The 57,671-nt window shown below is 57.9% G+C and carries 47 protein-coding genes and 1 pseudogene; 20 read left to right on the plus strand and 28 right to left on the minus strand.

Annotated features, from left to right (window positions below):
* Nucleotides 1–13 precede the first annotated feature (13 nt).
* From GQF00_RS08705 to GQF00_RS08735, 7 genes are all read right to left on the minus strand, one after another.
* A complete protein-coding gene (locus GQF00_RS08705) occupies nucleotides 14–376 on the minus strand; it encodes a hypothetical protein (RefSeq protein WP_161318765.1) in 363 nt (120 codons plus the stop codon).
* 117 nt (nucleotides 377–493) lie between these two features.
* Nucleotides 494–787, minus strand: a complete 294-nt coding sequence (locus GQF00_RS08710; RefSeq protein WP_161318766.1) for a hypothetical protein — start codon at nucleotides 785–787, stop codon at nucleotides 494–496.
* Between the two features lie 530 nt (nucleotides 788–1,317).
* Nucleotides 1,318–2,457 carry an acyl-CoA dehydrogenase family protein gene (locus tag GQF00_RS08715; protein WP_161318767.1) on the minus strand — a complete coding sequence of 380 codons (1,140 nt, stop codon included), beginning with the start codon at nucleotides 2,455–2,457 and terminating at the stop codon, nucleotides 1,318–1,320.
* 204 nt (nucleotides 2,458–2,661) lie between these two features.
* A complete protein-coding gene (locus GQF00_RS08720) occupies nucleotides 2,662–3,111 on the minus strand; it encodes an OsmC family protein (RefSeq protein ID WP_161318768.1) in 450 nt (149 codons plus the stop codon).
* A gap of 629 nt (nucleotides 3,112–3,740) precedes the next feature.
* Complete coding sequence (locus GQF00_RS08725) at nucleotides 3,741–4,598, minus strand: triacylglycerol lipase (RefSeq protein ID WP_161318769.1); 858 nt, start codon at nucleotides 4,596–4,598, stop codon at nucleotides 3,741–3,743.
* A gap of 117 nt (nucleotides 4,599–4,715) precedes the next feature.
* Nucleotides 4,716–5,876: a S9 family peptidase gene (locus GQF00_RS08730; protein ID WP_161318770.1), complete on the minus strand. Its 1,161-nt coding sequence runs from the start codon at nucleotides 5,874–5,876 to the stop codon at nucleotides 4,716–4,718.
* Nucleotides 5,873–6,511: a VOC family protein gene (locus GQF00_RS08735; RefSeq protein ID WP_161318771.1), complete on the minus strand. Its 639-nt coding sequence runs from the start codon at nucleotides 6,509–6,511 to the stop codon at nucleotides 5,873–5,875. The genes GQF00_RS08730 and GQF00_RS08735 overlap by 4 nt, the downstream gene beginning before the upstream one ends.
* Before the next feature lie 163 nt (nucleotides 6,512–6,674).
* Between GQF00_RS08735 and GQF00_RS08740 the strand changes: the two genes are divergently transcribed.
* Nucleotides 6,675–7,598: a hydroxymethylglutaryl-CoA lyase gene (locus tag GQF00_RS08740; protein WP_161318772.1), complete on the plus strand. Its 924-nt coding sequence runs from the start codon at nucleotides 6,675–6,677 to the stop codon at nucleotides 7,596–7,598.
* An 85-nt stretch (nucleotides 7,599–7,683) separates the two neighbouring features.
* Here GQF00_RS08740 and GQF00_RS08745 read toward each other — a convergent pair whose 3' ends face one another.
* Complete coding sequence (locus GQF00_RS08745) at nucleotides 7,684–10,215, minus strand: hypothetical protein (protein ID WP_161318773.1); 2,532 nt, start codon at nucleotides 10,213–10,215, stop codon at nucleotides 7,684–7,686.
* A gap of 330 nt (nucleotides 10,216–10,545) precedes the next feature.
* Complete coding sequence (locus GQF00_RS08750) at nucleotides 10,546–11,190, minus strand: response regulator transcription factor (protein WP_161318774.1); 645 nt, start codon at nucleotides 11,188–11,190, stop codon at nucleotides 10,546–10,548.
* Nucleotides 11,191–11,385: 195 nt separating this feature from the next.
* Here GQF00_RS08750 and GQF00_RS08755 point away from each other — a divergent pair, with 195 nt between their 5' ends.
* Nucleotides 11,386–13,473: a sensor histidine kinase gene (locus GQF00_RS08755; RefSeq protein ID WP_161318775.1), complete on the plus strand. Its 2,088-nt coding sequence runs from the start codon at nucleotides 11,386–11,388 to the stop codon at nucleotides 13,471–13,473.
* 133 nt (nucleotides 13,474–13,606) lie between these two features.
* On the opposite strand, the gene GQF00_RS08760 is transcribed toward GQF00_RS08755, so the two are convergent.
* The 5 genes from GQF00_RS08760 to GQF00_RS08780 form a co-directional block, all read right to left on the minus strand.
* Entirely contained in the window at nucleotides 13,607–14,743 is a 1,137-nt protein-coding gene (locus GQF00_RS08760) for a hypothetical protein (RefSeq protein WP_161318776.1), read from the minus strand.
* A gap of 391 nt (nucleotides 14,744–15,134) precedes the next feature.
* Nucleotides 15,135–16,616, minus strand: coding sequence for a diguanylate cyclase domain-containing protein (locus GQF00_RS08765; RefSeq protein WP_161318777.1), 1,482 nt, complete (start codon nucleotides 16,614–16,616; stop codon nucleotides 15,135–15,137).
* A gap of 145 nt (nucleotides 16,617–16,761) precedes the next feature.
* A complete protein-coding gene (locus GQF00_RS08770; protein WP_161318778.1) occupies nucleotides 16,762–17,310 on the minus strand; it encodes a YggT family protein in 549 nt (182 codons plus the stop codon).
* A gap of 221 nt (nucleotides 17,311–17,531) precedes the next feature.
* Nucleotides 17,532–18,341, minus strand: a complete 810-nt coding sequence (gene proC / locus GQF00_RS08775) for a pyrroline-5-carboxylate reductase (protein ID WP_161318779.1) — start codon at nucleotides 18,339–18,341, stop codon at nucleotides 17,532–17,534.
* 42 nt (nucleotides 18,342–18,383) lie between these two features.
* The gene (locus GQF00_RS08780) at nucleotides 18,384–19,070 is read right to left on the minus strand and encodes a YggS family pyridoxal phosphate-dependent enzyme (RefSeq protein ID WP_161318780.1); all 687 of its coding nucleotides are present in this window, start codon (nucleotides 19,068–19,070) and stop codon (nucleotides 18,384–18,386) included.
* A 236-nt stretch (nucleotides 19,071–19,306) separates the two neighbouring features.
* On the opposite strand from GQF00_RS08780, the gene GQF00_RS08785 reads away from it, so the two are divergent.
* The 8 genes from GQF00_RS08785 (at nucleotide 19,307) to GQF00_RS08820 (ending at nucleotide 29,929) form a co-directional block, all read left to right on the plus strand.
* Nucleotides 19,307–20,341, plus strand: coding sequence for a type IV pilus twitching motility protein PilT (locus tag GQF00_RS08785; protein WP_161318781.1), 1,035 nt, complete (start codon nucleotides 19,307–19,309; stop codon nucleotides 20,339–20,341).
* A gap of 70 nt (nucleotides 20,342–20,411) precedes the next feature.
* Nucleotides 20,412–21,533: a PilT/PilU family type 4a pilus ATPase gene (locus tag GQF00_RS08790; RefSeq protein WP_161318782.1), complete on the plus strand. Its 1,122-nt coding sequence runs from the start codon at nucleotides 20,412–20,414 to the stop codon at nucleotides 21,531–21,533.
* A 405-nt stretch (nucleotides 21,534–21,938) separates the two neighbouring features.
* Complete coding sequence (locus GQF00_RS08795) at nucleotides 21,939–23,006, plus strand: AraC family transcriptional regulator (protein ID WP_161318783.1); 1,068 nt, start codon at nucleotides 21,939–21,941, stop codon at nucleotides 23,004–23,006.
* Between the two features lie 218 nt (nucleotides 23,007–23,224).
* Entirely contained in the window at nucleotides 23,225–24,673 is a 1,449-nt protein-coding gene (locus GQF00_RS08800; protein ID WP_161318784.1) for a hypothetical protein, read from the plus strand.
* Nucleotides 24,673–25,305, plus strand: a complete 633-nt coding sequence (locus GQF00_RS08805; protein WP_161318785.1) for a hypothetical protein — start codon at nucleotides 24,673–24,675, stop codon at nucleotides 25,303–25,305. The genes GQF00_RS08800 and GQF00_RS08805 overlap by 1 nt, the downstream gene beginning before the upstream one ends.
* Nucleotides 25,289–26,662 (plus strand): hypothetical protein, encoded by a 1,374-nt coding sequence (locus GQF00_RS08810; RefSeq protein WP_161318786.1) that lies wholly within the window; start codon nucleotides 25,289–25,291, stop codon nucleotides 26,660–26,662. Before GQF00_RS08805 ends, GQF00_RS08810 begins: the two co-directional genes overlap by 17 nt.
* A gap of 10 nt (nucleotides 26,663–26,672) precedes the next feature.
* Nucleotides 26,673–28,814, plus strand: coding sequence for a DUF6160 family protein (locus GQF00_RS08815; protein WP_161318787.1), 2,142 nt, complete (start codon nucleotides 26,673–26,675; stop codon nucleotides 28,812–28,814).
* A gap of 26 nt (nucleotides 28,815–28,840) precedes the next feature.
* Nucleotides 28,841–29,929 (plus strand): alpha/beta hydrolase, encoded by a 1,089-nt coding sequence (locus GQF00_RS08820; protein WP_161318788.1) that lies wholly within the window; start codon nucleotides 28,841–28,843, stop codon nucleotides 29,927–29,929.
* Between the two features lie 279 nt (nucleotides 29,930–30,208).
* On the opposite strand, the gene GQF00_RS08825 is transcribed toward GQF00_RS08820, so the two are convergent.
* Entirely contained in the window at nucleotides 30,209–30,415 is a 207-nt protein-coding gene (locus tag GQF00_RS08825; RefSeq protein ID WP_161318789.1) for a SlyX family protein, read from the minus strand.
* Between the two features lie 515 nt (nucleotides 30,416–30,930).
* Between GQF00_RS08825 and GQF00_RS08830 the strand changes: the two genes are divergently transcribed.
* The 5 genes from GQF00_RS08830 (at nucleotide 30,931) to GQF00_RS08850 (ending at nucleotide 34,872) form a co-directional block, all read left to right on the plus strand.
* A complete protein-coding gene (locus tag GQF00_RS08830) occupies nucleotides 30,931–31,482 on the plus strand; it encodes a TMEM165/GDT1 family protein (RefSeq protein WP_161318790.1) in 552 nt (183 codons plus the stop codon).
* 109 nt (nucleotides 31,483–31,591) lie between these two features.
* Entirely contained in the window at nucleotides 31,592–32,140 is a 549-nt protein-coding gene (locus tag GQF00_RS08835) for a YaeQ family protein (RefSeq protein ID WP_161318791.1), read from the plus strand.
* Nucleotides 32,141–32,171: 31 nt separating this feature from the next.
* Nucleotides 32,172–33,356, plus strand: coding sequence for a hypothetical protein (locus tag GQF00_RS08840; protein WP_161318792.1), 1,185 nt, complete (start codon nucleotides 32,172–32,174; stop codon nucleotides 33,354–33,356).
* A 54-nt stretch (nucleotides 33,357–33,410) separates the two neighbouring features.
* Complete coding sequence (gene trxC / locus GQF00_RS08845; protein ID WP_202560435.1) at nucleotides 33,411–33,851, plus strand: thioredoxin TrxC; 441 nt, start codon at nucleotides 33,411–33,413, stop codon at nucleotides 33,849–33,851.
* Between the two features lie 100 nt (nucleotides 33,852–33,951).
* Nucleotides 33,952–34,872, plus strand: a complete 921-nt coding sequence (locus GQF00_RS08850; protein WP_161318793.1) for a glutathione S-transferase family protein — start codon at nucleotides 33,952–33,954, stop codon at nucleotides 34,870–34,872.
* 44 nt (nucleotides 34,873–34,916) lie between these two features.
* On the opposite strand, the gene arsH is transcribed toward GQF00_RS08850, so the two are convergent.
* The 9 genes from arsH to GQF00_RS08895 form a co-directional block, all read right to left on the minus strand.
* Nucleotides 34,917–35,627, minus strand: coding sequence for an arsenical resistance protein ArsH (arsH, locus tag GQF00_RS08855; protein ID WP_161318794.1), 711 nt, complete (start codon nucleotides 35,625–35,627; stop codon nucleotides 34,917–34,919).
* A gap of 132 nt (nucleotides 35,628–35,759) precedes the next feature.
* A complete protein-coding gene (gene arsB / locus GQF00_RS08860) occupies nucleotides 35,760–36,776 on the minus strand; it encodes an ACR3 family arsenite efflux transporter (protein WP_161318795.1) in 1,017 nt (338 codons plus the stop codon).
* Entirely contained in the window at nucleotides 36,776–37,273 is a 498-nt protein-coding gene (locus GQF00_RS08865) for an arsenate reductase ArsC (RefSeq protein ID WP_161318796.1), read from the minus strand. The genes arsB and GQF00_RS08865 overlap by 1 nt, the downstream gene beginning before the upstream one ends.
* A gap of 1 nt (nucleotide 37,274) precedes the next feature.
* Nucleotides 37,275–37,595: a metalloregulator ArsR/SmtB family transcription factor gene (locus tag GQF00_RS08870; protein ID WP_161319209.1), complete on the minus strand. Its 321-nt coding sequence runs from the start codon at nucleotides 37,593–37,595 to the stop codon at nucleotides 37,275–37,277.
* Between the two features lie 417 nt (nucleotides 37,596–38,012).
* Nucleotides 38,013–38,726 carry a phosphate signaling complex protein PhoU gene (gene phoU / locus GQF00_RS08875; protein WP_161318797.1) on the minus strand — a complete coding sequence of 238 codons (714 nt, stop codon included), beginning with the start codon at nucleotides 38,724–38,726 and terminating at the stop codon, nucleotides 38,013–38,015.
* A 22-nt stretch (nucleotides 38,727–38,748) separates the two neighbouring features.
* Entirely contained in the window at nucleotides 38,749–39,558 is an 810-nt protein-coding gene (gene pstB / locus GQF00_RS08880; RefSeq protein WP_202560471.1) for a phosphate ABC transporter ATP-binding protein PstB, read from the minus strand.
* Between the two features lie 104 nt (nucleotides 39,559–39,662).
* Nucleotides 39,663–40,931 carry a phosphate ABC transporter permease PstA gene (gene pstA / locus GQF00_RS08885; protein ID WP_161318799.1) on the minus strand — a complete coding sequence of 423 codons (1,269 nt, stop codon included), beginning with the start codon at nucleotides 40,929–40,931 and terminating at the stop codon, nucleotides 39,663–39,665.
* A gap of 18 nt (nucleotides 40,932–40,949) precedes the next feature.
* Nucleotides 40,950–42,338, minus strand: a complete 1,389-nt coding sequence (gene pstC / locus GQF00_RS08890; protein WP_161318800.1) for a phosphate ABC transporter permease subunit PstC — start codon at nucleotides 42,336–42,338, stop codon at nucleotides 40,950–40,952.
* Nucleotides 42,339–42,502: 164 nt separating this feature from the next.
* On the minus strand, nucleotides 42,503–43,570 hold the full coding sequence (locus tag GQF00_RS08895; RefSeq protein ID WP_370519476.1) for a substrate-binding domain-containing protein: 1,068 nt from the start codon (nucleotides 43,568–43,570) through the stop codon (nucleotides 42,503–42,505).
* 278 nt (nucleotides 43,571–43,848) lie between these two features.
* On the opposite strand from GQF00_RS08895, the gene GQF00_RS08900 reads away from it, so the two are divergent.
* From GQF00_RS08900 to GQF00_RS08910, 3 genes are read left to right on the plus strand one after another with little or no spacing between them, the layout of a single operon-like run.
* Complete coding sequence (locus GQF00_RS08900; RefSeq protein WP_161318801.1) at nucleotides 43,849–44,394, plus strand: TRAP transporter small permease subunit; 546 nt, start codon at nucleotides 43,849–43,851, stop codon at nucleotides 44,392–44,394.
* Between the two features lie 20 nt (nucleotides 44,395–44,414).
* The gene (locus GQF00_RS08905) at nucleotides 44,415–45,764 is read left to right on the plus strand and encodes a TRAP transporter large permease subunit (protein ID WP_161319211.1); all 1,350 of its coding nucleotides are present in this window, start codon (nucleotides 44,415–44,417) and stop codon (nucleotides 45,762–45,764) included.
* Between the two features lie 43 nt (nucleotides 45,765–45,807).
* A complete protein-coding gene (locus GQF00_RS08910) occupies nucleotides 45,808–46,203 on the plus strand; it encodes an acyl-CoA thioesterase (RefSeq protein ID WP_161318802.1) in 396 nt (131 codons plus the stop codon).
* A gap of 305 nt (nucleotides 46,204–46,508) precedes the next feature.
* Here GQF00_RS08910 and GQF00_RS08915 read toward each other — a convergent pair.
* Nucleotides 46,509–47,633 (minus strand): annotated as a pseudogene (locus tag GQF00_RS08915) (TRAP transporter substrate-binding protein); the annotation flags it as partial.
* A 134-nt stretch (nucleotides 47,634–47,767) separates the two neighbouring features.
* Entirely contained in the window at nucleotides 47,768–49,930 is a 2,163-nt protein-coding gene (gene uvrD / locus GQF00_RS08920; protein WP_161319212.1) for a DNA helicase II, read from the minus strand.
* 162 nt (nucleotides 49,931–50,092) lie between these two features.
* Between uvrD and GQF00_RS08925 the strand changes: the two genes are divergently transcribed.
* Nucleotides 50,093–52,972 carry a GGDEF domain-containing phosphodiesterase gene (locus GQF00_RS08925; protein ID WP_161318803.1) on the plus strand — a complete coding sequence of 960 codons (2,880 nt, stop codon included), beginning with the start codon at nucleotides 50,093–50,095 and terminating at the stop codon, nucleotides 52,970–52,972.
* Between the two features lie 150 nt (nucleotides 52,973–53,122).
* Here GQF00_RS08925 and GQF00_RS08930 read toward each other — a convergent pair whose 3' ends face one another.
* Nucleotides 53,123–54,106, minus strand: a complete 984-nt coding sequence (locus GQF00_RS08930; RefSeq protein WP_161318804.1) for a hypothetical protein — start codon at nucleotides 54,104–54,106, stop codon at nucleotides 53,123–53,125.
* Nucleotides 54,107–54,194: 88 nt separating this feature from the next.
* Between GQF00_RS08930 and GQF00_RS08935 the strand changes: the two genes are divergently transcribed.
* Nucleotides 54,195–55,037, plus strand: a complete 843-nt coding sequence (locus GQF00_RS08935; RefSeq protein WP_161318805.1) for a metal-dependent hydrolase — start codon at nucleotides 54,195–54,197, stop codon at nucleotides 55,035–55,037.
* Between the two features lie 140 nt (nucleotides 55,038–55,177).
* Here the strand turns inward: GQF00_RS08935 and GQF00_RS08940 are convergent, their stop codons facing one another.
* Nucleotides 55,178–57,520 (minus strand): mechanosensitive ion channel domain-containing protein, encoded by a 2,343-nt coding sequence (locus GQF00_RS08940; protein WP_161318806.1) that lies wholly within the window; start codon nucleotides 57,518–57,520, stop codon nucleotides 55,178–55,180.
* Nucleotides 57,521–57,671 lie beyond the last annotated feature (151 nt).

Here is a 57,671-nt window from a genome sequence, read left to right on the forward strand (position 1 = left end):
AGCGTATTATGCATTACAAGCCCTGCCAGTCCATATAAGCCACAATTGCACCATCTTGTTTAGGCTTTTTTATTGCTGCTTGATTCCATTTTCGAATTAACTCCAAGTCGTAAGCCGCTTTGGCGATTGCTATTGCATAGTTTGAACAATATTCCGAAAACACTGGGTCATTATTTTTTAAAAGAGCTAAGGCTTCATCATCTCGGTGAAGATCTAGTAGAACCGCTGCATAGTTGTTTATGAACAGTGGAGAGTTTTCACCATTCTCATATGCAGCCTGACATATTGATACTGCCTTTTCTAAAGAGTCCGTAAAGTAGTCATAATTACTCCATGCTTTTCGATGAAGTTCTTTCGTATCTTCAATAACGCTCATAATTCGAATCTATTTAGTGCATAACGCCCGGCTCACCGGGTGAATTTTTGATGGCGGCCTTTGTGCGGCCTTATGCACAAAGGATGACAGCGGAAATTTATCCGGTGCAGCCGATTGTTATAGCTTTGCGACGCGGCCACCACCAACTTCCTTTTGGCCCTCTTTAATAACAAAGGTCGCGCCGACTTTAAGCGGAGAATAATCAACCCCCTCATAGGGCAAGCGGACTGTAACGGGAACCTCCACGCCAAATTCCGGCGTAACACTGCAACCAATGAACTGCACGCCCAGATACTCATCCCTGGGGCGACCATCAACAACAACATGGGGCCGATACAGCCCATTCCCCAAGTCGGGAAGATGCTCCCTGCCTCCGTCGTTCGGAGAGGTAAATGTAACCACCAGATCCATGGCACCTACTCTTTCTTAGCTATAACAGCGTATTAAGTCGAACGAATCGACTTAACTCAATTCGACATAATTATTTTCGGCTTTTCGGATTCAGCCACAAAAACTTCCCCAGCAACAATCACTTAACCCGAAGTTGAGAACTTATCCCATCCGACAAAACTCGAAGCGTTCGACATAATACCGGTACAACCGTACTGTTTCGCCGATTTTGGCTTCGAATAAAATCACTCTATATCAATTAGTTAGCATTTTCTGTAAGCCATCTCTTACAAAAATAAGGGTGGGTCTGTTGAGCACGGCAGATGCCATCAATATGGCATTGCTCTATCGTGCCGATTTTGGTTTTGGTGTTTCCTTCCTGTGATCAGGTTTCGCCTGCAGGCAGGCTCCCACAGAGTGCTTCTAAAAACGGGGCAAACCCTGTTTTTGACTTTCCTCGAAGCTCATAGCTCAAAGCTCGCAGCTATTTTTTCCCAGGCATAAAAAAACGCGGCCAAAGCCGCGTTTCTTTATTCGCCAACCCGAAGGGGTTATCGGCCCAGGATATCCCGGGAGATGATTTCCTTCATGATTTCGCTGGTACCACCATAGATCCGCTGGATCCGCGCATCCACATAGTCGCGGGAGATGGGGTATTCCTGCATGTAGCCATAACCGCCGAACAGTTGCAGACACTTGTCTGCCACTACGCCCTGCAGTTCGGTAGTGGTGAGTTTGGCAATGGAGGCGTTGGTGGTGCTCAGTTCGCCCTTGTCGTACTCGGTGGTGCACTGGCTGCAGAACGCCTTGTTGACCGCAGTCTGGGCATGCAAGTCTGCCAGTACGTAGCGAGTGTTCTGGAATTTGCTGATGGGCTGACCGAAGGCCATGCGCTCCTGGGTGTATTCGATGGTGCGTTCGATCATGCCTTCACAGGCAGCGACAGCACCCAGGGCCAGGATCAGACGTTCGCGGGGCAGTTCGTTCATCAGGTTGGCGAAACCCTTGCCTTCACCGCCAAGGATCTGATCGGCACCCAGTTTCACATCCTGGAAGAACAGCTCGGAGGTATCCGCCGCGTGGTGCCCCATCTTTTCCAGGTTACGGCCACGGGAGAAGCCCGGTAGGGAACAGTCCACGGTGAACAGGGTCATGCCCTTGGAGCCGGCGTTGGGGTCGGTTTTGGTGGCAAGTACGATCACATCGCAATGCTGACCATTGGTAATGAAGGTTTTCTGGCCGTTGATGGTGTAGCTGTCACCATCCTTGTCGGCGCGGGTTTTCATGCCCTGCAGGTCGGAACCGGCACCCGGTTCGGTCATGCCGATGGCACCGACAGCCTCACCGGACACCATTTTCGGCAACCAGGTCTGCTTCTGCTCTTCGCTGCCCAGGTGCAGGATATAGGGGGCTACGATGTCAGAGTGCACGGAAATATTGGAGGCCAGGGCGCCGTAGCCCGCGCGGGAGGCTTCTTCCACGATGACTGCGGACAGGGTAAAGGTGGCGCCGAAACCGCCGTACTCTTCCGGCACGTCCACACACAGCAGGCCGTTCCCGCCCATCTTGTTCCACAGCTCGCGGGGGAACTTCTCGTCTTTTTCCCACTGGTCGTAGTGGGGGGCCACTTCGTTCTCGAGGAATTTCTTGACGTTGTCGCGGAACAGTTCGATTTCGTTTTGATCAAGCATACTGGCTCATCCTGTTGGTCATTAACGTGCAAGACAGGGCTTCAGCACAAAGGCGAGCGAAGCCATGCCGGCAAATAATGGCCAACATTCTAGCGACAAGCCGTGAGGGTCACATCAACCCGGAGTGACCATCCAGTCCGCTGTATACTCCGGCAGACCGGTAATTGGGCGCAGGCAGCCCACAAAAGCTGCCTGCAAGCGGGATCAGGCCGGCTCGATGGTGATCTCGGAGGTAAGGGAATTGGCCACAAAGCAGTTGCGGTGGGCACTGTCGTGGAGCTTCTGCAGGGCCGGGCCATCCAGATCGGCGTCTTCAAAGACCACCTTGGGGCGCAGAGTTATGCGGGTAATGGCAACCCGGCCCTCACTGTTCTTCTCCACCGCGCCGGAGGGGCGATCGATATAGCTCAATACCTTGAGGCCACGTTTTGCTGCGATGGCAAGAAAGGTGAGCATGTGGCAACTGGAGGTGGCGGCCACCACCGCTTCATCCGGATTAACCTTGCTACTGCTGCCAAAGAAATCCGGCGAGGCCGAGGCCTGCACCACCTCGCCGCCGCTGAGGGTCCATTCATGGTCCCGGTTGAAGGTTTCATAGTCGAAAGGGGTGTTGGGCTTGAGATGCCAGGCAACTGTGGCTCCGTACTCACTCATTGCGCGCTTCCTTATTTCAACAATGGCTGATACTTCAACCATGATCCGTAATGGCTGCAAAGGCAACTCGACTTGAATCGATCTTGATGGTCGTCAAGATTTGGCGGATGGGAGGAAAACTGCGAGTTTTGAGTGACCAGTTACGAAGATCAAAAGCCCCCTTGAAATAGTGAGAGTTTTGCCTTTCGAAACGCGCGACTCGTGACTCGCATTCGATGCTGCTAACGCACCAATGCCATCCGCACGGCATCTTCCCCGTTAGAGTGAATCGAGGAACGGAGCCCTGTGACGGCGAAGAGCAAAAAACCTGTCTGAGCGGAGCGAGTCTTTTTTGCGTCCGTCACAGGGCGAGTACCGAAGTGTGCCTGCGAAGCAGGCCGAACGGAGTCGGGGCAAGGGGGCGGAAGCGGGGGTTTGCAAAACATGTTTTGCCCGCTGTAGCGCCATTCCCATACCGGGGAATGGCCGGAATGCCAGAGGGGGAGCCAGTTCCCCCTTTGGGCCCGTCCGGCGAGGACACGCACCTTTATTGGTGCGACGAAACTGCAGGCCAGCATTAGCCAGCCAGGCAAGTGCCACTTTCACCGCAGGTTCGCACCTCGAGAGGTGCTCCTACAGGGCGATTAGCCTCACTCGCCGGTCTGCTTCGGCTTGAGCAGGCAGCGTTCCACCTGATCCAGCACGCGATTACTGTACAACAGCGCACAATGCCCAAGATAAGGCACATTAATATTCTCTTCGGCACCGTGCAGCACGGCCGTGGACACCGGTAGTACGAAGTTGTCCATGTTCGAGTAAATGGAAAAATAACGGGCGCTACCAGGGCAGGTTTCACCGGTTGCCAACTCGCGAACAAAGGGACTTTGATAGCGCATCTGCGCGGCCGCGCCCAGGGCCGGGAACAAGGCCGCCACGCGGGAGCCGTAATGGGGGCTTCCCAGGGTAATCACACGATCCACCTTGCCATCCAGGCCAAGGTTCTTCATCGCATAACGGGTCAACGGCCCGCCCATGGAGTGGCATACCAGATGCGCCTTCTGTGCACCGGTTGCCTTGAGAATCCTGTCTACGTGATCCACAACCTGTTGGGAAAGTTTGCGCGCATTGATGTGTGGCGGGGTATAACTCACCGAGTACACATTGGACCAGCCTCGCCACTTCAATCGCCACTGCATAAACAGAAAGTTGGCGCTGTTGCCGCCATAGCCGTGCACCAGAATCACCGGCTGCTCACCCAGGTGACGAGTGCGGGCCGGGGACGCATCGTGAATCAGACGCAGGGGGTAGCTGGCCACCAGGGTGGTAAGGGCGGCACTTTCCTTGATGATGCCAATGAGGATCGACAATGGCCGCATGATCTCCTCATCCGGTAGTTTCGCCTGCTCCGGGAAACTGCGGCGGTCGTAGAACCAGCACAGATATAAAGCCAGAGTGGTCAAAACCGTGACCAATACCAGCAGTACTGGCAATAGCAGGATCACGCTCATAGCAGAAGCCTCATTGGTATTATTCTCGAAACACGCCCAGCAAGCCGACGATATGCTGGCCTGACAGTACGCGTGCCGGACAGGATAGCGTGGCGTGACAAATTCGCCATGACGAAATCACACCAGGCCCTGCTTCTGCAGCCACTCGACGCAGTAACCCACGGCTTCGTCCATTTTTTCCTGCTGGCCGAAGTAATAGTGGTTGGCCCCTTTCACTTCGTGCAATTCGGCCTGGCCATCGGCAAAGGCCTCGAAGAGACGTCGGGTGTGGCTGGGGGTGCACGCGTTGTCCGCGGTGTTGCCAATCACCAGCGCGGGAATCTTGATACGGCCTGCGCAGGCAGGACCATTGGCACGGGAATCATCAAAGCTCCACTGGCTGAGCCAGCCACGCAGGGTGTTGAAGCGGGCCAGGGCCACCGGACCATTGTTGACGGTTTCCGGGTCGCCCAGATAACAGGTACCCGGGGCCCGCTCGTTGGGATCCTGGTTTGGGTCCAGCCAGCGCACGTCACACATGGTGCGATGCACCACAAAGCCGAACTCCTCGCTATTCATCCCCCTGCTGCGGAAATCTTCCAGCTTGGTCTTTACCCAACCGGTAATACGCCGGTTCCGGTCGATCTGGGCCTGCCGAAAACGGGCCACGAAATCATCACTGTAGGGAGGCTGGTTGGGGCAATCCGGATGGTAGATATCCAGGTCCAGATCCCGGTCGTCCGGGTTGTTCTCGTCCTTCACGGACGGGTCCAGCCACTCGGTCATGGTGATGGCGCGGGAGACGTGGGCCGCCAGCAACATGATGCCATCCGCGGGTATCAGCTTCTGGGCCACCAGGTCATAGGGGTCGCCGGCCGGGGTCTCGGTGATCTGCGGGTCTTCCGCTTCCGCCTGGTACATCAGGCTCAGGGAGCCACCACCGGACCAGCCACCCAGTACCACCTTCTCGTAGCCGAGTTTTTCCTTGGCATAGCGCACGCAAGCGCCAAGATCGGCCACCACCTTTTCCATCAACAGGGCGCTGTCGGCACCCCGGTAGCGGCTGTTGCAGTAGATGACGGACAGCCCCGCCTTGGCCAGGGCCGAGACCATGGGCAGGTAGGCACCGCCCCCCACCGGGTGCATGAAGATCACCACGGTCTTGCCTGGCCCGCTCTTCGGGGTCAGCAGATGCGCCTCCAGCGCCACCAGGTCCATGGGGCCGGCGTAGGTGTCCTTGAAGCTGGACTGCTCAGTGAAAGCAATAAGATGGGGCGTGCGCTCGTAGTGCTTGCTCATTCTGCCTGTTCCTTGTTGTTTTTCTCTTTATCCATGGCCGCTTTTACCCTGGAGAAATCGGTCTTGCTGGTGTCGATGCCACGCATGTCCAGGGCGGCGCCAAACAACGCCTCTTTTTGCGCACGGGTCTTTTCGGTCCAGGCCTTGAGGGCGTCATGGGCTCTGGCCGCATCCTCTTCCACCACCTTGTCGTAGCTCGGGTCACGGACTGTGATTTCCAGCGGAATACCGTTGGGGTCCACAAAATAGATGGAGTGGATGAAGTCATGGTCCACCGGACCAAAACAGGGCCTGCCTGCCTTGTTGATGCGGCGGCGCCAGTCCTTGAGCTCTTCCATGGTGCCCACTTCGAAGGCCAGGTGCAGGTCAAAGGCGTGGCGGGGCCGGAACATCATTTCGTCGGCACTGTCCGGGGCATCGAAAAAGGCAATGAAGTTGTCGTCGCCCATCTGGAAGAACAGGTGCATGTAATCCACCTTGCGGCCGGTGCCCGGTTCTTCATCGAACTCCATGGCCAGGGTCAGCGGCAGGCCCAGCACATCTTCATAAAACCAGCGGGTCTGTTCCGCATCGCGGCAGCGGTAGGCGCCGTGGTGCACATGTTTGAGCATGGCGAGGGGAGTCGGGCTGCTCATGGTTGGCTCCTGATTATTGTCGGTATTCGCAGGGCACATTGTTGTCACAGGAACAGGGCGAATTGAAAACCGAAACCACCAAGAACTTGTCAGTTCTGGCCACTCGCGAAGTCGCCGCCACAATGGCAAACTGAGCGCCCTATCAAACGGCTAAGGCAAACGTATGAGCGACCAGGCCATCATCAACGAAGTGGGGCTGCGCGACGGACTGCAGAACCAGCCCATTACCGTGGATACGGACACCAAGGCACGGCTGGCGGAGCTGCTGGTGGAGGCCGGCATGCGCTACCTGGAGCCGGTGAGCTTTGTGAGCCCCAAGGCAATTCCGCAGATGGCCGATGCTGCTGCCCTGACCCCGCTGTTACCCCAGGGCAAAGGCCTGCACTACACCGCCCTGGTGCCCAACCTGAAGGGCTATCAGCTGGCCCGGGACGCGGGCTACCCCACCGTGGCGCTGGTGCTGTCCACCACGGATTCTTTCAATGAACGCAATCTGCGCATGAGTCTGGAGCAGGCGGCGCAAAGTTGTGAGGCCATCATTGCGGCAGCAAAGGAAGACGGTGTAGCCACCCGGACGTATATCTCCGGCGCCTTTGCCTGCCCCTACGATGGCACGGTACCGGTCAGCCTGCCCCAGCAGCTCACCGAGCGTATGTTTGCCGCCGGCTCCGACGAAGTGGCCATTGCCGACACCATCGGCGCCGGCAACCCGCAGCAGATGAAGGACATCATGGCGCCGCTGATTCGCGAGTTCGGGGCCGACCGATTCTACGTGCATCTGCATGACACCCGCGGGCTGGCCGCAGCCATGGCCTGGGCCGCCGCGGATCTGGGAGTGCGCCGATTTGATGCATCGATTGGCGGCCTGGGCGGCTGCCCGTTTGCCCCCGGGGCCACCGGCAACATGGCCACGGAAGACCTGGTCTACTTGCTGGAAAGTGCCGGTCTGGACACCGGTATCGATGTGGAAAAACTGCGCGCCGCCGTGGCCCTGGCGCAGCAAGCCACCCAGCGCCCATTGGGCGGGCGCATCCTCAGCTGGATGGAATCCCAGGAAAAACAGGGCAAGACACCCTGCCTGTGGTAATCGACCCCTTGCGCACCAAACCCCGTTGTAAAAAACGCCGGGCAGTAAAACTGCCCGGCGTTTTTTAGTCGTTACTTTCCTGCTATCAGGGGGTATACGGATAGCGGAACTCACCTGACAACGAAATCGAATTATCATTGTCCGGCAGGACAGGCCCCATATTCCTCGCTACCAGCGTGGCAATATAAGTCCCTTCTACCAGACCATCGCTGACACTGGTGACATTGATGGTGCAAGACGCCCCTTCAGACAGGTTTTGAATGCCTGACTGGGTATAAGTGGCACCGTATGGAATATCCGCCGGGGTAGAGATCGTCATGGTCGGTTTCAGACCGCCGACTTCCGTGTTGCAGGTAAAGCTTCCGACCTGCATGGGAATGTTGGACCACACCATCCGCATCTGATTGTTCGGGAATCCCTGATCATCAAACTGGCGGAAGAAGTAGCCATTGCTGCCATTGGACGACACCTCCGATGCCAGCAGGAACCGCTCTCCGGCCACAAAATGGGTGCTACCATCGTCGATGGTCATGCTGACCCCCTCGGCTTCACTGCCCAGCACACCATCATCACCATTGTTGCCAGCATGGAAAGTCTGGGTGGTGAAGTTGCGGAACTTGCCGTGCACCACCAGGGTCCGCTCGGCAGCTGGCAGTTCAATATCGCCGGTAGCCAACCCGGAACCAAATGCCGCACCACCACCGTTACTGGGGCCCAACAGGGTAGCCGTATAAGAACCCAGATACTTTCGCCCGGCGTTCTGCTCGATGGTTACGGTGCAGTTACCGCCGTTGGCACTCTGGAATTTGAACAGCGGATCGCTAATAGTTATCCAGCCCATCTTCAGGGTCACTTCTGTGTCGCCATCATCGCAACTGTACTCACCTGCGCTGGGGCTGATGCTGCTGCCAGCCTGAATTCTAAGCTTTAGCGCGTGATCGGGATGCGAACCATCCAGCAACGGACGGCCACCCAGAAAATGTCCGGAACGCATCTCACGGGTGCCATTATCGATAGTGATATCCCAAAAGACCTCGTCTGCCAGGGCCGGTGCTTCGCCTTCCGTGCCGGTATGAATAAAGATACGGAACTGGCCACCGCTCAGGGTGACCTGGTCGTCATCCTTGTTGTTGACCAGCGTGGCACTGATGATGTGCCCTTCCGTGGCACCGTTGCTGAAGTGATAATCCACATCCAGTTCGCATTCGGTCGCAGTCCAGGTTTTCTGAACGGGCGGTGCAGAAGCATAATCAACCGTCAGCAACGATACTCCCGTGCTGGTACCACACAACTGGGTGCCTAGCATCCCATGTGCCACGTTCACCTGGGCCCATATCAGATCATCACCATTAAACGGCTTGGTATCGATGGTGTTGAAATCACTGTCATAGTTATGCGCCCGGATCTGACGCTTGGCCGTGGTCGCCATGAACGATTCAATAAAAGGTTGTTCCATCGCCCACACCTTACCGTCATGCACAATGGCAACCCCATTGCGCATGTCGAGCAACTCAGCGCCAGGCTCCGGCTCCGGATCAGTGCTCTCTTCCTGAATTAAGGCGCGAGTGGTTGCACCGGCACCGTCGTCATGAATGATTTCCATGACTTCCAGATCGGTATTGAGATATAGACGAACCCGCTCATCGCTATCTGACTGACCATAGTTCACAGCCACCCGACGATCCGCGTCAACGGTCTTGCGATCGTAAATTTCAACAATATCGTCAACGGTAAAGCTGATGCCGGTATCGAAATCAATATCGCCCTGCGGAGAAATTGTGACGGTACCACGCTCATGATCGCGCGTGGCGGTGCCACAGCTTGCGCAGTAACCGGGGTCTCCCTCGCCGCTGCCAATGACCGTATAGGTACCGGCATAATCGGTCAGCACATCCAGGTTCGCTGGCAATTCAGGGTCAACCGGTTCTTCATCTTCCGGCGCGTCAGGGAACTGGTTCAGGTTGCCGTCCTTGACCAGATTCAGCAGGGCGCTGTAATCGGCGATGGACGGGTCATCATCAATGGCTTCCTGGATCGCATCCAACACCTGATCCCAGGCATCACCAATCACCAGGGCTGTGCTGAACGGATCTCCCCCAGGCAAGGTAAAGCCAGCATTGGTCATGGCGGCGAGCAGCTCGGTTTTCTTGCTTGCAATGGTGCTGGCATCTGGCCAGTTGGCCGGTGTGGCAATCCAGCTACCGTCCGCCAGGCCGGTGGTGAGCGCCAGCACCATGTCGGTGATCGGGGTAATGTTGATCGTCCCCGGCTGGCTGGCATAGCTGCGCAAGGTAACCGGGGGGGTGCCTCCGGTCACCGTGAGCACACAGGGGAGTGAAGCATTCCCTACATTGCCACTCCAGGTGCCATCGGCATTGGTAGTCACGGTGGAGGTGAACCCGCTGCCATCGGCACATTCTGCGGTTACGGTACCGGTCTGGATGGCAGCGCCTACTGCCGCAGTACCGGAAAGACTGGATGACGATGGTGCGGCGGGACCACCACCGTTTGCTGCGCTGCCGTTACCGCTGCTTCCTCCCCCGCCACAACCTGCTATCGTCAGGATGACGCCCAACAGTCCAGCACCAAAAATCAACTTCCCTTTGATTGGCTGCATACCCGATCCCCACACTGCCTGTTTGAAATAGATACCTCAGCATAGGATTGAACGGGCAACAGCAGCACCCCCCAAACATGGGGGTACCACAAATAAGCACATCACTATTTAATCAGGAGGCATGTTCAGAAAGAGGCAGGCTCGCTACCGACCGGAATAACGACAAGGTGACTGACGAAACGCACCTGTCGGCGCTGTCGTATTCTGGTTTTCCGCGGCTGGGAGGGTATCGGCACGACTATTTTTTGCTGGCCTCGTGTCCGGCTTGCTCACCGGCAAACGTCTGCCGCTGGCTGCACAACGCTGGAAATCGCCCCACTGAACAGGCCGTCAGGACGGATTAACCAATCCCATGTGAATGGCTTTGAGTGTCGCCTCGGCCCGGGTATTCACCTGCAGCTTGGCATACACATCCTTCATGTATCCTGCTGCGGTGTAATGGGAAATACCCAGTTTTTCTGCCGCATGCTTCACGCTTAACCCTTTGGCAATCAGTGTCAGCATGTCCTGCTCCCGACGCGTCAGGGCCACATCCTTCTCACCGGCAAGCGGATGGAAGTGCTCGAGCAAACGTCGGGCAATGGAGGCGGACAGCGGTGGCCGCCCTTGCAGGATACCGGAGAGGTGGCCAGCAAACGCCTCTTCGGTGTCGTCCTTGAGCAGGTAGCCATCAGCACCGGCTCGCAGTGAGCCGAACAGATGCTCGGCATCATCAAAGATGGTGGTAATGATGCATTGCGCGCCGGGATTGGCTTTCTTGAATGGACGCACCAGGGACATGCCACTGCCATCTGGCAATCCAAGGTCGATCAGTGCCAGATCATATTGGTGCTGCTCCATGCAGCGGGAAGCATCGGCAAGATTGGTGGCGCGGTGCACCTGATCTGGATCAAGCATGATCACTACCTGCTGGTGCAACCAGTCAGCCACATCAGGGAGGTCTTCCACGATCAACACCTGTTTGACTGACAGCATGCTTACACTCCATGTGATAAGACTGGGCGTCCTACTAGAACCAGATTATATTTTCAGGCAGGCAATATAGCTCAATCAGGAAAAGTGGATGACACTGATTAGTCATTCATTGAAGACAGTTATAATAAGTACCAGCCCATGGGAGCAACCCCCAAAACAAGGGGGCGAGGGCGCCACATCAGACAAGGGATTTTCATGTTTTCACTCAAGACCCGGATTGCGATGGGCTTTCTGCTGGTGGTCGCTTACGGGCTGATGACCATCATTGTCGCACTGTCCCTGCCTGCCAGTGAAATTCACTTTCGGACCGATAAAGATACCATTGTTGCCACCCTTGAGGATGGCCGAGAAATTTCGGTGACACAGTTCAGTAACGACCGGCAGCGCATTCCCGCCGACCCGATATTGCTGCTGGAAGAACCGGATGTGCTGCCCGGTTATGCGGCAATGAATGATTTCTTCCGTGCCCACCAGTTCCTGGAAAGTGCCCTGACATCAGGAAGCTTGTCGCTGCAGGATGAAAACGGCAATGCAGTGGCGATTTCATCATCGTCACGTTCTCTGGTGTCATTGCCCGGACTGTTCTGGCTACAGTTGATCTGCGGTCTGTCCGGCATGGTGGTCTGTTTGCTGGTGTGGGTGCCTGCACGCAGCGACATTGCCATTAACTCCTTTGCCCTCACCGGGCTCAGCTACGTACTGTTCTCCTCTGCCGCCGCCATCTACAGCACCCGTGAACTGTTCATGCCCGGACAACTTTTTGCACTGCTCTCTGGTATCAACCATTTCGGTGCCTTGCTGTTCTCCGCTTCACTAGGCGCTTTTCTGTGGAACTACCCGCGCCAGGCACCCTCGATCTGGTTTAGCGGCATGTTCTATCTGTTATTTGCCGTTGCCATTGTGGTCGATCAGGCTCAACTGGTGACCACCCCCGCCGCCGGCTTCCATTCATGGGTGATGGGAATTTTCCTGCTCGGCCTGGCAGGGGCATTCTGGCAGGCCTGGAAAACACGCGGGCATCGGCAGGATCGCATCGCCCTGCGCTGGACAGTGCTGTCCATTGTTCTGGGTACCGTTTTCTTTGCAGGCGGCATGATTGTTCCTGCCATGCTGACCATGCCAACCCCGGCGTCCCAGGGACTGCTGTTTACCACCTTCCTGCTGATGTACCTGGGCATGGCCATGGGCGTTGTGCGCCATCGTCTTTTCAACCTGGAACCCTGGTGGTTTTCTCTCTGGTCCTGGCTGCTGGGCGGCCTGGTCATCATGCTCACCGACCTGCTGCTCGCCACCCTGCTCACCCTCTCCGGTCCTGCCACGCTTGCCCTCTCCGTGGCACTGATTGGCTGGCTGTATTTCCCGGTTCGGCAGTACCTTTGGGGCAAACTAATCCGCAATCAGCGGCAGGGTCTGGACAGTTGGCTGTCCCAGGCGTTGCCTGCCATGTTGCAGGAGCAACAGAACGCCCCGGAACAGTCCGGCATTGCAGCCGCTCTGCAAGCGGTATTCTCACCCTTGTCCCTAAAACGCGCAGAGGGGCCTGTGGCAAACGTTAGCATTGAGGACAACGGCAACCGTTTGCTGGTGCCTGATTCCAAAGAACCCCACCATTTCGAATTACTTCACCCCCACGACGGGCAACGGGTTTTCAGTCGGCACGACGTGGAAACCAGCAAACTGGTATTGGCTCTACACACGCTGGTCAATCAGACACGTACAGCTCGCGAAGAGGGTGCCAGCGAGGAACGCAATCGCATTCGCAGGGACATGCATGATGATCTCGGCGCCAAACTCCTGCACCTGCTGCATAAGTCTCCTGCTGATAGCAAGCCGCTGGTTCGCGAAGCCATCGCTGATCTGCGCGATCTGCTCAAGGCCATGGAAGGGCACGCCCTGTCACTGGATGCCGCAGCCTCGCAATGGCGCGAAGAAACCTCCCGGCGCTGCAGGGATCACGACGTTACCCTGCAGTGGAACGAAAACATCATCCCCGCCACGCTACACGCGATGCAATTCAGCGAAACCACACGCATTATTCGTGAAGCAGTGAGCAATGCTCTCAAGCATTCCGAGACGCCCCTCCTGTCTGTCACCCTGCATGGCGATACTGACAAACTGAATATCATCATCGCCAACAGTGGACTCGACCCGTCAGCCACGCCCGGGCCACAACGAGGACTGAATATCATGCAGTCCCGCGCGAGCAAGATCGGTGGCGGCTTCGAATTTGGTATTGCGGATCAACACTGGCAGGTTTTGCTATCCGTTCCTGTTAACAGATAAATAAAAAATGGCGGGGAAGTGCCCGCCATTTTTTCTCTCGCTAACATGCCGTTTCAGTGCGGGACGTTCTTCGCATTTTTTGCTGACGATAAACGAAAAAACGGGCCGAAATACGGCCCGTTTTCTGCCCTGATTAGCGAGATGACGCTGCCTTGCTAGCCGCCATCTCAAGCAATCCACTTGCCAGCTCCTTGCTCTCTGCATCATAGGACGCAGGAATCAGGTTAACCTGATAACGGGTAATATCCCTGGCCGTGGAACTGGAGGTACCGCTCATGGCACTCAAAAAACCCAGGCTTTTAGTGAATCCGGAAGTCAGCTTGTCACTTGTGGTCGTGACATCCTCAATGCTGCTGTAGAAGGTGTTGGCCGTAGCCAAGGCGTTGGTGGTGCTGAAAACCGGCATGTGATTGGGCTTGATCATGCACTCTTCCTTGCCGAAACGGCTCCAGCATTTTTGCTTCGAGAGCGGCTGGAAGCGCACATCACCGCTCGCGGCCAACTGAATGGTGGCATCTACCTTTGCGGAATCCTTGCTGGCAAAACCGCCAAAGCTGCTGTGCCCGTCTGATTCCAGCTGTGCAAAGTCAATCAGGATATTAACGTTGACGCCGGTCAGACTCAGATCCTTCATGAGGCGACCTTCGTGCTGCTGCGCGGAACTGCCTCCGGCTGCCTTAAAAGCCTGACCCAAACCGCTGGCGGTGCCGATGTAACGCGGATCAGAGATGCTCTCTCCTTCTCGCCCCAATACCAGATACCGGGTACCGGCATTGCCTTTGTATTCAAAGGGGCTTTCACGGCCTTCTGCATGCATTGCCTGGTAGTGAGGATTTGCCTTGATGGTGGCGTGTGGCACTACCTGAAAACCCGCGTTTGCCAGTTGCTTCTCGGCGTTATCACAGGCTTCGTTGGCAATGCGCTGCATTTCCGCTTCATCCACACCTTTGGCAGCATAGGTAACTGAAACCGTCACATCGGAGCGCCGGGTCGTGCCTGTAGCGCGGGTGGCATCAGACCGGAAACCTCCGCTGGTAGAAGCCGATGCAGAACTGTTCACCCCGAACATGACATTGCAGGACAAAACACCGACCTTGTCGACACCCGACATGTACTTTTCGTTTTCTGCTGCAATGAAGCTGTCTGCCTGGCTGGCCGCACTGCCATTGGCATCGTAGCTGGGCGCCTTACTGACAGTGGTCGCACAACCGGATACCAATGTGGCCAACGCCACCGCCGAAATCGTCTTGTTCCCTGACATCATTTTCATGTGTTTACCCCATGGATGTAATTGGATTTTTTAGTCGCCCAACGCTTCCCACTGGCGATTTAATCCGCGCCGCAGTTGCCGGTTTTTGGAACGGGTCATACACGGCGTATCCGCATTTCAGCCAGAAGAAAATGAACGGCCTTCATCCAAGGGGAGAGGAAAGGGAAAGGAGCCGCCAGATAGCTTAATAGGCATCCCTGCCGGCCAAGTCTGAGACCAACAGCTCCATTGCCATGACCACTTCCCTGGAGGAGAAGTCTGTCACATGCTACTTGGCTATTTGTGGAACGTGACCCCCCTGAACAGGGGGGGCAATTCGGGGAAGGGGAGATCATTCCCGTCGTTGCGACGGATATGAACGGGACCATCCATCACTGGGGGCGCTACGATTTCAGTTCGTCAACCCTGCGCGCTCAACCCGTACCGCCCGCACCCCATCACCTCCGGTTTCCCGGGCCGCGTAAAGAGCCTGGTCGGCAGTACGCAACAGGTCATCGGTATCCGGCAGACTCGCTCCCTCTTCCGGCATCAGGGCTGCTACGCCAATACTGAGAGTGACCGGCCAGGGCAGCTCGCTCAAACTGGCCACCGCTTGCCGGCAGCCCTCAGCCAGCTGCAACGCCTGGTTAATGCCGTGCTCCGGCAACAAGGCCATGAAGACATCGGCGCTGTAGCGGCCCACCGTGCCCTTACCTCCTACTACGTCGCGCAGGCAGACCGCCAGGGTGGACAACAGGGCATCCCCCTCGCTGTGACCACAGGCCTCGTTGATCCCCCTGAACCCGTCCACTTCCATGAACAGGCAGGCCAGGGGTTCACCACTGCGGGTGCAGCTACCGTGAGCCTGTCGCAGCAATTCCATCATCACCGCACGATTGCTGAGGCCGGTCAGGCCATCGGTGCGCGCCAGCTCGGCCAGCTCCACGTTCAGCTGTTCCAGCTCATCACGGTTTGCCTGCAGGGCCGCTTCGGCCTCACGCTGAGCAGAGACATCCTTGATCTGGGACAGGAAACAGCGTGGAGAGCCATCGGCATTACGCACGATGGACACCGCCAGCAGTGCCCACACCAGTTCACCGTTTCGGTGAAAATACCGCTTCTGCATCCAGTACTGGTTCTTGTCCCCGCATAGCAGGGATTGCACGTGGGCGAGATCCTTGTCCAGGTCTTCCGGGTGGGTAATGCTCTGGAAGTCCATGCCCAGCAGTTCAACGCTGGAGTAACCCAGCAGGTCACAGACGGCATCGTTGACCCGCAACCATCGGCCATTCGGAGCCACAATGGCCATGGGAATGGCTGCATGCTGGAAGGCCGCTTCGAACAGGGCTTCACTGGCTTCCCGGGCAGGATAGTTCTGGCCCTGTTGGCAACGCAGCTGATCCTGTGCCAGGGCATGGCTGAGGCTCTCGGCCATCAGCTCGACAAATTCCAGCTCCTCCATGGTAAAGGGCTCAGGGCGAATTTGGGTATCACTGAAATTGAGTGTGCCGACAATCTCGTCGCCATCGCGCAACGGCGCGGCGATGTAGGATTCCAGCTGCATTCCCAGATAAACCGGGTGGCTGCGCATTTTCTCCAGCGCGCCCACGTGATGCAGGGCAACCGTACCGCGTTTGCTGACCACCGATTCGCAGTAGGTCTCACCCAGTGCGAACACCTCTCCCCTGCGGATCGCAGCCCCGCCGCCTTCCACTGCCGACACGGTATAACGGCTATCACGGATCTCACTGACGATGCCGATGGAAAGCCCCAGCAGCTCACAGCCGCGTTTAATGTAAGCCTGAAAAAGGGCGGACAGGTCTGTCCGATCCTGTAACGATAATTGATGCAGCGCGCGCATGCTGGTCACGCTGAAATCCCGCAGATCATCCACTGTGCGGTCCTGACAAGTCCGTTGATAGAAAGATCACTCTACTGGCTGTCGGGCAGCCGGAAAATGAAAACCTGGGCGTAACTGCATATCGGCCATCGCCTGATCCCTGCCGTTCAACCATTCCACAGCAGAGATCTGGCAGCCATCAATGCAGCTGAAACAGGATCTGCAGCAGTTGAATGCCCAACAACACAAACAGCGGGCTGAGATCAAACCCACCCATGGGTGGCAGCAACTTTCGCACCGGCGCCATGATTGGCTCGGTGATTTGCACAATGATGCGTACCACCGGGCTGTAGGGGTCCGGCGCGACCCAGCTCAGGATTACCCGGATCAGTACTGTCCAGAATACAAAATCAAGCAACACCGAAGCCAGTTCACGCAGCGTGTAAAGCAACAGCTGCGCGCCGATTCCTGAGGGGAATCCACCCACCTTGATCCCCAGAATAACCAGCGCCTTGAGGATGATCAGGAACACCACCAGCACCAGGGACGCCACGTCCAGCCCACCGTATCCCGGAATAATCCGGCGCAGCGGCATCAGCAACGGGTTGGTGGCCTTGAGTACAAACTGGGAAATCGGGTTATAGAAATCCGCCCGCGCCAGCTGCAGTACAAACCGGGTCAGCACGATAAAGATGTAGGCAGTGAACGCCAGATCGAGCAGGTAAATCAGGGCACCCTGGGGGTTCATGGATCACTCCGTTGTTCGCAACAGGGGAAGAGTTTGGGGCAAAACAGTGGAAAATCAAGCGGCGAGGGGCAAGCGACAAGCGACAAGCTGCAACACGCCAAACGCCTTCTTTTCGACAAGGCCGTGCCCGCGCTTAGACGCAACAACGCGGGCACTGCACTCAAACCCTAATCACCTTCATACGCGCCTTGTAGCTTGCAGCTTGAAGCTTGTCGCTGCCGTTACCCGGCCAGCTCTTCCGAGCGCTCCCGCGCCGCAGCCACCGCCGCCTGCACCTGTTCGCGGAAACCGGCTTCCTCGAAGACATTGAGTGCCGCAGCGGTGGTGCCACCGGGGCTGGTGACCTGCTGGCGCAGCACATCCGGGCCCACTTCGCTGGTGATCGCCAGCTGGGCAGCACCCCAGGCGGTCTGCAGCACCATCTGCCGGGCGGTGGCAGCATCCAGGCCCTGGGCCTTGGCGGCTTCGATGAGGGATTCCATCAGCAGGAAGAAGTAGGCCGGGCCGGAGCCAGACACCGCCGTCACCGCATCCAGCTCTTTTTCTTCATCAAACCAGAAGGTCAGGCCCACTGAGCCAAGAATCTCTTTGGCCATGGTTTTCTGCTCGCCGCTGACACCGTCTGCGGCGTAGAGCCCCGTGGCACCGGCCTGAACCAATGACGGGGTGTTGGGCATGCAGCGCACCACCGGGGTATCCCCCAGCCAGCTTTTCAGGTTGGCCACGGTGATGCCGGCGGCAATGGAAATCACCAGCGGCTGGCGGTCGGCGATCAGGTCGCGCAGGTCTTCACAGACCTGCTGCATCATCTGCGGTTTCACCGCCAGCACCAGCACGTCGACCCGGCTGAGCACATCACGGTTGTCACTGCTGACGTGCACGCGGTGCAGCTGTGCCACATCTTCCAGGCGATCCCGGGACGGATCGCTCATCCAGATACGGGCCGGGCGAATTCCTTTCGCCACCATGCCGCCGGCCAGGCTGGTTGCCATGTTGCCGGCACCGATAAATCCGATCAGTTGCTGTGCCATAACTGCTGTGTCCTTTAGTTGCGCGTCACACCACACGCAAGGCTAGCGGGTCGGACGGGGGCCAAACAGGGCGGTACCCAGCCGCACCACGGTGGCCCCTTCTTCAATGGCCACCGGGTAGTCCGCGCTCATGCCCATGGAGAGCGTGTCGAGGGCGGGCATTGTATTGCGCAATTGTGACAGTGTCATGGCGAGCTGTCGGAAAGCGTGACGGCTGCCATCCTTGCTGTCTGCCCGGGGTATGGCCATCAGCCCGCGCAGGGCCAGATTGGACAGTTCGGACGCCGCCGTGGCCAGCGCCTCCACTTCGGCCAGCGCCACCCCGCTCTTGCTGTCCTCGTCATCCACATTCACCTGAATGCAGATATTCAGAGGCGGCAGCCCCGCCGGGCGCTGCTCGCTGAGGCGGCGGGCTATCTTGAGGCGATCCACCGAATGCACCCAGTCAAAACGCGCAGCGATATCGCGGGTCTTGTTGGACTGAATCGGGCCGATGAAGTGCCAGACCAGGTCCCGTTCCGCCAGCGCATCCATCTTGTCCAGCGCTTCCTGCAGGTAGTTTTCGCCGAAATCCCGCTGCCCCTGGTCTGCCAGGGCCGCCAGCTCCGGGGCGCTACGGGTCTTGCTCACCGCCAGCAAGGTGACTGCGGCAGGGTCACGCCCGGCCTGCTGGCAGGCCTCGGCAATCTCCTGGCGAAGGGTAATCAATGGCGTTTTGGGCTCGTGCATGGGGGACCTTGTCGTGTGATTTGTTGCCGTGGCCGTCCGGCGGTACTTTCCTACCGAAGACGAATTCCCACTGCAGTTCCTTGAACGCCCGAAAAGGTCGGGTTACTTTAAGGCGCATTAGGACGATTTTCTGAGGCCGTCGGGTTGCCGTCGGTCTGCATAATAACCCTACATAATAACGGAAGGGGACGCTCACCATACCCTTTCCACAACGCACAATAACGCCAGAAGACACCATGGATATTACCGAGCTGCTCGCCTTCAGCGCCAAGAACGGCGCGTCTGACCTTCACCTCTCTGCAGGACTGCCCCCCATGATCCGGGTCGACGGTGATGTTCGCCGCATCAACTTGCCCGCCATGGAGCACAAGGAAGTTCACGCGCTGATCTACGACATCATGAACGACAAGCAGCGCAAGGACTTTGAGGAATTCTTCGAGACTGACTTCTCCTTCGAAGTACCCGGTGTGGCCCGTTTCCGGGTCAACGCCTTTAACCACAACCGCGGCGCCGGTGCGGTGTTCCGGACCATTCCTTCCAAGGTACTGACCATGGAAGACCTGGGCATGGGCAAGGTATTCCAGAAGGTATCCGAATTTCCCCGTGGCATCGTGCTGGTGACCGGCCCCACCGGTTCGGGCAAGTCCACCACCCTGGCGGCCATGCTCGATTACATCAACAACACCCGTTACGAGCACATCCTCACCATCGAGGATCCCATCGAATTCGTGCATGAATCCAAAAAGTGCCTGGTGAACCAGCGGGAAGTCCACCGGGACACCCTGGGCTTCTCCGAAGCGCTGCGCTCCGCCCTGCGGGAAGATCCCGACATCATTCTGGTGGGTGAGATGCGGGATCTGGAAACCATCCGCCTGGCACTGACCGCGGCGGAAACCGGCCACCTGGTGTTCGGCACCCTGCATACCACCTCCGCCGCCAAGACCATTGACCGGGTGGTGGACGTCTTCCCCGCCGAAGAAAAATCCATGGTGCGCTCCATGCTGTCGGAATCCCTGCAGGCGGTAATTTCCCAGACCCTGATGAAAAAGAATGGCGGCGGCCGGGTGGCGGCCCACGAAATCATGATCGGTACCCCGGCGATCCGGAACCTGATCCGGGAAGACAAGGTGGCGCAGATGTACTCGGCCATCCAGACCGGCGGTGCGCTGGGCATGCAGACGCTGGACCAGTGTCTGCAAGGGCTGGTACAGAAAGGTGTGGTTGCCCGTGATGTGGCCCGCGAGAAAGCCAAGGCCCCGGATTCCATCTAAACCCGCCCGGCGTTAACGGATATGAACAACAACCGCTTCGGGCGATTGCCCGGGCATGCAGGCAAGCGACATGGAATTTGAAGAGCTACTCAAACTGATGGTGCAGAAGGGCGGGTCCGACCTGTTTATTACCGCAGGTGTTCCCCCCAGCATGAAGGTCCACGGCAAGATCCTGCCGGTGACCAAGAATGCCCTTACCCCGGACATGACCCGGGACATCGTGTTCGGTGTGATGACAGAAAAACAGCGCAAGCAGTTCGTCGATGAGCACGAGTGCAACTTCGCCATTTCTGCCCGTGGCATTGGCCGTTTCCGGGTGTCTGCCTTCTACCAGCGCAACCTGGTGGCCATGGTGCTGCGTCGCATCGAAACCAAGATCCCCAACGTGGACGAACTGCGTCTGCCGCCGGTCATTAAAGAACTGGCCATGACCAAGCGGGGCCTGGTGATTTTCGTGGGCGCCACCGGTACCGGTAAATCCACCTCGCTGGCGTCCATGATCGGCCACCGCAACAAGAACTCCAAGGGTCACATCATCACCATCGAGGACCCCATCGAATTCATCCACCAGCACCAGGGCTGTATCGTCACCCAACGGGAAGTGGGCATCGATACCGACAGCTTCGACGTGGCACTGAAAAACACCCTGCGTCAGGCACCGGACGTGATCCTGATCGGTGAGATCCGGACCCGGGAAACCATGGACAAGGCCATCGCCTTCGCCGAAACCGGTCACCTGTGTCTGGCTACCCTGCACGCCAATAACGCCAACCAGGCGCTGGACCGGATCATTCACTTCTTCCCGGCCGACATGCACGACCAGCTGTGGATGGACCTGTCCCTGAACATGAAGGGCATCGTCGCCCAGCAGCTGATCCCGACCCCGGATGGCAAGGGCCGTCGTGCCGCCATTGAGGTTCTGCTCGGCACCCCGCTGGTTCAGGATCATATCCGCAAGGGCGAAGTGCACATGCTCAAGGAGCTGATGCGCAAGTCCCGGGAACAGGGCATGCAGACTTTCGATCAGGCCCTCTACGACCTCTACACCGCCGGTGAAATCACCTACGAAGACGCCATGCTCCACGCGGACTCCCCCAACGACCTGCGCCTGATGATCAAACTCGGCAACGAAACCGATGCCTCCAGCCTGGACGTGGCAACACGGGGATTGAGTATCGAGGACACGGAGTAAGGCAGTTAATAATTAACACCGAATAATTAATAGCTGCGCGGCGAACCTGGTCGCCAGTCTTGCAACGGCAGAGGCCGCGCTCAAGTGATTGGGCGCGGCCTCTTGCGTGGTCAGCATGGGTTTCCCCGGCAGCTGGTGCGGTTATTGGCTGCGCTCACTCCTTCGGGGCCGCCGCTTCGCTTGGCGGGGGACGAACCCGGGCGCCCGGCAAGCGCGTCCACCACCAATCACCGCTCCCCCGCAATGATCTCTGTAGCCTCTGTGGTAAAACCGCGTTTGATCCAGACCGCTACCTGCGCCAGGGCACCCTCAAGACTGCGGGTTCCATGCTTCGAAAGGGATCGTTTTCCGTCGAACTGAATTCGTCCACTGTGACAGCCCCACGGAATATTGCAGAATGATGGCATGAATCAGCCTGCTACCCTTTTTGAAACCCGCACCGCCGATGCCGGGCACTTTGTCTCCGGCGTGGGGCTTGCCCAGTTGTATTACGGGGCCGAACGGCTTGGCCTGCCGGCAGCGGAAATTCTGGCGCGCAGCGGGCTGGATCCTTCCGCCGCCCTGCAGCCCATGGCACGAGTCCCCACCGGGCAACTGGAAGCCTTCCTGCAGGAACTGGTACTGGCCAGTCAGGACGAACTGCTCGGTATGCACATTGGCCAGCAGATGATGCCCGCCATTTTCAATACCCTCACCTCACTGGCGTTCAGTGCCACCAGCCTGCGCGAGGCGCTGCTGTTCACCACCAAGTACCAGGCTCTGGTGGGCGGTAATTCCGGCGGCTTCCATGTGGAGCAGCTGGATAATGGCAACATGGTGCTCACCGCCTCCATGGTCACGCAGCAACCCGTACTGCGCCGCCATCTGATGACCAACCTGATCCTTTTGGGTACCGCCATGGTGCGCTTTATCACCGGGCAGCCAAATCTGGCACCACTGACGATAAAACTGGAGCACCAGGCCGTCAGCGAAGAAGAACGTTGCGCCTTTGAAACGCTTGCCCAATGCCCGGTGCAATTTGGGGCCAGCAGCAATCAGGTGGAGCTGGACAGCGCCACCCTCAGCCTGCCCATCAATGTCTTCAACGACCAGCGCCTGGTGCAGGCCGAAGCCGCCGCCCAGGAACAACTGGCCGCGGTTCAACAGCAAGAAGACCTGATTGGACAGATTCGCTGGCTGGCCCGGGACCTGATGCTGAGCGGCCTGCCCCGTCGCAAGACCGTCGCGGACCGGCTCAATATCGGCCTGCGCACCCTGGACCGGCGCATGGCGGAACACGGCCTGTCCTGGCAGGAACTGCTGGATGAAACCCGCGAGCAACTGGCCTGTGATTACCTCAAGGTCACCAGCATGACCGTGGCAGAAATCAGCCAGCGGCTGGGCTTCTCCAACACCCGCTCCTTCCAGCGCCGCTTCCAGCAATGGGTCGGCATGACGCCCTCGCAGTATCGAGAGCAACAGCAAACTGCCTGACGCCCCCGCATTGTACTGGGATACCAAGTTGCAGGACCGTGCTTGCACGCGAACCTGCTGGTGCGCTTACCTCTGATTCTGCGCTACCCGCCTGACCAGCGACGCCTGCGCGTCGTGATTTGTCACCTCCCTGACGACTTTTACCTCTGACCTTCCCCTCCCCTGGAAAGCAACAATGACGGTTCGCTCTGAGACCTTTCCCTCAGACGGAGCCATCGATGACAAAAACAATAATCATGGCCCTGTTGCTGTCCCTTGCCAGCCACAGCCAGGCCCGACTACAAGCCCTCAATGACGCCGAGCTGTCCAATGCTCACGGTGCAGGTATTGCCGTGGCGCTGGATAATTTTCGCTATCTGATGGCGCCCACCAGTTATTTCGAACAGGTGGGCATCAGCCCGGCTGGCGCCTGCTCCGCTGATGGCAACACCAGCGGTAACGCGTCCTGCTGGCGACGTGGGGACCTGCGCTGGTACGGCATCAATCTTTCCGGTGCCGGCAGCGGCGGCAGTCATTGGGATGAAAGTCTCTGTGATGCGTCTTCCCTGTCTTGCCCGCGCGGCGGACAAATCAACTGGTTTTCGCCGTTTGATAACCCCTATGTGATGCGTGCCTGGTCCCCTCGGGGCATGGCCTGGGACGGCGGCATGATCAATCAGGATGCCTCCAGCCCGGACAAAACCATCTATGAATTTCTGGCTCCTTCCAGCCAGCCGGACTACACCCTCTCCTTCTGGGGTGAGATTGAAGCGGGCGCAACCCGCAACAGTGCCACCCAGATGCTGACGGCTGGACAGGGCATCAACAATCCCAGCGGCGGCGGTCTGTTGAAAAGCCAGACCATTATCCGTGGCAATGCGGCGGGCAGTGCTTTTCGTCTTTTCCAGCACACCGAACCGGGTAACGAAACCTTTGGCATGCTGTACCACAGCTACCTGCGAGGGGACTTCCGGTTTAGCGTCGCACAGGCCAGTGGCGCCAGCACCGATGCAATCGGCCAGGCCCCGGTCTTCGAAGGAGAGGAAGGGATGATCTTTCGTAACGTGGAGGCCTTCCTGCCTTTTGGCCAGCTCTATTACCAATCGCTGGTGCTGGGGCCGGTGGGCAACAGCGGAGACTTTTATCTTGAGCTGACCCCCATCCCCAACAACCCCACTGTTTATAACCGCTTTTACGGGCTGGATGCTGGCGATGTGCGTGGCTTTGAAACCGCCCGCACCGCTACCCGTGACTGGCAGACTCCCTGCGCCAGCGGTGATGCCGCCTGCCAGAATTATCGCCTCTCCCATGGCTATGTCCGCTATGGCGACTGGTATCCGGCCATGGCCGGCTGGTCCGCCCAGGGCACCCGGGAAACCCTTAACGCCAGCAATGACGGCATCATCTTTCAGGCCCGCAGTGGCAGTACGTTCAATGCCTTTGCCAAGCGTCCGATACGCATCGATAAACGTGGCGAAACATCCAGCATGCATCAAACCCAGAATTACAACTGCGACCCGAACAACCCCGGCGTCTGTTTTGGTCCAGCAGAAGGACCCATCACCAATGGCCCCGGCAACAACAATCGTTACTACACCACCGACCGGGTAAACCTGGGCTCGGCAAGAATTGAAGGCCTGCTGATCAACCAGTTCCACATGGAAAGCTGTCGCCCGGGGGTGTGCTGATGCGCGCGATTTTTTTCTTGCTGGTACTTCCGGTACTGGGCGTAAAAGCCGACAACCTGCGACCGCTGGATGATCAGGAGATGGCCGGGATCGCCGGACAGGCGGGCCAGGGGGTTCAGCTGACGCTGATGCTGCGCAATAACGTGGACGACTCAGGCAATCCTATAGGTTGCACGTCTGGCGGATTGAATCCCTGCCGCATGGGTTTCGAGTTTTCCGCCCGCGACGGGATCTGGTTGATGCTGAAAGATTACTACGGCGAGCTGCAGATCAATGACCTGCGCATCGACAACGCCACCCTCCCTGGCGCTAACACCTCTCACTTTGATGCCGACCGTTTTCGTTCTGTGGAAGGCAACTGCCTGATTGCCGGCTGCAACCCGGCCGGCTTGCTGTCACTACGTACCTACTACCCCTTCCACAAGGGGGTGGGCATCTACAACGACGTGAATCTGTTCACCAACATCGGCCGAGTGGCGCTGGAATACGACGACACGCTCAACAACATTCCCGGTTATATGCGCGATGCCGCCAGCGGCAGCGTACTGGGCTTCCGTTCCACGGACAGCCAGGCACTTAACGCACCGGCCAACATGCGATTTGAAGGTGAGGCTTATGTGTTTGGCTTCTAAAAAACTGTCAGTGTCGCTGACACTTCTGCTAACCGCGCTGCTGGCATTCAGTAGCACCGCACAGGCTCGCCTGGAGCCCATGGCAGATGCCGCTTTGTCAGACGTGATTGCCCAGGACGGCAGCCTGTTTCTGTCTGACCATATCTCGCCAAATTCCCTGGCCAACGCACCAGGTGACGGCTCAGCGAATTTTGATTTTTACCGCATGGGGCTGGACGTCAAACTTGATCTAAACGCCAACATGGCCAAATTTCAGCTTGGCTGCGGTGGCGTCAACGATCTGCTTTCCAGCTCTGCCGCCTGCGATATCGATATTGATTATCTGAGTTTCATGGGCGTGAACAACGAGGGGGATTTCCCGTCTCTGGATGGCCCGGAAAGCGCCTTCGAACTGATTCGTCCCTATGTGGAGCTGGCGATCAAGAATGATGGCGCTTCCACTTTGCGGGAAGTGGTCGGCCTCAAGGTGGGCGGCCAACGTATCAATGGCGCACTCAGCATCGGCAGAGACTATACCGGCTCCAGCAAAGCGTCCGAAGGCTTCGTGGGGCCAGGTCTGGAAAGCAACCTGATCAACCAGGAACATGGCGGCACCTGCAACCCTTCTGCCACAACGGGCCAGGGGGTAGTGAATTGTCACTCAGGTATCAACAGCGTATCCGGTTTTTTGTCACTGGAACTGTCAGCCGCGATCCGGGCCAGGGCCAATTTGCTCGGTTTTGTAAATGCAGACCTGAATACCTGCTTTGGCCGTATGTCTCCGTCCCAGTACGGTTGCAACGCCGGTTCAACACCTTTCTTTGTAGATGCCGGCGGCACCCGCCTGCAGACCCTTCATGTCGCGGCAGCCAAACTCACCGTCGACAATATTGATTTGAACTGCAACATCTTCAATGCGCTGGTTTGCTACCCGGCTCAAGGTGTCGCCAACCTGATCATCAATGAAGGTTATGGCCAGCTGCGCATTGACATGCGCCAGGTACACTACCTTTTGACGCCAGACACCGAAAACTTTTTCCTCTCCGTGCAAAGAGAAAAAGTCTCATGGCCGAACTACAGCAAGGCTCCGCCACCCAGCAACATTCCCTATGACGCCTGCAATCCTTCTTATGGCCAAATACCCGGGAATGGACGTTGTTCCAGTGGTTATTCACCAACGGCCAACACAGGCTGGTGGCTCAATGCCCCTGGCGCCAAGATACTCAACATCAACCCACCTGATCGTATCAATGTGGGTTATGTAGACCTGGGCACTGCAGTCAGCCTGCTCGGGCCGGAAGGCCGCCTGCTGATCGACAACCCGAAAATTGACCTGCCCCGCGTATCCAACTGCTACGGCAGCGCGGTGTTTTGTTGAGGGGGCGGTCATGAAATCGCAGATCTCTCTGTTGCTGTTCACCAGTTGCCTGCCTGTCACATCACTGGCCTTGCAGGCCATGGACGATAGCGCCCTGTCCGGGGTCACCGGGGCCGACGGCGTGTCCGTTTCCTTCAATAGCACCACAGGGATCAGCGCAGAGCGTCTTGAATGGATCACCGATGATGACGGCCTCAATGATGGCTCCTGCACCGGCGGAATCAGTCACCAGCATGCCTGTACCCAGCTTCAGAACATCGCATTGCAAGGCGTGGGCGGCGCACTGAATCAACAATGGCATGTGGATGTGGGCAGTGATGGAAGCGGCAATCCCTATCTGGGGCTGTCCGGCAGCTGGGACCCACAGCAACTGGAAATCGGCGGGCTCACGTTTGAAACCGCCGCGGATGATGCGTCAACCCGCTCACTGGGTTCACTGGCATTGATCTCATCCGGACAGTTCGCACTCTCTAACCGCGGTGGCCCTTTCAATGCCGCCGATAACTTTGCGGCTCTGAATTTTTCCATGAATGGCGACCTGTTCTACCGTCAGGGTGGACCCGGTAGCGCCGAATTGAGTTTTGCCAATCTGTTCATGGACACACGGTTCACAAACGGCGCCGCGGCGGGACAGACCGATGCCACCGGACGTATCGGCATTGATGGCCAGGGCCTTGTCATCGACGCGCCCTTTGCCGAACTGAATCTGGGATTTGATCTGGCCTTCAAGGCGGCAGCCACAGATTATGACCAGGCCGGAAGAAGCAACCTGCTGCGCTTTGGCTGGCAGGGTGGTCTGGTCAATCCCGTATGGCGCCTGACACCCGGTGGCTTTGGTTACAACACTTACCTGAATGGTGCGGATACCTACCAGGACTTTGATGGTAGCCAAACCGGCCAACGCTCCCAGGGCATCAGCCTCTATACCGCCTGGGACTTTGACAGCGATTTCTCACTCTCCCTTGGCGAGGCCGGAGGCAATGGCACCGTCGCGCGGTTCAGCAACTGGCAACGGTTGGGCACTGCGCCCGGACCCATGTTCGCATTACCCATCATCTTCGATGTCTTTCAGGGAGGCGTTGGCCCCGCAGGGCTGTGCGCGGGCAGCGCCACCTCCGGTGTCATAGACCAGACCTCCTGCACCGCAGCAGGGGGAGAGTGGTATGCCAACGCACTGCCGGGTGCCGATGAAGCGGCTTTCGGCATTCTCATGCGTGACGGCCGCCTGCTGGCCTACAACACACTCATCGAAGTGGAAGATCCTCTTGCCGGAGGAACGGTCACGCCAGTGGATTGGGGGGCGGCCTTTACCTTTGGCAAGCTGGATGCCGATATCTTCCTCTACCCCTACGGTCGTGCGGATGGCGCAACGGTTACCACCACCGATACAGGTATTCGTGCTGACATCAATCTTGTTGCGCAATCACCGGATGCCTGGCGCCGGGCCAACAGCAGTAGCGCGGCGGTACGTGCCACCTCCGGCAACGGGTGGCAGACCAACACGCACTTCATGATGGTGGACACCCAGGCCAACACCGGGGTCGGCTTCATCAATGGCGATATCATTTATCAGGCACGGGATCTGTTCTTGCGCGTCACCCACGGCGACAGCCGCTATCCCGATCTGCCCGGGGGCTTGTGGCTGCAAACCGACAACCTGGCACAGTATCGTTTTCGTGCCCTGTTTGGCGGTGGCAGCATGGATGACTTGAGCTACGACGCGCTCACCAAAGTCTCTCTCATTGACGTCAACCTGGAGACTGACCAATTCCTGTTTGCACTGAACCCCCTGCCCGTGGATGGCGCCACAGGCGCTGCGCCCATCGGCTTTAATGGGCTGCTGGACCTGGACGGCAGTTACCTGCGGGTGGGTGAAATCTCCAGCCCGCAGTCACAGTTTTTCGTGAACGACGTATCCGGCCGTGTGGCATGGCGCGATGGCAGCATCGCCATGGTGTCCGGCCAGCACACGGCAGACGGCCTTCCTCAGCTCGCAATCAGTAACGATCTGGATATTGGCGAGTCCGCCCATTTTGGTGGCGCCCCGGGAGATCCCCTGATCGGCACTATCGGTTTCGGCTCTGAAGCCTTCGGGCGCATGGTCATTCCAGCAGGAAGCTGGCACAGCGACGTGATTCTGAAAATCCCCTGACGGCAGAACGACAACGGATAACAATAATGAAAACAATCTATCGGTTTTTGTGCGTTTCTCTTTTCTTGCTTGGCATCATTGCCTTGCAAGGCTGCGCCATGTTTGCGCTTCATCCGGAGCGCAACCCGCTTCCTGAACAGTACGTGGCGGCAGAAGGCGCCACCAGCGTGGTACTGGAAAGCCAGGACCAGCTCACCCTTTTTGGCCAATGGTGGCTTCCCGAGGGCCAAAATAAACCCCGGGCGGTGGTGCTGCTGCTACACGGCACCATCGCACACTCTGGGCTTTATTCCCCCATGGCCAATTTTTTTTCCCGGCAAGGCTTCGCGGTTTTCGGCATTGATCTGCGAGGCTGGGGCCAGTCACAGGGTTTCGGTCGCAACGGCGTGATCGGCAACTATGATGAATACCTGCTTGATCTTGATAGTGCATTCGCGGAAGTAAAGGCACGCTATCCCGATCTTCCCCTGTATCTGCAAGGCGAATCCATGGGCGGCGCCATTGCGCTGCTGTCCCAGATCGAAAAAACCATAGAGGTGGACGGGCTGATTCTCAATGCGCCGGCGGTGAGACCAGGACTCAGCGTCGGCCCGCTCAGCTCTCCCCACTGGCTATCCAACTTTGGGTTATGGACGCTATCCCAGCCTGGCAAGGTATTCCCCAACATGCCCGCGTTTTACCACGGCAAACTGGTTGAGCATGTTGGAATCGGATTGCTTCTCAAGGAAGAGGAAAACCAGCAGGCTTTCCATGATGATCCCTTTGCGACACACAAGGCGCTCCCGCTCAGCTATTTCACTGGCCTGCAGGATGCCACCACCCGTGTTGAGGAAGGCCTGTCAGATGTGCATGTGCCTGTGCTGATACAACAGGGTACCCGTGACGTGCTGGTGCCGGTGGCATCCAGCGAATTCACCCTGGAAAACCTGGCCAGCGACGACAAGACCCTGAAAATGTACGAGAAAATTACCCACGCCACGCTGCATGACCGACGCCGTGAAGAAATCTGGGCGGACATCGTCAGCTGGATGGAAGCGCGCCTGCCTGCCGATAATGCCACACCTTCAGCACTGACCATGCAGAACGACACCTCACCACGCCCCAATGTCCCGTAGGAGCCTGCCTGCAGGCGAAAGGGCAAATTGAGTTAAACGTTGAACTTTAAACTCAATAATTCGACCGCAGGGAGATCATTCTTTCTACAACTCGAAATACGTTTCTGGAATCCTTACCTCGCTTGGGCTCGGATCGCGTGCAGGCACGCTCCTACAGCGGCTTCGTGGAAACTCCGAAAATCCGGGAACTTTTCCGCCTTTCTCAATCCAATCAGCGTAGCTTGTAGCTTGTAGCTTGTAGCTTGTAGCTTGTAGCTTGTAGCTTGTAGCTNCCTGCTATCAATAATGGGGCGGCGGGGCATCTTCGATCTGGGCAGACTCGAACGCCTCGGACAGATCCACCAGGCGATCGACCATCTTGCGGCAAGCCTTCTCCAGCTCATCAATTTTCTGCTGCTGGTCACTGACCACCTTGTTGAGGGCTTCGATCAGGTCTTCCTGATAAGCCAGCTTGGTTTCGATATCAATCAGACGCTCGTCACTCATGGGAACTCTCTCTATTGCTCTCCCGCAGGAGCGTCGCTGGCGGCGCGATGCAAACCCAGGATCAAAAGCATTTTCATCACAGAGGGCACAGAACTCACAGAGTAAAACCCTCTTTTCTCGGTGAGCTCTGTGCCCTCTGGTAAATCTGCCTTTAATGATGTTGGTTTATCGCGCCGCCAGCGACGCGCCTACAGAAACGGCTGGTGCACGCAGCAAGACGCCCGCGTCTTGTAGCTCGTGCCTTGTGGCTGCTCTTCCCCATTGTACTGGCCTGAACGCCAGATTTCCGCTATGGTTTCACCCGTCTTGGGGGAGTAGTCGCTCGAACCGCTTTCCTCGCTGAACAGCCTCAAGGTGGCCGTCAACATAGTTGCGCCTCATGCGCATGGCGTCCACGCCCGCAGTCTCCGTACCGTGGGCTGACGAGACCTGAGACACGACTTGCATTCCGCTGGGGCGGGATTGGCAGGTGGTGTCTCTGTGTCGTCGCAATCCCGCCCCTCTGGAAATGATTCATGGAAGCCACCCTCAGCTCCTTCTTACTGGTCGCTCTCGGTGAAATCGGTGACAAGACCCAGCTGCTGTCACTGGCCTTGATCCTCAAATTCCGCAAACCCTGGCCGATTCTCGCTGGCGTGGTGATTGCCACCCTGCTCAATCATGGCGTGTCCGTCTGGTTTGGTGACTGGCTGGCCGATGCTGTGCCCATGGAATGGATGCGCTGGATTCTGGGCATCAGTTTTATCGCCCTGGGCCTGTGGATGCTGATTCCCGATGGCGACGAAGACATCAGTAAAGAACCCAAATATGGGCCCTTCCTCACGGCGCTGGTGCTGTTTTTCATCGCCGAGATCGGCGACAAGACCCAACTGGCCACTGTGGCCCTGGCGGTCCAGTTCAAGGACCAGTTCTGGCCCGTCTTGTCTGGCTCCACCCTCGGCATGATCGCCGCCAACCTGCCAGTGATCTGGCTGGGGCACCAGTTCGGCAGTGCCAGACTGGAAACCTGGGCCCACCGCATCAGCGCCGTGCTGTTTGTGGGCTTTGGCATCTGGGCGCTGGTTTGAGTAACCGCGTCACGCAGCAGGCATCACTCGGCACACTGAAAGCCTGATACAATCAGGCTAATTTTTTATGTGCATGCCTGTTGCGTGCTGCCTGCTTGCGAGTCTTGTTATGGCCCTTACTGCCACTATCTTCAAAGCCGAGCTCACCGTTTCAGACCTGGACCGGGACTACTACGCCACCCATAACCTGACCGTAGCGTTGCATCCCTCTGAAACCGAGTCCCGGATGATGTTACGGCTGCTCGCGTTTGCCCTGAACGCCCACGAGGATCTTGCCTTCTCCAAGGGGCTATCCAATCCGGAAGAACCGGATCTCTGGCTGCACAACCCCAACGGCACCGTCGACCACTGGATCGAACTGGGCATGCCTGATGAGAAACGGCTACGCAAAGCCTGTGGCATGGCAGAGAAAGTCACCATCTACTGTTACGGCCCCCGCGCGCCCCAGGTCTGGTGGGACGGCATCAAAAACAAAGTGCAGCGTTTTGACAATCTGTCCGTCTTATATATTGAACACGACAGCGAAGTTGCGCTGGAAGCGTGCGTAAACCGCACCATGCAACTCCAGGCCATGATTCAGGATGGCCAGGTGTGGTTTGGCACCACCGACAATAATATCGAAATAGGACTTGAGGCCTGGTACCCCGCAGAAAAATAACGGCCAGCCTCTCAGCCGGACAGGGGGAAACATGCGGAACGCGGCATTACTGATTGGCTTTACCTCACTGGTTTTTTTTATGGGCTGGTGGATCAGCGATGACAAAGTGGCGCCGCCGGCACAACGCTGGCTGGAAACAGACAACACGCCCAATGAGGCGTATCAGTATCTGGTCAACCTTGTCGGCGTAAATGAACCCTTTAACCGTGAAATCATTCAGCAGCGTCTCAGCCAATCCCGCTCACCCATCGCCGCCAGTGTCGATCACCTGGCCGAGCTTGAGGATGAGAGCCTGCTCTGTGAGGCATACTCGGCATCCTGCCTGCAGAATCAGCAACAAAAACGTGACGAAGCCCATGCACTGCTGACGCGCTATGCCTTGCAGCTAGAACACTATCAGCACTTCCTCGCATTTGAGCATTTTTCCGATAGAACCCCAGCCGGTCCCGACAGCGCATTTCCCCGTTATCACCAACTGCTGTCGCTGGCACGACTGCAATCTCTCCAGTGGGCACTGAATGACAATGGCGGCGAGGGGCTAGCTGATGAAATCGTGCGACTGCGCAAACTGTTAAGCCAGGATCACAGCCTGCTGAGCAAGTTGACGGTTAGCCAAATGCTATCCGAAAAGCTTCAATTAGCTGCCTTGCTGATGCAACAGGGGCAACAGATACCCCTCAGTCAATATGGCCTGTCATACGATGAAAGAAGCCTTCGCTCTGCTCTGACTTTTGAGTTCCGCCTGGCCACGGCGGTGCTGGAGAGCGATTGGGAAACAGAGGATCTGGGTATTGCAGGGTGGCTTGAACACCTCATGCTTGTGGCAGGTCTGCGCAAGAACATGACCACCAATCGGGCTTTTCTCTACTTTGAACATTATGCCGATCTTTCAGAAAATCCCAGCGCGGTCATCGCCAGCGACGTCTACAAAATGCCCTCGCCAACCTGGCCTCAACGGGTTCGCAACCCGGTGGGCAATCATCTGCTCGATAGTGCCTTTCCCGACATGCCGGAATATCTTTACCGGCTGGCCCATCTCGATGCACAGCTACGGCTATTAAGCTGGTTTCGGCACCCTGACCAGACGCTACCCAATCCCTGGTCACCCGATGGCGATGGCAACCTGCAGAAGACAGGAAAGGAAATGTGTTTCCCGACCAGTTTCAATACCGATAAGGCGCGTTCCTGTCTGCCATTACTGACGGGTGGATCTTGAAAACAGAAGGCATAACCCCACTTCTTCAGAACACCTTCAACGGGACGCCTGACCATGGCCATTGAACTGACCTGCTCCCACTGCGGAACCATCAATCGCGTGCCTGAAGAACGCCTGCGCAACAACCCGGTCTGTGGAAAGTGCCGCCACGCGATCCTGGATGGCCAACCGCTCTCGGCCAGCGATGCGGGCTTTCAACGGCTGGTCGACCGGAATGGTTTGCCCCTGGTCCTGGACTTCTGGGCCAGCTGGTGCGGACCCTGTCAGCAGTTTGCCCCTACCTTTCAGGCCACCGCCGGGCAATTCGCCACCCAGGCCCGCTTTGTAAAAGTCGATACGGAACGCTGCCCGCAAACCGCAGCACGGTTCCAGATTCGCTCTATTCCGACCCTGATGATCATCAAGAACGGCAAGGAAATTGCCCGGCTAGCCGGCGCCTTGCCAAAAGCCCAATTCACACAATGGGTTAATCAGCAGCTTGGCGTATCCGCGTAATCTTTTGGCCGTGGCGCCCCTGGCTCGGCATCGCTGGTCTTGTCATCTCACCTGACCTTGCGGAAGATACCTGTCACGCAGATTTAACGGGCGCCTTCCCATGTCAGAACTGATTCTTCATCATTACCCGCTCTCCCCCTTTTCCGAGAAAATCCGTGCCATGCTCGGTTATGCCGACTTGGGCTGGCAATCCGTTCAGGTTCTCGAACGGCCACCTCGGCCACTGCTTGCCCCCCTGGCTGGAGGCTACCGAAAAATCCCCGTGGCACAGATCGGTGCGGATGTATTTTGCGATACACGAACCATCAGCCGCGAGATTGCACGGTTAAGCAACAAACCCGAACTGGTGCTGGAAAACTGCTCTGATCAGGTCCAGGCCTTTGTCCGTGAAGTGGATCTGGATATTTTTCTCGCCTGTATTATTTCCGCCGGGAACCTGACACTTCTGCGCAAAGTGTTGAAAACGGCCAGCTGGACCGAGCTGGTGAAGCTGCTCTGGGATCGGGTGCGCATGGGTAGCAAGGCCAGGGTCAAGACCCATAGTCCGAGACAAATGAAGCGCATGGTCCGTGATCATCTGGACAGGCTGGAAGCCATGCTCGACGGACAGCCTTTCCTGTTTGGCGAACACCCCAATGCCGGTGACTTTTCGGCCTACCACAGCCTCTGGTTTCAGAGAGACCTGGCAGAGCAAAAGCATTTTAGCCGCTATCCCGGAGTCAACGCATGGATGGATCGGATTCAGGCATTTGGGCAAGGCGAGCCCAGGGAGATCAGCGGGCAAGATGCGCTTAACATCGCGAGTGCAGGCGCACCAAGAACACTGCCCGCCTCCAATCACGACTCGGATCTGCTCAATCGTGTGGTCACCATTGCACCTGACGATTACGGCAGAGACCCGGTGACCGGCACATTGGTGGCCAGCGATGACAGGGAATGGATTGTTGTGCGCCAGGAACCCTCACTGGGGAACGTGGCCGTTCATTTTCCCAAACAAGGTTTTATCATCAAGGCCGCATAGCATCGCGCGGACGTATTCACGTCCGCCCGATTTTTTCTCCACCCTCACAGTTCGCGCTGATTCACTCTTTGCATGAGTTGTTCAGCGCTTTCCTTGCGCTCGGAGTAACGATTCACCAGGTAATCGCTGCGATCACGGGTCAGGTAGGTAAACTTCACCAACTCTTCCATCACGTCCACGATGCGGTCATAAAACCCCGAGGGTTTCATGCGGTCGTTTTCATCGAACTCCAGAAACGCCTTCGGTACCGAGGACTGATTGGGGATAGTGACCATCCGCATCCAGCGCCCCAGCACACGCAGCTGGTTCACCGCATTGAAGGACTGGGACCCGCCACAGACCTGCATCACCGCCAGGGTCTTGCCCTGGGTCGGGCGAACGGCGCCCAGGGACAGGGGAATCCAGTCAATCTGCGCCTTCATGATGCCGGTCATGGCACCGTGCCGCTCTGGCGAGCACCACACCATGCCTTCACTCCAGGTCACCAGATCGCGCAGTTCCTGCACCTTGGGATGATCGGCGTCTTCGCTGTCCGGCAACGGCAACCCATCAGCATGAAAAATTCTCGTTTCCGCCCCCATGGCCTCCAGCAGCCGCGCCGCCTCCATCACCACCAGACGGCTGAACGAACGCTTGCGCAGGGAACCATAGAGAAGAAGAATTTTCGGTTTGTGAGACGACAGCTGATCACGGAACACTACATCCGGCGTCGGGATTTGAAAGCAGTCTTTTTCCAGGTTGGGGATATCATTCATTGGTACTGAATTCTCCACACAATGGTGGAGATTGCCGAGACAATTTCCACCCTGCGAAAACGCAGAGCTGAAATGGGTGCAACCCCATCTCAGCCTTTTCGATTTTCGCTATTAATTATTCACTATTAACTATTAATTGCCTTTTTCGAACCAGTGGGTTGTGCGATTCACAATCGCCACCAGTGACAGCATCACCGGCACCTCCACCAACACGCCCACCACCGTGGCCAGCGCCGCGCCGGAATTCAGTCCGAACAGGCTGATTGCCACGGCCACGGCCAGTTCAAAAAAGTTACTGGTGCCAATCAGGCAGGCAGGGCCAGCTACGTTATGTTTCAGCCGCAGTCGTCTTGCCGCCCAGTAGGCAATGGCGAAAATGCCGTAGGTCTGAATCAGTAGAGGAATGGCGATCAATACAATCGCCATTGGCTTGGCGATGATGGTTTCCGCCTGGAAGCCGAACAGCAGCACCACTGTTGCCAGCAGCCCCATCACGCTGACCGGCTTGAGATGATGCACAAAACCGGCAACCCGCTCTTCAGAGCCCAACAGTTGCCGGGTAAAGAAACCAGCAATCAACGGCAGCACCACGTACAACACGACCGACAGCATCAGGGTATCCCAGGGCACAGTGATATTGCTGACACCGAGCAGCAGCGCCGCAATGGGCGCGAAGGCAAACACCATGATGATGTCATTCACCGAGACCTGCACCAGGGTGTAGTTGGCATCGCCCTTGGTGAGCTGGCTCCACACAAACACCATGGCGGTGCACGGTGCCACGCCAAGCAGGATCATGCCGGCGATGTACTCGGTGGCGGTTTCCGGCTCCACCCAGCCGGCAAAGAATACCTTGAAGAACAGCCAGCCCAGTGCCGCCATAGTGAACGGCTTGATCAACCAGTTGATCACCAGTGTCAGAAACAGCCCACGCGGATTGCTGCCCACTTTCTTGATGGCATGGAAATCGATCTGGATCATCATCGGATAGACCATGACCCAGATGAACACCGCCACTGCCAGATTCACATGGGCGTATTCGAACGCCGCCACCGCTTCAAACAACGGCGGCAGCCACAGCCCAAGGCCAACACCCGAGGCAATGGCGAAGCCAACCCAGACACTCAGATAACGTTCAAAAAACGGCATCAGAGATCTCCAATTCCCCGGTGAATTTCTTCACCACAGGTCACCAGTCCTTTTTCGTTCAGATCATCCAGCGACACCGCGAACAGGGCACGCAAACGCTTTTCCAGTTGCTGATAAGTGGCCTCAAACGCCGCGGCGATTTCTTCATCCGTGCCGGTGGCGTGGGCAGGGTCCGGTAGGCCCCAATGCAGTTTCGGGGTCTCACCCAACCAGATTGGGCAGGCTTCCCCAGCAGCGCTATCGCAGACCGTGATGATCAGGTCGATGTCTTCACCTTGCAGGTCATCCATGGATTTGGATCCAGGGTTTGCCGGCACGATATCGTGCCGAGCAAGCACGGCCAGGGCACCCGGATTTACCTGACCGGTAGGGTGACTCCCGGCGCTCAGGCCGCGAAAGCGGCCTTCGCCAAGATGGTTGATCAGCGCTTCGCCAATGATTGAGCGGCAAGAATTGCCGGTGCACAGCACCAGAATGGTCAGGGGTTGCAGTTGCATGTCAGTTCTCGCAGCAGGTCGCGACAGATTCACTTAGCGCCAGCGCTTCTCGAGCTGCTGGCACCAGCTGTTCAAGTGTGTGTTTGGCCCAGGCCGGAAGAGCCGGGTTAATCCGGTAATGCATCCAGGTGCCCTGCCGACGTGCGACGACCAGCTCGCATTGGCGCAGCTGGGCAAGGTGCCGGGAAACGGTGGACTGCGGCGCATGGATGGCATCCACCAGATCGCAGACACACACCTCTTCCTGGCCCTGCAACAGACAGATAAGACTGAGGCGAGTGTCATCGCCGAGGCATTTGCACAGTTGCGCAGGAGTAAGCATGAGCATCATTGATCCGTATATTCGGAAATACGAATATTAATGACTCAAGTGACAAGCTTCAAGCTGCAACGCGGGAAGGTTTTGTGACAGCGAAAAATAGGTGGCCGCGCCAAGAGCCCGATATTGCCGTAGGAGCGTCGCTGGCGGCGCGATACAGACCCGTGATCAAAAGCATTTTCACCACAGAGGGCAGAGCTCACAGAGTAAAACCCTCTTTTCTCGGTGAGCTCTGTGGTAAATGTGCCTTTAACGACGTCAGGTTATCGCGCCGCCACCGAGCGTAGCGAAGGAACGCCTGACAAGGCGGCCCCGCAGGGGTGAGCGAAGCGAATAACCGACGCTCCTACGGAAACCCAAACAAAAAACCCGGCCTTTGTCGGGCCGGGTTTCCTTGAAGCTCGCAGCTTGAAGCTGCTTTTATTTCTTCAGCTTGGCTTCGATCTCATCCACGGTGATGTGGCGGACGTCCTTGCCTTCCACCAGATAGATAACCTGCTCGCCAATATTGCGGGCGTGGTCGCCGATACGCTCCAGAGCGCGCAGGGACCAGATGATGTTCAACACCCGGGAAATGGCCCGCGGGTCTTCCATCATGAAGGTCACCAGCGAGCGCATGGCGCTGCGGTATTCCAGGTCCACCTCGTTGTCTTCCGCCGCTACTTCCAGGGCTTTCTTGGCATCGAAACGGGCGAAGGCATCCAGGGTGTCGCGCAGCATGTTGCGAACATGGTTACCAATATGACGCACTTCCACATAACCCCGCGGTGACTCGCCTTCTTCTGCCAGTTGCAGACCCATGCGGGCAATCTTGGCAGATTCATCACCGATACGTTCCAGATCGGACACGGCCTTGGTCACGGCAATGATCAGACGCAGGTCGGAAGCGGCCGGCTGACGCAACGCCAACACCTTGGTGCACTCTTCGTCGATGAGCATTTCCAGCTTGTCGACCTTGTCTTCGGTTTCCAGCACTTTTTCTGCCAGCGCGGAATCCGCCTGCAGCAGAGACTGCAGCGCATCCACCACCTGCTTTTCCACCAAACCACCCATTTCCATCAGGTTGTTACGGATGGATTCCAGCGCTTCGTTAAACTGGGATGAGCTGTGCTCACCAAAATGCATGCGATCCATGTTGCTTTCTCCTCTCCCGCGCTTAACCGAAGCGACCAGTGATATAGGCTTCTGTCAGATCGTGTTCCGGCTTGGTGAACACGGTCTCGGTATCATTCATTTCCACCAGACGCCCCAGATGGAAGTAGGCGGTGCGGTTGGATACCCGCGCGGCCTGCTGCATGGAGTGGGTCACGATAGCAATGGTGTAGGACTCGCTCAGCTCGGCGATCAGTTCTTCGATCTTGGCCGTGGCGATGGGATCCAGTGCCGAACAGGGCTCATCCATCAGCACCACTTCCGGGCTCACGGCAATGGTGCGGGCGATACACAGGCGTTGCTGCTGACCACCGGAGAGACCGGTACCGGGCGAATGCAGACGATCCTTCACTTCATCCCACAGGCCAGCCTTGCGCAGGCTGGTTTCCACGATTTCATCCAGGTCGTATTTCTTGTTGGCCAGACCGTGAATGCGCGGGCCATAGGCCACATTGTCGTAGATGGATTTGGGAAACGGGTTTGGCTTCTGGAACACCATGCCAACACGGGCCCGCAGTTCCACCACATCCAGCTTGGGATCGTAGAGATCCTGGTCTTCCAGATGAAGATTGCCCTTCACCTGACAGATATCAATGGTGTCGTTCATGCGATTCAGGCAACGCAGGAAAGTGGATTTACCACAACCTGACGGACCGATCAGGGCCACCACTTCGTTCTTGCCGATATCCAGACTGACACCATGGATGGCCTGCTTGTCACCGTAGAACACATCCACGTCACGCATGCGCATCTTGGGGGAATCCACGAAGGGAGTCCCGATTGTCTGGTCCGGGTAGCGGGTTGTGTTATCCATTGCCTGTTCACCTTCAATCTGGCCTGCCAGCTTGTCACTGCCCGGCGTCTTTTCGTCAAATTTTTCTGCAGTATCCATGTTTAGAGCCCCTTTAGCACTCATTGTTACCAGCGCCGCTCAAGTCGTTTGCGCAGGAACACCGCCAGCGTATTCATGGCGATCAGGAAGGAAAGCAGCACCATGATGGCCGCCGAAGTCAGCGCCACAAACGACTGCTCCGGACTGTCTGCCCACAGGTAGATCTGTACCGGCAGGACCGTAGAAGGATCCAGCGGCCCACCAGGCACATCCACAATAAAGGCCACCATGCCGATCATCAGCAGCGGCGCGGTTTCACCCAGTGCCTGGGCCATACCGATGATGGCACCGGTAAGCATGCCCGGCAGCGCCAGCGGCAGCACATGGTGCAGCACCACTTGCATGTTGGATGCGCCAAGCCCCATGGCGGCCTGGCGAATGCTCGGCGGCACCGCCTTGATGGCCGCACGGCTGGAAATGATGATGGTCGGCAACGTCATCAGGGTCAGTACGATACCGCCCACCAGGGGGACGGAACGAGGCATACCGAACAGCCCAATGATCACCGCCAGACCCAGCAAACCGAAGATAATGGACGGCACCGCCGCCAGGTTGTTGATGTTCACCTCGATGAAGTCGGTGAATTTGTTTTTCGGTGCAAATTCTTCCAGATAAATTGCCGCCGCCACACCAATCGGGAAGCTGAGCAACAAGGTCACAATCATGGTGAAGAAGGAACCCGTTACTGCACCCCAGATACCCGCCTGTTCCGGCTCACGGGAATCCCCGTGGGTGAACAGGGAACGGTTCCATTGCAGCTCCAGTTTGTCTTCGGCTTCAAAGGTTTCGATCCACTTTCTCTGGTTATCACTGAGGCGCGATTCCAGGCGGTCGTTGTCGCCGGCTTTGACATAGACATCCACATCATCGTCGGCCAGCAACCAGAGTGTACGTGTCTGCCCGATCAAGTCACGATCCTCGCGCAGCATGTCGCGCAGCATGTAACCGGCGCCGGTACTGATCAGCCCATAAAGTTCACGCTTTTCCTGGCGACCCTCTACACCCGGAAATTTTTCCATGAGTGCATCGCGAATCAGGCCATCATAGTTGGCGAAATTCAGCTCTTCCTCATCGCGCAAATCCATGATGTCCAGCGTGTCCTGGTCAAAGGTCACATCCATCTGCACATAACTTTCGAAAAACGCGCTGTGGCCTTTGCCGATGATATCGGTGAACAGCAGCACCAGCGCCATCAGACCAAAGCCGATAGCAGCAATACCATAGGCCTTGAAACGTTTTTCTGCACGGTAACGCTTGCCCAGCGACTTGCGAACCTGTTCGGTAGTCTTGCTCATCTCGAATGCCTCCAGGCGCTAGTCATACTGCTCGCGGTATTTCTTCACGATGTGAAGAGCAACCACGTTGAGCAGCAGGGTGGTAATAAACAGCATCAGACCCAGGGCGAAGGCAGCCAGTGTCTTGGCACTGTCAAATTCCTGGTCACCGGTGAGCAGGGTGACGATCTGCACGGTAACGGTGGTCACTGCTTCCAGGGGGTTGACCGTCATGTTGGCCGCCAGGCCAGCGGCCATTACCACGATCATGGTTTCACCAATGGCCCGAGACGCTGCCAACAAAATGCCACCCATGATCCCCGGCAACGCGGCCGGGAAAATCACTTTCTTGATCGTTTCGGAGCGGGTCGCGCCCAGTCCAAGGGACGCGTCGCGCAGGGCCTGTGGCACGGCGGTAATCACATCATCGGCCAGTGAAGATACGAACGGAATAATCATCACGCCCATGACCAGGCCCGCTGCCAGAGCAGATTCGGACGCCACATTCAGGCCGATGGATTCACCCAGCTGACGAATCACCGGGGCGACGGTCAGTGCCGCGAAAAAGCCGTAGACCACCGTGGGCACACCCGCCAGGACCTCCAGTGCCGGCTTGGCAAACGAGCGCACTCTTGCCGGCGCATATTCGGCCAGATAAATGGCCGACATCAGCCCCACCGGTACCGCCACCAACAAGGCGATGGCAGAAATCAGCAACGTACCCATAAACAGCGGAATGGCGCCGAAGGCCCCTTCCGATGCGACCTGATCAGCGCGCAATGCCGTTTGCGGACTCCACTGCAACCCAAACAGGAAATCCGTGGCCGGCACCTTGCCGAAGAAACGAATGGACTCGAACATCACCGACATCAGGATGCCGACGGTGGTCAGAATGGCGATGGTGGCGCTGAGCATGAACAAGGTCTGCAGCACTTTTTCCACCTGCTGGCGGGCACGCATCTGCGGGGAAATTTTCACCCACCCCCAGGCGGTACCCAGCATCGCTACCACGATCACCACCACGGCCACGGCCATGCTGTTTAGCTCGCGAAGGTTGTTGAGTTTTTCTGCCGCCGCTGCCACTGCCGGAGACACTTCACTGGATGCGATGGCACCGCTGGCCACGTTGCCGATCTGATTCAGCAGCAGATTGGCAGAGGAGGCGTCCGCTGGAAAACTCGCAGCCGGCAGGCTGTCCATCACCATCACCCGGATCAGGGTGTCATCGAAAGCCAGCCATGCACCCAGAATGGCCAACGCCGGGATGGCACACCAGATAGCGGTACGCATGGCATAGTAGAACGGCAACGAATGCAGGTGGCGGATGCCACCCAGCGGCCGTGCCAGGGCAAAGGATCGACGGTGGCCCAGGTAATAGGCCCCGGCGATCATCACCACCAGCAGCAACAGCAGATTCCCGGTTTGCATGGTGTTCTCCGTTTAGGTTTTTTCTCCAGTAAGCGGAGCAATCTTAATGCGTCGCTTACTGCAAAAAAAATGTCACAATCTTGACCGTTGGTTAAAAAGCCCGGCGATGTCACCATCGCCAGGCTGAAAGCATCCCTGCTTTTTCTTCTTCCTGACTTCAGCGCTTAATGAAGATCTTCTTCACCAGTCATGGACTTCAGGCCGCGGGCCTGCTTGGCCATATCCTTGCGCAGATCGTCACCCAGCGGAATCATGCCTTTCTCTGCCAGGTAGCCTTCCGGGCCCCAGGCTTTCTCGCTGGAGAATTCTTTCACGTAGCCCTTGATGCCCGGCACCACGCCTACGTGTGCTTTCTTCACGTAGAAGTACAGGGAGCGGGATACCGGGTAGTCGCCAGAGGCAATGCTGTCGAAGGTCGGCTCAACACCGCCCACGTTAGCGCCCTGTACCTTGCCACGGTTCTGATCCAGGAAGGAGAAACCGAATACACCGAAGGCATCAGGGTTCTTTTCCAGCTTCTGAACGATCAGGTTGTCGTTCTCGCCGGCTTCTACATAAGCACCGTCTTCACGGATGCTGCGGCAGATCGCCTTGTACTTGGACTTGTCCTGCTTCTTCATGTCTTTCAGCCAGGAGAAAGTCTTGCAACCGCCTTCGATGGCCAGCTCGTTGAAGGCATCACGGGTACCGGAAGTGGGCGGTGGACCGAGTACTTCGATCTTGATATTCGGCAGCGCCGGGTTCACTTCTTTCCAGGTCTTGTAGGGGTTGGCGACCAGCTTCTCGCCGCCCTTCGGATCCGGTACTTCCTTGGCCAGGGCCAGGAACAGATCACGCAGGGTAACGTCCATGTGCTTGCCTTTGGCAGAGTTGGCAAACACGATACCGTCATAGCCCACAACCACTTCGGTGATGTCCTTGACGCCATTTTCCTGACACTGAACGAACTCGGACTTCTTCATGCGGCGGGACGCATTGGTGATGTCCGGGTGCTGGGTGCCAACACCGGCGCAGAACAGCTTCATGCCGCCGCCGGAACCGGTGGATTCGATTTTCGGGGTCGGGTTGGAAGAGCTGCGACCGAAACGCTCAGCGACGGTAGTCGCGAACGGATACACCGTGGAAGAGCCCACGATGGAGATGTAATCACGGGTGTCAGCAGTGGCCGGAGCGCTGGCAAAAGCCAGGGCAGCAGCGACGCCTGCAAGGGTTGCTTTAATTTTGACGTTCACAATAAGCCTCCAGGTTACACATGGCACCGGCGATGTTGGTATTTGAATCCACCCCGGTTGGTTCTAACTGTTGCAAGCCAGTTCATGTTTCAGCACGACGCATGCTAGAGAGGGTTTGTGACAGCCACATTACAGGGCCGCTGCAATTCAGCTTTTTTCTTTACCGTCCGCCCAGGACAGCGTTATTTCAGCGATTCAACCCCGGAATAGGCTGTAATAGGGGTGTAGCCCCCGTATAATGCGGCCCACACGGGATCAGACAACAATAACAAGGTGTCATGAAACAAGCCCTCCAACGCTGGCAGCAACGGCTGACCGGCTTCACCCAGGCCATTGGCCGCACCACCGCCTGGCTGGCCCTGCTGCTGGTATTGGGCATGGTATTGGTTGTGCTGCTGCGCTACGGTCTCGGCATCGGCAACATCGCCCTGCAGGAGTCACTCACCTACTTGCACGGCGCCCTGTTTATGCTTGCTATTGCCTATACCCTGGCAGAAGACGAGCACGTCCGGGTGGATGTGCTCTACCAGCGCTTCTCGCCCCGCCAACGGGCCTGGGTCAATCTGCTTGGCACCCTGTTTCTATTGTTACCGGTCTGTGCCGCCCTGTTCTGGCTGTCGCTGGACTATGTGCTAAGCAGCTGGAAAGAGCAGGAAGGCTCTGCCAATGGTGGGCTGCCCTTTGTCTATTTGCTCAAGTCTCTGCTGCTGGTGCTGCCAGCACTGCTTGCGATTCAGGGCCTGGCTGAACTGCTGCGCCACGCGCTGACACTGATGGGCGCGCCCTTACCGGCTCCGCAACAGCACCCGGAGGATGCCCTGTGACGGAGTGGATTCCGCTGTTGATGTTCGTGGTGGTGTGTCTGGTGCTACTCACCGGCTATCCGGTGGCCTTCGCGCTGGGAGGCACCTCCCTGCTGTTTGCCCTGGGCGGCATGCTCACCGGCACCTTCAATCCCGCTGACCTGACCTTCGTGCCTAACCGTCTGTTCGGGATCATCGAAAACACCACCCTGATGGCCGTGCCATTGTTCGTGTTCATGGGCGTGATGCTGGAAAAGTCACGGGTGGCGGAGAACCTGCTGACCAGCATGGGCCGGTTGTTTGGTCCGCTGCCCGGCGGCATGGGCCTTGCCATTATTCTGGTCGGCGCGCTGCTGGCCGCCAGCACCGGCATCGTCGGCGCCACCGTGGTGACCATGGGCTTGCTGTCGCTACCCAGCATGCTGCGTCAGGGTTATCAGCCGCAGCTGGCCACCGGGCTGATCTGCGCCACCGGCACCCTGGGGCAGATCATCCCCCCCTCCATTGCTCTGGTGCTGCTGGGTGATGTGCTCTCCAATGCCTATCAGGAAGCCCAGCTCAAGCAGGGCCTGTGGTCCCTGGATACGGTCTCCGTGGGCGATCTGTTTGTGGGCGCCCTGATCCCCGGCCTGATACTGGTAGGGCTTTATTTATTGTATGTATTGGCCATCAGCCTGTGGAAACCCCATCTGGCTCCCACCATGGGCGGCGGCGATGACACCCCCTTGTCCTGGGCCCACGTGCTGCGCGGACTAGTACCGCCATTACTACTGATTCTTGCGGTGCTCGGCTCCATTCTTGCCGGCAAGGCCACCCCCACCGAAGCGGCCGGGGTGGGTGCTTTTGGTGCCCTGCTGCTCGCCGCCTTTAACCGGCGCCTGAGCGTGGGCATTGTCGGCGAGGTAGTACGCAGCACCAGCCGGGTCACCGCCATGGTGTTCATGATCCTGATTGGTGCCAGCCTGTTTTCGCTGGTGTTTCGGGGCTTTGGTGGCGAGGAAGCGGTACACGGCCTGTTCGAGGCCATGCCCGGCGGCGTGATTGGCGCCACCCTGATGGTCATGCTGCTGATTTTTCTGCTTGGCTTTATTCTCGACTTTATCGAGATTACTTTCGTGGTGGTGCCGATTGTTGGACCAGTATTGCTGGCCATGGGCCTGGACCCGGTATGGTTGGGCGTGATGCTGGCCCTGAACTTGCAAACTTCGTTTCTGACCCCACCCTTCGGGTTCGCGCTGTTTTATCTACGAGGCGTGGCCCCGGCGGAGGTTGAGACGGCCCAGATCTACCAGGGCGTGGTGCCCTTTATCGTTATACAGCTTCTCATGCTGGCTATACTGGCCCTGTTCCCGGCACTGGCCACCTGGCTACCAGACCTGCTGTACAGCTAAAAACAATCGCTGAAGTCAGCCTGACAATGACGGATAACAAGACATGACTGATCATACCGACGACACACCGCAGCCCATTGGCAGCCTGGCCATTCAAACCATTGCCATGCCCCAGAGCGCCAACTGGAATGGCGACATTTTTGGTGGCTGGCTGGTATCCCAGATGGACCTGGCCGGTGCTGTCACGGCGCGGAAAAAAGCCCGTGGCCGCGTCGCCACTGTAGCCATCGATTCCATGGCGTTTCTGCGCCCGGTGCCAATCGGTGCGGTAGTGAGTTGCTACACCCGGCTGCAGGACATCGGTCGCACGTCCATGCAGATTCTGGTGGAAGTGTGGATTCGTGAAGACACCGGCACCCTGTCGAAAGTGACCGAAGGGCACTTTACCTTTGTGGCCATCGACGAGACCGGTCGTACCCGGGCAGTGCCAAGGGATTAGCCAGGCCTGACGCAGGCGCACCGCTGGCGGCGCGCCTACGGCCGGGATTCGGTTTTCTGCAGGAGCACCGTTTGAGGTGCGAACCGAGCGTAGCGAGGCGACGAAGCTTCTACTTTTGCCGCCGTTTCTGGAATCCTTACCTCGCTTGAGCTCGGATCGCGTGCAGGCACGCTCCTACAGCGGCTTCGTAGAAACCACGAAATTCCGGGAACTTTTCCGCCTTTCTCAATCCAATCAGCGTAGCTTGTAGCTTGTAGCTTGTAGCTTGTAGCTTGTAGCTTGTAGCTTNTGTAGCTTGTAGCTNCACTGCGCACATTCAGGTACGGCTGCTCTGCCACACCCATGTACTGCACAGACTCATCGCGGAATTGGCGGTAGGAATCGTAAACCTTGCGGGCGTCCTTGTTGTCTGCCACCAGCGCTTCGATCACCTCGTCACTGGCGTCCTTGAGGGCCTTGAGCACATCATCCGGGAGACGGCGCAGTTTGGTACCGTGCTTGTTGACCAGCTCATTGAGCGCCGCGTTGTTGCGGGCGGTGTATTCGTCGAGCATGTCCTGGTTTTCAGACTGGGCTGCATAGCGGATGATCGCCTGCAGGTCCGCCGGCAGACTGTCCCATACCTGCTTGTTGATGGTCAGTTCCAGGGTAGGGCCCGGCTCCTGCCAGCCCGGGTAGTAGTAGTACTCAGCCACACGGTGCAAACCAAACGTCAGGTCGTTGTAGGGCCCCACCCAGTCCGCGGCATCAATGGCACCGGTTTGCAGCGAGGTGAACACTTCCGCGCCGGGCAGCTGCACCGGGGTAGCGCCCACCTTGGCCAGCACTTCCCCGGCCAGACCAGGCATGCGCATCTTGAGCCCTTTCAGGTCCTCGACACTGTTGATTTCCTTGTTGAACCAACCCGCCATCTGGGTGCCAGTGTTGCCACAGGCAAAGGGCTTCAGGTTGAACTGGGCGTACAGTTCATCCCACAACTCCTGGCCACCACCATGATGTAACCAGCCATTCATTTCCTGGGCGGTCAAACCGAAAGGCACGGCGGTAAAGAACGGGGTCGCCGGGTGCTTGCCCTTCCAGTAATACGCGGCACCATGGCCCATCTCCGCACTGCCCTGACGTACCGCATCGAACACTTCAAAGGCTGGCACCAGTTCCTTGGCGCCGTACACCTTGATCTTGATGCGGCCGGCGGACATTTCTTCCACCCGCTTGGCGAAGCGGTTGGCACCGGCACCCAGACCGGGGTAATTCTTCGGCCAGGTAGTCACCATCTTCCATTCGTAGGTCTGCGGTACCGGTTTCTTCTTTTCCGGCTCCCCGGCGGCAACCTGGCCATCGGCCGGCGGGCAGTCTTTCTGTTCGCAGCCGGCCAGAGCCATGCCACCCAACCCCAATCCCAGGGCAGAAACAAATTTACGACGGTCCAAGAGCTATCCTCCGTGGTTGGGCAGCAGTGCTCGGCCACCCTGTAGTTCTTTTCTGGCGGGTCGGACGTCAAACCCGCAGCTACGCATGTTGTTGTGTCAGCGTCAGACATTCGTCGTCCGACGTCAGACTTTCTTCAAATCACCTCAAGACGCGCGTACTGGCTGACCAGCCATTTGGTGCCGGCGCCATCGAAATTGATCTGCAGCCGCGCATTGGGGCCCTGGCCCTCGAAGTGCAGCACGGTGCCTTCCCCGAATTTGGGATGCAGCACCCGGGCACCCAGCACGATGCCATTGGATTCGGTCTCACGGATTGGCGTGCTGCCGCCACCCATGGGGCGGCTGAAGCCGGCCCGGGCACGGATCTCTTCCATGGCGTCGGCGGGAATCTCGCGCAGAAAACGACTGGGCGGATTGTAGTTCTCGTTGCCATAAAGGCGACGACTTTCCGCATGGGTCAGGTACAGCTCGCGCATGGCGCGGGTCAGCCCCACGTAGCAGAGGCGACGCTCCTCGGCGAGACCACTGGGGTCCTCACTGGATCGTTGATGCGGGAACAGTCCCTCTTCCATGCCACAGATGAATACCACCGGGAACTCCAACCCCTTGGCGGAGTGCAGGGTCATCATCTGTACAGCATCTTCATGGGCCTCAGCCTGTCCCTCACCGGATTCCAGCGCTGCGTGGTCAAGGAAGGCCGTAAGGGAATCCATTTCCGAGTCTTCGTCTTCCTCACCAAATTCCCGGGTGGCGGATACCAGTTCGCGCAGGTTTTCCAGCCGCTGCTGGCCCTTCTCACCTTTTTCCTTGCCGTGGAAAGCGACCAGGCCGCTGGCCTCAATCACATGCTCGGCGGTCTCACCCAGGTTCAGGCCATCGCATTGCTGTGCCAGCTGCTCCACCAGATTGACGAACACCGCCAGGGCATTGGTGGCTCGTGAGGTCAGTAATTGCTCACCGATGATGGCCTGGGCGGCATCCCACAATGAAACACCACGGTGGCGTGCCACCTCGCGCAGGGTTTCCAGGGTCTTGTTGCCGATGCCACGGGTCGGAGTGTTCACTACCCGCTCAAACGCGGCATCCGAATGGCGGCTGCTGATCAGGCGCAGGTAGGCCAGGGCATTCTTGATTTCCAGTCGCTCGAAAAAGCGCTGCCCCCCATAGATACGGTAGGGAATAGCCGCCTGCAGGAAGGCTTCTTCCAGCACCCGGGACTGGGCGTTGGAACGGTACAGCACCGCCATTTCCCGGCGCGCGGTGCCTTCCTGAAACAGCTTGTCCACCCGCCCGGCAATAAAGCGGGCTTCATCCACCTCGTTGAAGCCGGCGTACAGACGAATCGGGTCGCCGTCGCCGCCCTCGGTCCACAACTCCTTGCCGAGGCGATCGCTATTGTTGTCGATCACCGCATTGGCGGCCTTGAGGATTGTGCCGGTGGAGCGGTAGTTCTGCTCCAGGCGAATGGTGCGGGTATCCGGGAAATCGCGGCTGAACTTGTGGATGTTCTCGATCTTGGCGCCGCGCCAGCCATAGATGGACTGGTCGTCATCGCCGACGATGGTCACGGCGTTGTCATCACAGGCCAGCAAGCGCAGCCAGGCATACTGGATGCTGTTGGTGTCCTGGAACTCGTCCACCAGGATATGGCGGAAGCGGCGCTGGTAATGGCCACGCAGACTGTCATTGTCGCGAAACAGTTCCAGCACCCGCAGCAGCATCTCGTTGAAGTCCACCAGGCCGCCGCGCTCGCAGGCTTCTTCGTAGCCTGCGTAGATCTTCTGCATGGTCTGGGCGAACAGGTCACCATTGGCGTCCATGTGTTTGGCGCGCAGCCCTTCGTCTTTCTGGCTGTTGATAAACCAGGTGGCCTGGCGAGCCGGCCAGCGCTGGTCATCCAGCCCCAGCTCCTTGATCACCCGCTTGATCAGCCGCAGCTGGTCGTCGGAATCGATAATCTCGAATCCCTGCGGCAGCCCGGCCTCCTGCCAGTGAGAGCGGAGCAAACGGTGGGCAATACTGTGGAAAGTCCCCACCCACATGCCTTCTGAAGACATATCCAGCAGCTGCTCGATACGGCCACGCATTTCAGCGGCGGCCTTGTTGGTAAAGGTCACCGCCAGAATGCCAAAGGGCGAGGCCTGCTCGGTGGCAATTTGCCAGGCAATGCGGTGCACCAGCACCCGGGTCTTGCCCGATCCGGCGCCGGCCAGTACCAGCAAATGGCGGTCATCGGCCGCCACCGCATCGCGCTGGGCCGGGTTCAAACCATCAATAAGGGAAGTCACGTCATCCATGGCGCGGGAGTTTACCAGAATGTGGGCCCGGGGAGACGATCGATGCGCTCGACCCATACGCTTCATCCATTGTGTTCGATAAAGGCTGTTCCCCTCCCCCGTCCCGGTGGGTACACTGAGAAACAAAAACACTCGGCCACAAGGCCAGAGGATAAAAACAAGGTGTCTTTGCAGTCTCCGAACAACCGTACCTCTGCCCCCTTCAAGGGCATATTGACTGAACAGTGCCAACTGCTGTTTAGCGGCATCCTTGTGCTATTTATTCTCGAAACCGCCAGTGCGGTAGTGCTGGCATCCTTTTACTGGAACAGCCCGGTACCCCAGTCCCTGATGGTTGGATGGCTGGCATTGTTCAGCCTGGTTCAAGTGATCAGGGTTCCGCTGCTACTGATGGCCCGCCAGAAACTGATCCGGGATGAAATCAACGCCAGCTGCCGAACGGCACTGTCTGCGCTGGCCCTGAGCACCCCGCTACTGATCGGCATGGCCGGTTACCTGTTCAACCCGGCGGAGCTGCTGTTCCGCCCGGATATGCTCAGCATTCAGCTGCTTTGCGCAAGCATGGGGCTGGGCCTTGCCACTCTGGCCCTGGCGGCCTACAGCAGCCATTTTCCCACGGTATTTCTCTATCTCATCATGTTGCTGGGGCCCATTATGGTCCGGCTTTCGCAAACCCAGGCCGAGAGCGAACTGTCACTGCTGGTCATGATGATGGTGCTCGGGCTGTTTTTCCTGCTGGCCGCCCGCCGCATTCATAACACCGGCCACCAGGCCATGATGCTGCAAGCCAGCAACCGTTCCCTGATTGATTACCTGAACCGGGCGCGCAGCGATGCCGAATCCCTGAACGAGAAGCTGGCCCAGGAAATCTACGAACGAAAAGAAGCCCGTCAGCGCTTGCAGGAAACCAACGAACGGCTGGAAACCATGGTGGCCGAACGTACCAAGGCCCTGGAGGAATCCAACCAGGCCCTGGGCGCCACCGGCGAACGTCTGGAGCTGGCACTGGAAGCCAGCAACATCGGCCTGTGGGACTGGATGCTGGATACCGGCCGCAACTATCACACCAATTTTGACCGTCTTCTGGGTTACGACAGTGCCTACTTCAAGAACTTCTTCGGCGACCTGGAAACCCTGGTTCATCCCGACGACCTGACCCGGGTACGCCGGGCCATGGTGTCCCACTTCAAGGGCGAGAGCGACCGCTACCATGCGGTCTACCGGCTGCGCCATGCTGACGGTAACTGGCGCTGGATCGAGGACGATGGCCGCGTGGTGCGCTGGTCAGAAAAGGGCCGCGCCACCCGCATGATTGGCACCCGCCGGGATATCACGGAAGACCGCCAGGCCCAGGAGCAGCAGCGGCTGGCCGCCACCGTGTTTGAAAATGCCCCGGAAGGCATCTTCATTCTTGATCACCGCTTCCGTTTCCTGGCCGTCAACGCCCGTTTCGAGCAGATCACCGGCTATTCCGAGTCCATGGTGCTGGCCAAGCAGGTGCTGGAACATGAAGAAACCCACCCCAACCGCGAAACCTACGTCGAAATCACCAACGCCCTGAAAGAAAGCGGTTTCTGGGAAGGGGAAATCAATGAAAAGCGCCGTAATGGTGAGTCGTTCCCCGAATGGCTTCAGATCAGTGCGGTACGCGATGAGCAAAAGCGGGTGATTCGTTACGTGGGCATGATCTCGGATCTGACCACCCGCAAGGAAACCGAACAGCAACTGCAGTTCCTGTCCAACTACGATCGACTCACCGGCCTGGCCAACCGCTCCCAGTTCCGCGAGCACCTGCACAAGTCGCTCACCCTGGCGCGTCTGAACCGGGAAAAAGTGGCGTTGCTGATGATCGATCTGGACCGCTTCAAGCCCATCAACGAATCCCTGGGCCACGAAATTGGCGACCGCCTGCTCAAGGCCGCCGCCGAACGGCTCAGCCACTTTGCCGGTGAGGAAGAACACCTGGCCCGGGTGGGTGGCGACGAGTTCACCCTGCTGGTGGAGAAGTACACCAACGAAGGCGCCATCAGCCAGCTGTGCCAGAAACTGGTCAACGCCATGAAAAAGCCGTTCCATATCGACGGCCACGAGCTGCTGCTGGGGGCCAGTATCGGTATCAGCGTGTTCCCGGACAGCGCCAAGGAAGCGCAGAGCATGATCAACCAGTCCGACATGGCGGTGTATCAGGCCAAGCGCAGCGGCGGCAATAATTTCCAGTTCTACCGCAGTAACATGCGCGTGGCTTCGGTGGAACAGTTGGCACTGGAAACCAGCCTGCGAAAGGCCATCTTCAAGAACGAGTTTGTGGTCTATTACCAGCCCAAGATGGAGCTGGCCAACAACCGCATTACCTCGGTGGAAGCCCTGGTACGCTGGCAGCACCCCACCATGGGCCTGATCCCACCGTCCGAATTTATTCCGCTGGCCGAGGAAACCGGCCTGATCTCCGCCATTGGCGAGCTGGTGCTGGAGCGCTCCTGTCGCCACGCTCACAAGTGGTACAAGCAAGGGCTGGGAGACATCACCGTGTCCGTCAACCTGTCTGCCCACCAGTTCCGCAAGGGCAATGTGGCAGAGATCGTCGACCGGGTACTGTCCAGCACCGAGCTGCCGCCGCAACTACTGGAACTGGAGCTCACCGAAAGCCTGATCATGGAAGACATGGAGCAGAACATCGAAATGCTTCAGCAACTGCGCAAGCGCGGTATCGAGCTGGCACTGGATGACTTCGGCACCGGTTATTCCTCGCTGAGCTATCTCAAACGCTTCCCGGTGGACACCCTGAAGATCGACCGCTCCTTCATCATGGACCTGGACAAGAGCCCCGACGATGCCGCCATCACCCGCGCCATCATCGACATGGCCCACAGCCTGCAGATGAACGTGGTGGCCGAGGGTGTCGAAACCGAAGAGCACCTCGCCATCCTCCGCGACATGTCCTGCGACACCATCCAGGGCTTCCTGATCAGCAAACCGGTCCCGGAAGAAGAGCTGGTCGAGTTGCTGCATACGCAGGCGTACAGAAGGGCAATTGATAGTTAATAATGAATAATTAATAACTCACGGGGCCGCCTTGGCTGGCCCTCCAATGCAAGAGGCCGCGCCCACAGTTCAGGCGCAGCCTCTTGCATTGGAAAATCAAACAACACGCATTCGCGCCGTTATTAATTATTCACTATTAATTATTAATTATTAATTAAGCAGTTCCAGCGTCTCCTCCGCCTCAAAGAACCCCGAAAGGTGCCTGCGCAGCCACTCTTCCAGCAGTCCTTCCTGACGCAGTTTTTCGATGATCGGGGGGCCGAAGCGACGGGCATCGTCCAGCATCAGGGCGCGGGTCACGCCCAGCTCCTGCAGCAGGTCCACCAGGCTGGTGTCGCCGTACTTCTCGAAAAAGGCATTCACCCCGGATTCCAGCAGGCTGTTGAAGTAGTCCGTATGACGCAGCTCGCGCCAGTACTCGAAGCCGATTACGAACAATTCCTGGATATCCTCGCTGCTGAGCAAGTCGCGCAGCTCTGCCACCGGGCGCTGGGCAAAATCCTGCCACCCCACCAGAACCAGCTCCCGCAATTCATCCAGGTTCTCGTCCCGGTACAACCAGGGATCACTGAGCAGCTGTTCGGTGCGGCGCAGCAGCCATTCCTGCATGCGGGTATCCAGGCTGTTCACCCAGCGCTCCGGCAAACGGCGACTGAACTGCTCCCGCAGTGCCACGGGCATACCCTGATGCAACAGGGTCTTGAGACCCATCTGCGCGCCCCCAGCCAGCAGCGCCAGCAGCACCGGATTCCGACCCAACCAGGCCATGCCCTGACGGGAAAGGGGAATTTCCAGCACCTTGTCCAGCAACGCCATGATCACATCTTCGTCGACCACATCGGCAATCAGGCGCTCACTGTCCACCGCCTGCTCATAGAACTCCTCGACCATGTCGCCCACCAGTTCAGGGATGGCCCCGCTGATATCCATCTCACTGGCATATTTGTGCGCGGTTTCCTGAATCTGCTGTGCAGAGACCCAGTCGTTCAAGGTGTACCCCGATGCCTTCTCCAACAGGAAGTCCAGTTCTGCCTCAAGAAAACCATCCAGCTGGGCTGGCGCCAAGCGCGCCAGCAGGTAGTCCACCAGGCCATCCAGCAGGCGGTTCGCTGTATCGCGGGGAGTTGTCGTCATTTGTGTCAGTCCTGAGTGAAAAAGTCCTTGATGCGGGCCTTTGCCATTGTATCATTGGTTGATGTAACAGTTATGGAGGTACGCAATTATGGCGGTCTCAATTCTGCCCATTCGTCGCAATCTGAAGTTCAACCTGAACCCGGCCAAGGCGCTTACCTGGCATCAGGACGGGCTCAATGTCAGCCAGTTCCTGAACACCATGAGCCTGTTTTTCCCGGTGGGTGAACGCTTCTTTATCGACAGCGTACGCAAATACCGTGACCAGATCACGGATCCTGAACTGCAAAAGGCAGTGACCGCCTTTATTGGACAGGAAGCCATGCACGGTCGTGAGCACGACGAATATAACAACTTCGTCGCCGACGCGGGCGTCCCGTTGCATGCCCAGGAAGCGGTGGTCGAAAAACTGCTCAAGACCGTCCAGGACTATACCCCGGATGCCTTCCAGCTGGCTGCTACGGTAGCACTGGAACACCTGACCGCCATCCTCGGCGGCGGCCTGCTGGACCTGCCCGAAATCATGGAAGGCTCCGACGAAGGCTACAAGGCTATCTGGAACTGGCACGCTCTGGAAGAAACCGAACACAAGGCGGTGGCCTTTGACGTCTACACCACCGTCATCGGCGACGACAGCAATGTGGGCGCCTATGCCCTGCGCACCACCTCACTGGTGGCGGCCACCGGCATCTTCTTCGCCCTTATGATTCCGTTCTATGTTCACAACGTGCGCATCCGCGGCGGCCTGTTTGACCTGAAAGGCTGGCGAGCCGTGGCCAAACACACCTGGGGCAGGAAAGGCATCTTCCGAAACATCACCAAGCCCTGGTTCGACTGGTTCAAACCCGGCTTCCACCCCTGGGACCATGACAACCGCGAACAGCTGGAGAACTTTGAAGCCCTGCTTGGCGACCTCCTCCGCGACGCGGCATAAGCGTTCAACATCACCTAGCTCTCCCTTTTCTATGGTGATTCTGGGCCGGCACTTTGTGCCGGCCCTTTTTTTGTTGAACGTTTTACGTTCAACATTGAAAAGGGGCCTGAAGACAGGCGGTTTGTGTTACGGGCCGCGTGTCAGCCACCATCCTGGCTGGCCACCACGCGATCGTCCGTGAGACGGATATTCCCCGCCGGTGCCTGCCCTTCCCGGTCTTCGCCGAAGTACAACGTGGTATGCGGGAACGGAATCTCGATGCCGGCCTTGTCAAAGTAGATTTTCACCAGCCGGTTGAAGGCGCGGCCCACTGCCCACTGATTACCCGGGGTGGTCTTGATCACCACCCGGATATTCACCGAGCTGTCGGCCAGAGCCGTTACCCCGGCCACGGTCATGGGCGCCAGGATGTTGTCCCTGTGATCGCCTTCCTTGAGGGCCTCGAAGGCCGCTTCCAGCTGAACGATGGCATCGTCGATGTTCTCCCGGTAGGCGATACCGTATTCACCCACGTGGTTGCCGTAATCACGGGTGAAGTTGGACACCGCGTCAACGGAAGAGAAAGGCACAATATGGTAGGTGCCATACAGGTCCCGCAACGCCACCGAACGAATCCCGACCCGTTCCACGGTGCCGGAGTTGCCGCCGACGGACACGAAGTCCCCGGTATTCATGGCATTCTCCACCTGGATGAAGACCCCGGTAATCACATCCTGGACCAGCTTCTGGGCCCCAAAACCAATGGCCAGACCCAATACACCTGCCCCGGCAATCAACGGCCCGATATCCACGCCCACCTCGGACAGCACGATCATCACCGTCATGATGATGATGGCAATGGCGAGCGTGGTATGGAACAGCCCCAGCAGGGTTTCCCCCCGTGCCGCCTGGGCCGCCGTGCTGTTTTCGTCCGGACTGAACTTGTGCTCCACCAGGCTGGCCAGCCCCACCCACACCGCAGCAGACACGGCCAGAATAATGAGAATATCCAGCAAGGCAGAAACCGTCTGGCTACCGGCCGGCGTGGCGTACCAGGAAGACAAGTCATAGAGCCTCCAGGCATCCAGCGAGACCACTGCCACCAGCACCAATATCAGGGTACGGATCACTTTCAGGGCCGTGGGGACGTAAGTATTCAACCGTGCCTGTAACCGCGGCATGCTGGCATTCAGTCGCTCGGGCAGCTGGATTTGCTGGCCAATAAGCTGGCCCAGAGCCACCGACACCAGCAGACCCGTCCCCACGTAAATCAGCGTTTCCAGGGTAGCCACTGCCACATAAGGTAAAGCGGTTTCCGGGTTCAAGACGGTGACCGCAAACACCACCACCGCATAGCCCAGGGCCAGCCAGTGCCAGGTGCGCGACAACAGAAGCAGCAGCAGCCGGATGGGTCCGTAAGCCTGGTTGGCTCGGGTTTCAAGAGCCGTTCGCAAGCTGGCTCGACTGCGCATTATCACCCCCGCTGCATAGAGCAACGCCACAATCATGATTAGCGTACCGGCACCACTGCCAAGGGCTGGCGACATGTTGTAGTTCAGCACGGGAACCAGCACCAACATACCGTAGCCGATCAGGCCCGCCTCCCGGGCCAGGAAACGGTTACAGTAACGGGCCTGCTGGGCCGACACCGGCAAGAGTCTCAAGCCTTCGAACCGTGAGGAAAAGAACATCCGCATGGCCGCCTTTGCCAGCTCGACGATCAGGAAAGCATTAAGGAAAAGCGCAAGGCGTGTGGCATCCGCGCCCAGTTGCTCAGTGAGCAGGGGGGCCAGAAAAGTACCCGCCAAATAGGCGACCACCACCACGGCCACATCGAGCAAGGCGGCGGCTGCCACTGCCACAGCGGTTCGCAGGATAGCCAGCTTCCGAGATCCGGCCAGCGCCCAGCGACTGAGCCCCCCGAATGCAGACCCGACAAGCGCCCGCAGGCTCCAGAAGACCGCAAAGGTCACAACAATCAGGATGGCGATGTTAATCAGGGCTGCCGTGACAGCCTTGATATCGAAGGGAGTGGTTGTCATGGCTTGGTCTGGCGCTCCACCGTCTTCGCCAAACCATCCGGAGACCAGGCCAGCCACGGCCGCGAATTGCCGGCCCAGATCCCCCGCAAGGTTACCCGTGGCCGACGCCATACGACGCGCCAGAGAAACCTGTTGCGCAGTCTGACCGCTGGGCGCCCCCTCGGCGATTTCCGCCGCAGGGACCTCACCGGCAACACCCAGCGGCTCCGGCCCTGCAGCCCCCTCAAGTCCACGCAATTGATCGATAAGAATCTGACGGCGGGCATCATCTTCAAGCGAGTCCGCAAGATCACCGTATTGGGCTGCAGAGGGTGAGGTCGGTTCTGCATAAACCGAACCGGTCCACAGGACGGACAATATCAATGGAAACAGCACAATCAGTGTGCGGAGAAAAACGGGCAAAACGCGCACAAACAACTCCTTACCCCAGTTGGCGCCCGGGAAATGATTTATGAAAGTCATTCAGGTGCCACCGTAACAATCCCCCAACGTCCCGTTGTGAAAATCACGCGAAACCTCTGTGGCCGCTTTGTAAACGTCACTTGGCCGAAAAGGAGGCCAGGCATGTTTTCAGGGGCAGTGTCGGATATTGACTGTTACATTGCTCAATGTA

Source organism: Alcanivorax sp. DP30 (assembly GCF_009882945.1).
Lineage (GTDB): Bacteria > Pseudomonadota > Gammaproteobacteria > Pseudomonadales > Alcanivoracaceae > Alcanivorax.

What these genes read in the sequence shown, in the direction of transcription:
- GQF00_RS08745 (WP_161318773.1), bottom strand. Translation starts at nt 10,215, where the DNA reads ATGCAGCCAATCAAAGGGAAGTTGATTTTTGGTGCTGGACTGTTGGGC.
- GQF00_RS08935 (WP_161318805.1), top strand. Translation starts at nt 54,195, where the DNA reads ATGGCGGTCTCAATTCTGCCCATTCGTCGCAATCTGAAGTTCAACCTG.
- GQF00_RS08905 (WP_161319211.1), top strand. Translation starts at nt 44,415, where the DNA reads ATGTTCGTGGTGGTGTGTCTGGTGCTACTCACCGGCTATCCGGTGGCC.
- GQF00_RS08750 (WP_161318774.1), bottom strand. Translation starts at nt 11,190, where the DNA reads ATGCTGTCAGTCAAACAGGTGTTGATCGTGGAAGACCTCCCTGATGTG.
- GQF00_RS08740 (WP_161318772.1), top strand. Translation starts at nt 6,675, where the DNA reads ATGAGCGACCAGGCCATCATCAACGAAGTGGGGCTGCGCGACGGACTG.
- GQF00_RS08760 (WP_161318776.1), bottom strand. Translation starts at nt 14,743, where the DNA reads ATGAAAATGATGTCAGGGAACAAGACGATTTCGGCGGTGGCGTTGGCC.
- GQF00_RS08870 (WP_161319209.1), bottom strand. Translation starts at nt 37,595, where the DNA reads ATGCTTACTCCTGCGCAACTGTGCAAATGCCTCGGCGATGACACTCGC.
- GQF00_RS08840 (WP_161318792.1), top strand. Translation starts at nt 32,172, where the DNA reads ATGCGGAACGCGGCATTACTGATTGGCTTTACCTCACTGGTTTTTTTT.
- GQF00_RS08710 (WP_161318766.1), bottom strand. Translation starts at nt 787, where the DNA reads ATGGATCTGGTGGTTACATTTACCTCTCCGAACGACGGAGGCAGGGAG.
- trxC (WP_202560435.1), top strand. Translation starts at nt 33,411, where the DNA reads ATGGCCATTGAACTGACCTGCTCCCACTGCGGAACCATCAATCGCGTG.
- GQF00_RS08815 (WP_161318787.1), top strand. Translation starts at nt 26,673, where the DNA reads ATGAAATCGCAGATCTCTCTGTTGCTGTTCACCAGTTGCCTGCCTGTC.
- pstA (WP_161318799.1), bottom strand. Translation starts at nt 40,931, where the DNA reads ATGAGCAAGACTACCGAACAGGTTCGCAAGTCGCTGGGCAAGCGTTAC.
- GQF00_RS08730 (WP_161318770.1), bottom strand. Translation starts at nt 5,876, where the DNA reads ATGAGCAAGCACTACGAGCGCACGCCCCATCTTATTGCTTTCACTGAG.
- GQF00_RS08940 (WP_161318806.1), bottom strand. Translation starts at nt 57,520, where the DNA reads ATGACTTTCATAAATCATTTCCCGGGCGCCAACTGGGGTAAGGAGTTG.
- pstB (WP_202560471.1), bottom strand. Translation starts at nt 39,558, where the DNA reads ATGGATAACACAACCCGCTACCCGGACCAGACAATCGGGACTCCCTTC.
- GQF00_RS08825 (WP_161318789.1), bottom strand. Translation starts at nt 30,415, where the DNA reads ATGAGTGACGAGCGTCTGATTGATATCGAAACCAAGCTGGCTTATCAG.
- phoU (WP_161318797.1), bottom strand. Translation starts at nt 38,726, where the DNA reads ATGGATCGCATGCATTTTGGTGAGCACAGCTCATCCCAGTTTAACGAA.
- GQF00_RS08725 (WP_161318769.1), bottom strand. Translation starts at nt 4,598, where the DNA reads ATGAGCGTGATCCTGCTATTGCCAGTACTGCTGGTATTGGTCACGGTT.
- pstC (WP_161318800.1), bottom strand. Translation starts at nt 42,338, where the DNA reads ATGCAAACCGGGAATCTGCTGTTGCTGCTGGTGGTGATGATCGCCGGG.
- GQF00_RS08785 (WP_161318781.1), top strand. Translation starts at nt 19,307, where the DNA reads ATGGATATTACCGAGCTGCTCGCCTTCAGCGCCAAGAACGGCGCGTCT.
- GQF00_RS08720 (WP_161318768.1), bottom strand. Translation starts at nt 3,111, where the DNA reads ATGAGTGAGTACGGAGCCACAGTTGCCTGGCATCTCAAGCCCAACACC.
- GQF00_RS08780 (WP_161318780.1), bottom strand. Translation starts at nt 19,070, where the DNA reads ATGCACGAGCCCAAAACGCCATTGATTACCCTTCGCCAGGAGATTGCC.
- GQF00_RS08900 (WP_161318801.1), top strand. Translation starts at nt 43,849, where the DNA reads ATGAAACAAGCCCTCCAACGCTGGCAGCAACGGCTGACCGGCTTCACC.
- GQF00_RS08830 (WP_161318790.1), top strand. Translation starts at nt 30,931, where the DNA reads ATGGAAGCCACCCTCAGCTCCTTCTTACTGGTCGCTCTCGGTGAAATC.
- GQF00_RS08770 (WP_161318778.1), bottom strand. Translation starts at nt 17,310, where the DNA reads ATGAACCCCCAGGGTGCCCTGATTTACCTGCTCGATCTGGCGTTCACT.
- GQF00_RS08930 (WP_161318804.1), bottom strand. Translation starts at nt 54,106, where the DNA reads ATGACGACAACTCCCCGCGATACAGCGAACCGCCTGCTGGATGGCCTG.
- GQF00_RS08715 (WP_161318767.1), bottom strand. Translation starts at nt 2,457, where the DNA reads ATGCTTGATCAAAACGAAATCGAACTGTTCCGCGACAACGTCAAGAAA.
- GQF00_RS08735 (WP_161318771.1), bottom strand. Translation starts at nt 6,511, where the DNA reads ATGAGCAGCCCGACTCCCCTCGCCATGCTCAAACATGTGCACCACGGC.
- uvrD (WP_161319212.1), bottom strand. Translation starts at nt 49,930, where the DNA reads ATGGATGACGTGACTTCCCTTATTGATGGTTTGAACCCGGCCCAGCGC.
- GQF00_RS08835 (WP_161318791.1), top strand. Translation starts at nt 31,592, where the DNA reads ATGGCCCTTACTGCCACTATCTTCAAAGCCGAGCTCACCGTTTCAGAC.
- GQF00_RS08755 (WP_161318775.1), top strand. Translation starts at nt 11,386, where the DNA reads ATGTTTTCACTCAAGACCCGGATTGCGATGGGCTTTCTGCTGGTGGTC.
- GQF00_RS08800 (WP_161318784.1), top strand. Translation starts at nt 23,225, where the DNA reads ATGACAAAAACAATAATCATGGCCCTGTTGCTGTCCCTTGCCAGCCAC.
- GQF00_RS08805 (WP_161318785.1), top strand. Translation starts at nt 24,673, where the DNA reads ATGCGCGCGATTTTTTTCTTGCTGGTACTTCCGGTACTGGGCGTAAAA.
- GQF00_RS08705 (WP_161318765.1), bottom strand. Translation starts at nt 376, where the DNA reads ATGAGCGTTATTGAAGATACGAAAGAACTTCATCGAAAAGCATGGAGT.
- arsH (WP_161318794.1), bottom strand. Translation starts at nt 35,627, where the DNA reads ATGAATGATATCCCCAACCTGGAAAAAGACTGCTTTCAAATCCCGACG.
- GQF00_RS08850 (WP_161318793.1), top strand. Translation starts at nt 33,952, where the DNA reads ATGTCAGAACTGATTCTTCATCATTACCCGCTCTCCCCCTTTTCCGAG.
- GQF00_RS08910 (WP_161318802.1), top strand. Translation starts at nt 45,808, where the DNA reads ATGACTGATCATACCGACGACACACCGCAGCCCATTGGCAGCCTGGCC.
- GQF00_RS08795 (WP_161318783.1), top strand. Translation starts at nt 21,939, where the DNA reads ATGAATCAGCCTGCTACCCTTTTTGAAACCCGCACCGCCGATGCCGGG.
- GQF00_RS08790 (WP_161318782.1), top strand. Translation starts at nt 20,412, where the DNA reads ATGGAATTTGAAGAGCTACTCAAACTGATGGTGCAGAAGGGCGGGTCC.
- GQF00_RS08820 (WP_161318788.1), top strand. Translation starts at nt 28,841, where the DNA reads ATGAAAACAATCTATCGGTTTTTGTGCGTTTCTCTTTTCTTGCTTGGC.
- arsB (WP_161318795.1), bottom strand. Translation starts at nt 36,776, where the DNA reads ATGCCGTTTTTTGAACGTTATCTGAGTGTCTGGGTTGGCTTCGCCATT.
- GQF00_RS08810 (WP_161318786.1), top strand. Translation starts at nt 25,289, where the DNA reads ATGTGTTTGGCTTCTAAAAAACTGTCAGTGTCGCTGACACTTCTGCTA.
- GQF00_RS08865 (WP_161318796.1), bottom strand. Translation starts at nt 37,273, where the DNA reads ATGCAACTGCAACCCCTGACCATTCTGGTGCTGTGCACCGGCAATTCT.
- proC (WP_161318779.1), bottom strand. Translation starts at nt 18,341, where the DNA reads ATGGCACAGCAACTGATCGGATTTATCGGTGCCGGCAACATGGCAACC.